Genomic DNA, 47079 nt, shown 5'->3' with positions numbered 1-47079 from the left:
TTTAGCAAGCACGCACGGCGAGCACTATGCTTTTGCTCTTTTGGTCCCGACCATGTCGGGATGCGAGCCGATGAACGAACACTATTTGTGGAGCCAACACTTGAACCAACCGAGCCTTACCAAATGAGAGAGTGACGTGCTTGCATTTGTTATGCGAAAGGCTCATTTAAGTTGGTTCACGATTTTGACCAGAATGTCACCGAGGCCGAAGTACAACGAAACGATTACTAGTATTCCAATAAGAAGAGTTCGCAGAACATCAAGACCAAGCTGTGCGGTGAAGTTAGGAATTCTCTGAGTTATTCGGTCGATTTTTTCACTGAGCCCAACAATTTGATGCTCTAGAGTTTGTACTTTGTCAGCCAGGCTGTTGGTGAGAACATTTGCTTGAGCTGCTCTTTTCTTGCTTACAAGAGCAATTGTTTTCTCGATCTCGTCAGTGATCGCAGGGGTATAAGGTTTTGAAATAAAATTTGCGGCGATGACGGTTGATGTACCAAGTGATTGAAATGTTGCTCGGTTCTCTGGACTGGCGTAACCTGTCAGAACGACTATCCCAACAATGAACATATGTACGTTTACTAGATGGCGCATCAAATCAAGTCCGCCCATTCTTGGGAGGCCAAGGTCTAGTAGAATTACGTGTATCTCCCCAGGGTGTTGGTCGAGCATACTCAGGGCTTCAACCCCATCATGGACAGTGTAGACGTTGGAAAACCCTTTTTCCTTGAGCACAAGGTACAAGAGTTCACAGATTGACACCTCATCTTCGACGATGAGTATTCCCTTATCTCTCAGGTTGTCATTCATTGTGAGCCTTTCGCATAACGGTGAAAAAACCACGCAGTGCCCGCCACAATCGGATGACATAAACGAGGCGGGCATTGAGTGAGGTCAACTAAAACTATAACAGCCTGAACGTCGTGGTTTGTATTGTTAAGCGACGTTTGCGGCTACAAAGGAGAAGCGATGGACTGGATAAAGTGTTCTGAACGATTGCCCGATGTAGATGTAATTGTTGATACCAAGATTGATGATGAAAAAGGTGAACGAAATCACGCACGACTTGTAATGCACAGAAATCTATGGTGGTTCACGGATATGTCGATGTACATTTACTACTCGCCCACGCATTGGCGACCACTGAGCGGGGAGAAATCCGTTGCCGCAAATGTTGCTTAACTAGTGAAACTACGCAATTGCTATTGCGTGTATTGTTCCAATACGGTACATAAGACGAAGTATTGCGTTTATGTTGCTTATATCTTCCGTCAAGATACCAACTCCCTCATCCAATCTCAACCGGGGAGGCGACGTTGTCGGTCATATCAATGCTGTTTAACGGCACAGAACGCGGGTCATGCTGCCATGGTTATAACCACGTTTCCCCGCTTGCGCCCGGTGTCGACATGGCGGTGGGCCTCGACGATCCGCCCGAACGGATAGCACCGGTCAATGACAGGCCTGAACCTTCCCGCCTCCGCGAGTTCCGCAAGGAAGCGTACGTCTTCCGCCGCTCGGCTGCCGGACCGGCGATGATTTTCTTGTTGCCCGTTGCCGACACCCACGGGACTTGAAGAATCTGCGGCAGGGTGGCCAGAACAAGCAGAAGGCGTCCTCCCTCTTTCAGCGAACTTTTGCAACGCGAGAAAGGAGCCGTGCCGACTGTATCGACAATAACGTCATAGGTTTCGCCGTTCCGGGTGAAGTCCTCTTTGGTATAGTCAATGACGCGGGCTGCGCCGAGGGATATTGCCAATTCGGCATTGGCAGCACTGCACACGGCTGTTGTTTCCGCGCCGAAGTGTTTGGCAAGCTGAAGCGCGGCAGTGCCTACTCCTCCCGAAGCACCGTTGAGGAGTACATGTTCGCCGCTCTGCAGTGTTCCTCTTCTGAAAAAATCCAATGCCGTTGTTCCTCCGAACGAAATCGCGGCAGCCTCTTCAAACGTAAGATTGGGCGGCTTCAATGCCACCCGCCCGTTTTCCGGCATGCATTTGTATTCGGTGTAGCAGCCCATGGCGATACCGCTGAACGCGATCACCCGGTCGCCTATCTTGAATTTGCGAACGTCTATCCCGACCGCACAAATCTCGCCGGCAAGCTCTGTTCCCAGGATGGGTTGCCTCGGTTTCGAGACTCCAAGAGCCAAACGCGAGATAAGCCCGAAACCCGCAGGCACGTTGAGACTTCGTACCCTGCAATCCCCCGACGTAACTGTTGTTGCGTGTACTTTTATCAGGACTTCATTGTTCCCGGGAACGGGGTTCTCAACCTCTTTCAATGTAAGAACCTCGGGTGGTCCGTATCTTGTGCAGACAATAGCTTTCATCAATCATTTTCCTCGTTTGTAACATCTCGGCTCACGATCCTCAGTACCTCAGGCACCAGGCGGAATGGCACAGCGCCTGCCGTTGCTTGATTCACCGCTCCGGCAACGAAGACCTTGAGTTGGTGGCAATAAAACAACCATGTTCCGGTTGATCCGGTATGTCCTATGACGGATGGCATCGGCGAGAATGGCGCGAATAGTCTCGGAAGTTGAAAACGCTTGAGGCCGAGAGCATACTCGATGGGCCATCCGGGAGATCGCAAGGCACCGCGATCCAGGGGGATACCGAAGCGATTCCATCGACCTTGCATTAAGGAAAGCGTGCTCCCGTTCTGGAAGAGTCGGCCCTGAACCAATGCGCGCAGAAAAGCAACCTGATCACTTGGCGTGCTGTAGATGCTGTGAAGCGAACGCAATAAACGCGGTCGGTCCAGGGGCCGATCTCCCACCCAAAGCATCGCCGGCGGGCTTGGAAGTTCGGACGGTCCTGAGAATCCGGCATACCATGTATGGGGCAACTTGAGCGGGAGGAAAATCATCTCCGCCACCGTTTGAGGCAATGGTGTATTGCACACAACTTCAATAATTGCGGCAAGGAGTTTGAAGTTGGTGTCACTGTACCGCACTCTTTGTTTTGTGGCATCCTTGGCCTGCGGCGGGAAATGCGGTTCAAGTTGCTCTTTCACAACACGGAGGATGGTCTCCATTGTGAGTTCCCGGTCCTCGCCGCTGAACAATTGCTCAACCAGGCTGGGGCCCCGTTTCGGGTAATCTTCCAAATAATCCGGCAAACCGGACGTGTGACCCAGGAGGTTCCGTATTGTGATTCGTTCTGAGTAGTCGGTACCGTTGAGGCGATGCAGCCCATTGATTACTCCCGGCGGGAGATATTCCGCAATGGAACGCTCGATCGAAAGAACCCGACGTTCGTGCAGAATCAGAATGACGGCAGCAACAAAGATCTTGTCAATACTGGCAATGAAGTACGGCGTATTGGTTGTCATGGGTGTGCCGTCAGGCAATGCCTTGCCTGTTGCGCCGGACCATGAGAATGATTGGTCGAGGGTCTCCAGCACCAAGACGGCATGGGGAATATGTTTTCTTGATGCAAGCCGGTCGACAAGCCTTTGTAAGGATGCCGCAGAGGCGGTGGACGGGGAACGCATAGTCATTTCTGTTTTCAGGCCATACCTGCCATGTTTGCCAACGACCCGGGTAACGGCTTTTGGCTGCCATGGCGCACTTACAGCACCATAGTCATGGTCTTCCACGTCAAGATACCAACTCCCTCGCCCAATCTCAACGCCGGAAAATAGAAAGGGCATCCCAAAAGATGCCCCTTCCGATAATCTTAAAGAAACAACGCAACCGCTTCAGAACAAGACGGTGAAGTATTACTCCGTGAAAATTATGTCTGTCTGAATTCCGCTTCTGTCGGTTATGGTAATGATATCCTTGCTCTCCGAGAAATGAACCGTGTTCTTCATCAGCATATCTTTGAATGCGATTCTGTCGGAAACTTGAAAAACGAGTTTCATATTGGGGGTTACTACATGTTCGAATTCGGGCCGGGTCTGATGCAGCATAAAGGCAAAGGAACCGTCGCGGTAGCCTAACGGCATATCATCGGGCAGGTATCGTTCCGAACGCTCCGTAAATCCCAGAACATTCGCGTAGAACTCCCTTGCCGTATCCATGGAAGGAACATAGTAACCGCAATTGTAAATATAGGGCTCATGTATTTCCGGGGCATTCGGGTAAGTGAGTTGCATAATGGAAATGGGATTGCCGGAAGGGTCGAAGATCTTCATGGAATAGCCGACTCCTTCTTTGCGTTTTTCTTCCGAGAAGAATCTTACCCCTTGTGATTTGAGTGTTTGATAGGAATTATCGATGTTCCGGAGAGCCATGGAAATGCTTACCGATGAAAGCGCTTTCCCGTCCGGATAGTGTGCGGTTGTATCTTCCTGCAGGATTATCTTGTAGGCATTCGTGACAAGATGGAGTTCGTCGGGGTTGCGGACTGAAGAGTCGGGCCGGAATCCCAAAACGCCGGTATAGAATGCTGCAGCCGCTTCAAGGTTTTTCACTTTCAGTTTTGCCGCGAAAAGCTTCATCGGCAGCGGGTGAACAGAAGCAAGAGATATTCTTTCCCACGACGTGAGATCATGCGATGTTCCTTGCAGCGGGAAAGTTGCGAACGCCTTCTCATCGACAAAATCCCTGATGAGCACGAAGAAGGAAAACGCGACTCCTGTTTTCTTCAAGGATATCCTGAACTCCTGGCCATCATACGGTCGTATTTGGTTGCGGAAGGGTATGGTGTCCGAAACACCTGCTGCATAGCGTACCGTGTTGGCAGTCCAATCAATATTGTTGCCCCATTTCCAGGCGGGGTTGGTATCATCCCACGAATTGTCTTCGGGCAATACCCGCTCGCCCAATTGCATTGATGCATGCAGGTTGATAATCCCTGCACCGGTTTTGACGAATATATCCGTATAGGGTAATGCCTGTGCCGGTCCAAGCGCCGCTATGTATAACCACGCCGAGTCGGCCATAAGATACAGGCTGTAGTTTTCCGTCAAAGCAATTTTGCGGGACTTTTCCCATTCCTGTGTGGTCACAGTACCGTCAAGCGTGACCATGACACGTTCTTCCCGGGGCAATGCAATCTGAGCACACATCTGAACCGGGTTGAACAGAACGAGGAGGATCACAGCGGTTGTTATGCTCTTCATCGATTCCTTCTACCGCGCCAGCACAAGTTTCCTTGTCGCGACATTCCCTGCCGCTTCAAGCCGGTACACGTACACGCCCGTGCTGAACTCCGCCGCATCCCACGCCACGGAGTGCGCGCCTGCGGAGAAATTCCCGTCAACAAGCGTTGCAATTTCCTGTCCCAACAAGTTGAAAATCTTCAATGAAGCGCGGCCCGGCTGCGCGAGTTCGAACCGGATCGTGGTCGAGGGATTGAAGGGATTGGGAAAGTTCTGATGCAACGCAAAGGTGTGGGGCGTTTCTTGCGGAACGCTTGTCGGCCCGGTATAGGTGATCGCGAGCTTGGGACGGGAGGAGGGTGTCGGGTGTTCGCGTGAATCGAACCGCTTCGCCGTAGCCGATGCGCCCTCTCCCCCCACAATCACCCATCCGAAGTTGGAAGAAGGTGTGTCGAGCCACTGCTGCACGTCGGCAACCAGGGCCGGGGTCGATGCCCACGTGTACGTCCCGAGTCCGCCAACAGACGATGTCGCGCTCGGCGTTGCGGCGAAGTCGCCGCCGGGTGTTGTCCACAATGTTGTATTGAAGAACCTGTGCAGCCAGGTTGCATCGCCTGTTGTCGCGGGGCCGCCGGCTCCGCCACCCGTTCCCCCTCCGATGGATGTCCCCTCGCCCCAATCCGCCGATGCACGATGTAAGCCGATAACCTGTGCGATTGCTTGGGCTTGCGTGACAGTCAGTGTCAGTGTCACGTTTGTGATGGTTGCATTTGCCGGTATCCCGCCGGCAACATCAAACGCAAGCAACCCGCGTCTGATTGCTCCCGCAATGGTCTTTCCGGTAAAAAATCCAGGCCCGGCGCCGTTGCTCAACGATCCCGACGGGTCTTCGTACAATGTATTATCCTTGCTTGCGTCAAGCGTTACCTGCGTTTGTGCATGAGCTTCGCGCGACGCAACACCCGCCGCCAGAAACAGGACGATGATGCACGCAATAGTGGGGGCAACCCGTGTTCTCATTGTTCCTCCGAAGTAGTTGTTTGATGTGGGTACGAACTTGAAACTTCTCTTTCCGCCCGAAAGGGGAGTTCGTGTCTAACCACTCAAACAAATGGAAGCGTGGAATGGTTGCCTCATTCGCTGAAGAAGACCCCCGAATTACGGGTACTTTTTCATGCCTTTCAGGTCGCCGGTAGTTGTAGGCCGGATGCTCACAGCCGAGCCGCCGCCCGGGGCAAGCTTCAGTTTCAGCACCGTCCTGGCATCGACAAGAAAACCGTTGATTGTGTATGCCATCGGGTTTTTCTCCCAATGGGCATCCGGGGCGTCTGCGTAGATTGTGGCAACGTAGGATTGTTTTGGATCGAGAAAAGAAAGAGGCGCGGTTGCCGTTCGGGCGTTCTCGTCCGTGATGGCGCCGAGGTACCATTCATTCTTCCCTTTGGCTTTCCGAGCCATCGTAATGTAATCGCCCGGCTCCGCTTCAAGTATCTTCGTGTCGTCCCAATCCACCGCAACATCTTTGATGAATTGAAACGCATCGAGTTTCGCCTCGTAGTTCTCGGGCAAGTCGGCGGCCATTTGCAGCGGACTGTAAAGCGTAACGTAAAGGGCGAGTTGTTTTGTGAGAGTGGTGTGGACTTGTTCTTTCTTGTCCGGATTGTAGAAGTTCATTTTGATTTGAAAGATGCCCGGCGTGTAATCCATCGGTCCGCCAAGCAAGCGGGTGAAAGGGAGAATGGTTTCGTGGAACGGCGGGTTCCCCTGGCTCCACGCGTTGAACTCGTTGCCGCGTGCGGCTTCGCAGGCAAGCCAGTTGGGCCATGTCCGGTGCAGACCCGTCGGGCGGACAGGCTCGTGCGCGTTCACCATGATCTTGTACTTCGCCGCCTTCTCCACGACGCGCACATAGTGGTTCGTCATCCATTGCCCGTCATGATATTCGCCTCGGGGAATAATCTTGCCGACATAGCCTGTTTTCACCGCGTCGTAGCCGTGCTTGTTCATGAACGAGAAGGCATCATCCATTCTCCGTTCGTAGTTCGTCACCGATGCCGATGTTTCGTGATGCATCATCAGCTTCACGCCCTTCGAGGCGGCATATTTCTGCAACTCGTCAACATCAAAATCGGGATAGGGTGTGACGAAATCGAACACTTCTTCCTTCCATTTTCCGAACCAATCCTCCCACCCAACATTCCATCCTTCGACCAGAACCTGGTCGAACCCGTGCTTCGCGGCGAAGTCGATGTAGTATTTCGTCCGTTCGGTTGTTGCGCCGTGACGGCCGTTGGGCTTCAAGCTTTTCCAATCCGTTTCTCCAAGACGGACGTTGTTCACGTCGGCATAGTTCCACGACGATCTTCCCACATGTAGCTCCCACCAAATGCCGATGTATTTGATGGGCTTGATCCAACTGACGTCTTGTATCTTCGACGGTTCGTTGAGATTAAGAATTATTTTCGAGCCGAGAATGTCGGCGGCTTTGTCACTGACGAACACAACCCGCCACGGAGTTCGCGCCGGCGTTTGCAGGTACGCCTTGTTGCCGACAGGGTCGGGCGCAATGGCTGACGTCAGCAAGAAATTCTCTTTATTGATGTGCAGACACATTGCCGGATAATTGACAACGGCGGCTTCGAATATGTTGATGTAGAGTCCGTCGGCAGACTTCATCATTACCGGGGTCTGGACAAAATCCTTGCTGATCACCGAACGCGTGAAAATTTCACCGACCCTCCTGCCGATCTCCGCATCAACCTCGCTCAGTTTTGTTTCGCTGTATGCATACTCATTCGTGTCGAAGTCCCCGGGCATCCAAAACGCCTTGTGGTCGCCGGTGAGATGAAACTCCGTCTTCTCGTCCGTCACGACAAAATGATCGAGAAATTCCTGTTCAGGAAACTCATACCGGAAGCCAAGCCCTTCATCGTACAGACGGAATACCAGAACCATCGTCCGGGGTTTTGTGGTCATCTGCGCCAGCGTCACCTTCAGCTCGCGGTAGTTGTTGCGGATCGTTTTTACTTCGCCCCACACCGGATCCCACGATTCGTCAACGAGGGATGTTTCCATCTTCTCGATCCTGAAACTTTTCACAAACGACGTTTGTTCTTTGATTTCAATTCCCAACTTGCTTGGTAGAATCACGGTCTTCTTGCCGAAGTTGAGTTTGTACATCGGTTCGCCTTCGGCGGAAAGGGAAAAAGTGAGTGTGAGTTTGTTGTTAGGAGATTGGATTGATTGGGCGTGTGTTAGTGAAACGAGCAACGCCGACACTATGAGTGAAAGTAGTGTTTTCATATGAGTCGTTTTGAATCTAGTAACAGATTATTTCTGTGAGTCTTTTTGCAGAAGGGGGTAAGCCGTATTTTCAGCCTGCAACTCAAAACCACGTTTGACTCTGGTAGGTCCGATATTCGGCGCCGAATGCGGTTGCAAGAACCGCCTCCTCCCTCCGGCTTTGAATCGCTTGAACAACTACAAGCACATACCAAACCAGCAGAAGAAGCGGCCAGCCTATGGCAATGATGACTGCTATGAGAAACAGATCGAGGAATACATACATGGGGTGCTGGATTTTTGAGTACAGACCCGAGGTCACAAGCCCCTTTGCTTCCGGCTTGACTGCAAATGACTTGCCAAGCTGGATGCGGCTGGCAATCAATAGCACAACAAAGGGCAGAGCGAGTACTGCACCAATTGCGAGCCGTAGTGTGTCGTCAAGGAATGTTGAGGCATACGCGAGCAAGCCAATAACCGTGCCTCCGAACAACCGAACAGATGTCTTTTCCATGAAATCTCCTCTTCGTCATTGTCAACGTCTCAAATAACCTACTCCGTGGGCGTAACGTTTCCAGGACATCAACAAATTGTCCGGCGCGGGGCGGCAACTATCGGTGATTGCTACTTCTTCCTCCCTTTTGCGGCGGTTTTCCTGACCTTGGCAGACGGCTTTCCTTTTGTCGCTTGCTTCGCCGGCGGTATAACCTTCGCCGGTTTTGTCTTTGTCTTCTCTTTTTTGCCCGGCTTCTTTGCTCCCGCTTTCGGTGTTTCAGGCTTTGGCCTCACCTTTTCCTGAATCTTCACCCTCCCCTTAACCTCCACCTTGCTCGTTCCCTTCTTTGTCTTCAGATTTTTTTTTTCGTTGTCGTCATCGAAAAGTGATTGTTGATCGCTCTCTTCCTTCTCCCCAGACTTATCGCTTCCGGATTTGGCTGAACTTCCATTTCCGTTTGCCGGTTCCTCATCCTCGGAAGGAACTGCGGCAACATCAGAGACTTTGTCTCCTTCGCCTAATTTGATGAGGCGAACGCCCTGCGTGTTGCGTCCCGCCACGCGAATATCCGACGCGTGCTGCCGGATGACAATGCCGTTCCCCGTCACAATCACGACATCATCCTTGTCAACTACTTCCTTGATGGCGATCATCTTGCCCGTCTTCTCGGTCGTCTTCATCGTGATGATACCCTTGCCGCCGCGGTGACTTGTGCGATAGTCATCCACTTCGCTGCGCTTGCCGAAGCCATCCTCCGTTGCAACGAGAATCGTTGCGCCGCTTCGCCGCAACACCACCGCACCGACAACAGCATCGCCCTTTTCCAGCTTGATTGCACGGACTCCACCTGCACTTCGCCCCATTACACGAACCTCCTGCTCGTGGAATCGGATGGCAACGCCTTCCTTCGTACCGATGACGATATCCTGTTTGCCGTCGGTCAGGTGAACGTCAATGAGTCTGTCCTTTTTGTCCAGGCCGATTGCGCCGATGCCGGTTTTGCGCGGGTTGCTGAATTCTTCGAGTGCCGTCTTCTTGATGATGCCCTGTTCGGTCACCATCAACACATTCAATTTCTCTTCGAAATTCTTGACAGCGACGTATGAAACGATGGTCTCTTTGGCTTCCTTGGAGATAAGATTGGCGATGGATTTTCCGCGTGTTGCGCGCCCGCCTTCGGGGATTTCAAACACCTTCAGCCAGTAGCATCGTCCTTGATCCGTGAAGAGCATGATGTGCTCGTGTGTCGAAGCGATGAATACTGCTTCTATGAAATCATCTTCGCGCGTTCCCGCTCCTGTCGAACCTCTGCCGCCACGCGATTGCCTCCGGTAGCCGCTCACCGGGAAGCGCTTGATATAGCCGCTGTGGGAAATCGTGATAACCACTTCTTCTTCGGCGATTGTATCTTCGATGCTGAACTCTTCCGCCTTCATCACGATTTCGGTGCGACGCTCGTCGCCGTACTTTTCCTTGATTTGCAGAAGTTCTTTCTCTATCAGCTGCATTTGCAACTTCTTGCTCGCGAGCAGGGCTTTCAGTTGTTCAATAAGCTTGATGGTTTCGCGATATTCTTCTTCGATCTTCTTGCGTTCCAGGCCGGTGAGGCGTTGGAGGCGCATATCGAGAATTGCTTTTGCCTGAATCTCGGACAACTTGAATTTCTTCATCAAGCCGTTCTTCGCGGTGTCATAGTCCCGCGAGGCCCGAATCAGCTTGATGACAGCATCGATGTTGTCAAGCGCGATAATGAAGCCTTCAAGGATGTGCGCACGTTTCTCGGCGGCATCGAGCTCGTATTTCGCCCGGCGAACGACGACATTGTTGCGATGCTTGACAAATTTCTCGATGATCTCGCGCAATGTCAAAATCTGCGGTCGTCCTTCAACAAGGGCCAGCACGATGACGCCGAACGTTGTCTGCATATGCGTATGCTTGTAGAGATTGTTCAGCACAACTTGCGCGTTGGCGTCTTTCTTGAGCGAGACAACGATGCGGAATCCATCGCGATCGGATTCGTCATTTACATCAGAGATGTCTTCAATCTTCTTCTCGTTCACCAGATCTGCGATACGTTCGATAAGAGTCGCCTTGTTGACCTGGTACGGAATTTCCGAGATGATAATACTCTGCCGGTCCTTCTTGTCCGTTTCTATACTTGCTTTTGCACGCACAATGATGCGGCCGCGACCGGTCAGGTAGGCAGACTTCACACCCTCATATCCGTAAATGATGCCGCCCGTGGGGAAGTCCGGCGCTTTGATATGCTTCATCAGCTTTTCGCTGGTGATGCTTTCGTCTTTGATGTACGCGATGCAGCCGTCGATGACTTCGCTCAGATTGTGCGGAGGGATATTGGTGGACATACCGACGGCAATGCCGCTCGTTCCGTTGACGAGAAGATTGGGAACAAGCGCCGGCATAACGGTCGGCTCCTTCAGCGTGTCGTCGAAGTTGGGCGCGAAATCAACCGTGTTCTTGTCGAGGTCGCGCAGCATCTCGTCCGCAATGCGGGACATGCGCGCTTCTGTGTAACGCATTGCCGCGGGCGAATCGCCGTCCACAGAACCGAAGTTTCCCTGTCCGTCAACCAGCGGATAGCGCATCGAGAAGTCCTGCGCCATGCGAACCATCGTGTCGTACACCGCGGTGTCGCCATGCGGGTGATACTTACCCAGCACCTCACCGACGATACGCGCCGACTTCTTGTACGGACGATTCGGCGCCAAGCCGAGTTCTTGCATACCGAAGAGAACGCGGCGGTGAACGGGTTTGAGCCCGTCACGTACATCGGGAAGCGCCCTCGCCACAATGACCGACATCGAGTAATCGATGTACGATCCCTTCATTTCATCTTCAATATCAACGGGGACTATTTTTTCGTTGAGGGTGGCCATTATGTTCTCTATGACTTCAGTCTTGTTTTGATTTCATCACACTACTACCGCGTTTGCCAGCATATTCCCGGAATGCGACTTCATCTGAATCTTTTCCGCTTCTTCCGCTCTTTCAATTTTCTCAAAACTTCTAAATCCAGCAGGTCCTTCGGGCGACCAGCCGCCTCCTTCATCCGAATCAAGTCATTCAGGCTGGAGAAGTACGTTTTGGTTTGGCCGACTTTGTCCGTCACTTTCCTTAACCACACATTCTTGAATTCTGCGCCTTTCACGTGCGGATGAATGTCAAGCGCTTCTGCATACTGCCGGAAGAGTAGTTTCTTCTCCAACAATTCTTCAACCGATGTGTCTGCGACGTCATATCCTACTGCGGTGAGTGCCTCAAGGGTCCGTTGCGCGTTCTTCGGTGTTGCTCGAACAAAGATATCAATGTCGCCCGTAGGACGACTGTACCCATGCGCAGGAAACGCAGCCGCGCCAATAATGACGTACTGTACCTTATGTGCGTTTAAGGATCGAAGTATGCTTTCGATGTCCATGGCGCGCCCACATCTTCTGTAAGTTTTTCGTTCCGTCGAGCATCATTTGAAAACGTTCCGATGTCGTCAACGTCTCCTGAAAATCCAACTCAAACTCCAACTCCTTCTCGGGATCATCACCTTCGACGGCAAGAATAAACGTCTTACGATTTCTCTTTCTCACTTCATCACTCCTTCGTTGCACCACGTAAACTCCATGAACTCCACAAACCCATAGAACTATCGCAAGATGCTGTCACACATCCAAGTTGCGTACATACTTCGCATTTTTCTCGATGAACTCGCGCCGCGGCTCCACTTCATCTCCCATCAGAATGGAGAATGTGCGGTCGGCATCGGCGGCGTTTTCGATTGTTACCTGAAGCACGGTGCGGGTTTCCGGGTTCATTGTTGTTGACCAGAGTTGCTCGGGGTTCATTTCGCCGAGACCTTTGAAGCGAGAGATGATGGCACCGCTCGGCGTCACCACGGCTCCTTCTTCCGGCAACGCTTCGCCATCTTCCGCAGCTTTCGGTTCTTCCTTCCTGGAGTTGCCGAGACGTTTGAGAATCTCGTCCCGCTCTTCTTCATCGTACGCGTAAAACTCCTGCTTTCCCTTCTTCACTTTGTACAGCGGCGGCTGCGCGATGTAGATGTGCCCGAGTTCGATCAGCGGCTTCATGTGGCGGAACAACAACGTCAGCAACAGAGTGCGGATATGCGAGCCGTCCACGTCCGCGTCGCACATGATGATGATTTTGCCATAGCGGACTTTTTCGGGATCGAACTGATCTCCGACACCCGTGCCGATTGCCGTGAAGATGTTGCGGATTTCTTCGTTCTCAAGAATCTTGTGGAGACGGGCTTTTTCGACATTGAGGATTTTTCCCTTAAGGGGAAGAATTGCCTGAAACCTCCGGTCGCGGCCTTGCTTTGCGCTGCCGCCTGCCGAATCACCTTCAACTAAATAGAGTTCGCAATGTTCGGGGTCGCTGATGGAACAATCGGCGAGTTTCCCGGGAAGCCCGCCACCCGATAATGCGTTCTTGCGACGTGTGAGATCGCGGGCCTTTCGCGCTGCTTCGCGTGCCTCCGCCGCCTGCAGTGATTTCTCGAGAATCCGTTTTGCATCACCGGGGTTTTCTTCCAGCCAGCTCTGCAAAGCCGGCCCGACAATTCCTTCGACAATGCTCTTGACTTCACTGTTGCCGAGCTTCGTTTTCGTCTGACCTTCAAACTGCGGCTCCGGAACCTTCGCGCTGATGACGCCGGTAAATCCTTCCTTGAAGTCGTCGCCTGTCAACGAGATGCCGCCTTCTTTCAGAATATTATTCTTGTACGCATAGTTGTTGAGTTGCCGCGTAATGGCGGTTCTGAAACCGACGAGATGTGTGCCGCCTTCATGTGTGTTGATGTTGTTGACGTACGTGAAGATGTTTTCGCTGTACTGTTCGTTGTACTGGAAGGCCGCTTCGACTTCAACCCAGCGTCCGCTTTCATCTTTGTCCTTCCCCTCGCAGTAGAACACCTTCTTCATAATTGCAGGACGCGTTGCATCCGTGTATTTCACAAACTCAACAATGCCGCCTTCGAAGTGGAATGTTTCTTCCTGTTCTTGCTTCGAACGCAGATCCTTCAGCGTGAGAACAACAGTCCGGTTGAGGAACGCAAGTTCACGCAAACGTTCGGCTATTGTTTCAAACTTGAATGTCCTGTTCTTGAAAATCGTACCGTCGGGCATGAACGTTACGGTTGTGCCGGACTTGCCGTTTTCCGCTTTGCCGATATGCTTCACGGCTGCGACGGGGTCGCCTTTGCGATATTCCTGGAAGTACAACTTCCCGTCGCGGCGGACTTCTACTTTCATCCATTCGCTCAAGGCGTTCACGACGGAAACGCCAACGCCGTGCAACCCGCCCGATACTTTGTAGGTGTTCTTGTCAAACTTTCCACCGGCATGCAGCACAGTCATGACTACTTCGAGGGCTGAACGCTTCTCTTCTTTGTGAATGTCGGTGGGAATTCCGCGCCCGTCGTCGATCACGGTGATCGAGCCGTCTTTGTTGATGCGCACGGATATGTTCTTTGCAAATCCGGCAAGCGCTTCATCGATCGAATTGTCGACAACCTCATAGACGAGATGGTGCAGACCTCGTATACTCACGTCGCCGATGTACATCGCGGGCCTGCGTCGTACCGCTTCAAGGCCCTTGAGGACTGTGATGTCGTCTGCGCTGTATTTCTTTTGTTCCTCTTTGTCCTTTGCCATGCACTCCTTACTGAACTATTCTACCGGAATCTGATTTCCTTGACTACGTTGGCTCCTGCTGCAGCATTCACCTTCTCTAAAATCTCCAGCCGTCTCAGTGTCAACTCATTGCGCCACGGAGCTGTTGCTGTTTTGACAAACAAAATGCCGTTGTCGATTCTCTCTGCTTGAGTCACTCTGGCTATCTGCTGACCTACGATCTCCCCCCATGACGTGATAACGGAGAACTGCTTCATCTTCTTTGTAATGCCCACTTGCCTGACGAACTTGTCGAGCGCCAAGGCGAACGGCTCCGGTTGCTGTTTTGTCTTCTGCGGAGGATGCTGTCGTCTTGTACTTCTCTTGTCCATGTGTTCTCCTGTTACCGGACATCTTCCCTACGCAGGGCGGACCGAACCCGCTTCAACCCGGAACCTTCTGTTTGTTCGATTCCACGAAATGGCGTCGTGAAATACACCCTCTTCTGTTGTTGTGATGAATGTTTGCCCGAGCGAAGAAAGTGTATTCAACAGCAGTTGGGACCGGGTTTCATCGAGTTCACTGAAAACATCGTCAAGCAGGAAAACCGGAACTTCGCCGCGGTGTTCTTTCAGATAAAAGAACTCGGCAATTTTTAATGATAGCAACAGTGTTTTGTGCTGCCCTTGCGATGCATACTGTTGAACGCTGATGTCGTTGATCCGCAACCGGAGATCATCACGGTGAGGTCCAACAAGCGTTGAGCCCCGCCGGCGTTCCTCAACGTTCTTCCTTTCCAGTTCATCTCTCATTACTTCCATTATCGGGTCGATGCCTGTCAGATTCTCCAGTCCCGGAAGTGACTCGTAATGCAAGGATGGATCTTCGTTTCCGTCGTATGGGTGATCCGGACTGCTTACAAGACTGTAATATGCACGCTTCACATACTCCCTGAACTCGCGGACAAACGCTTTGCGATTGTTGATAATGCGTGCACCATGATGAATAAGACTCGCTGTCCAAGGTTCAAGAAGCCCGGCCGGATATCTGTGTTCCGCCTTAGCTTCGGTAAGCAACCGGTTGCGCTGCTTCAGGATACGCCGGTATTCGAGCAGATCTTCAAGATAACTGCGGCTGATTTGCGACAGGAGCAGGTCGATGAATTTCCGCCGTTCCATCGGCCCGCCGAATGTGATTGCGTTGTTTTCCGGGGAGAGCACCACAATGGGAAAACGGCCTATGACCGAGGCAAACGTTTCGGGCCTGGCTCCGTTGATGGTAAACGACTTGTCGCCTGACCGGTTGTACGCAGCATGAATTCGATGCTCGATGTGTGCGTCCGTTTGTATTTTCCCGTCTATCTCGAAACTATCTTTGCCGATTTGCAGAACCGTTGCATCTCCGGCAGCATAGAAACTTTTGGTGAGACTCAAATACGAAATTGCTTCCAGCACATTGGTCTTTCCCTGTCCGTTGTTTCCCAAAAGGGCGTTAATACCTGCCCCGCATTCAATTACTGTATCTTCGTGATTCCTGAAGTTCTTCAGGTGAACAAACTCAACGTTCATTGTCAGCGAAATTCTTTCGCCGGGCTGTCAATTGTTGAGCCGTACGGGCATCACCAACATCAGTACATCCTCATTTGCATTTTCTCCCGACGGAGAAACAATACCCGCACGTGTCGGCGTACTGAATTTGAATGTTACTTGCTCGGCTTCAAGATGCGATAAAATATCCACTAAATATGTGGAGTTAAAACCGATATCCAAATCGTCGGACGCATATTCTGCTTCAACAATCTCCTTTGCTTCACCGCCAAAATCCAAATCCTGGGCACTGATGGTAAGCGTATTCTTCTTCATCGACAGCTTTATGTGATGCGTTGTTGCACTTGCGTACAATGCAACGCGTCTCAATGCCGCCATCATCGACTCGCGTTTAACAGTCATGGCTCTGTCGTTTTCCGTCGGAATAACGCTTTCATAGTTAGGATATGTTTCGTCAATCAGGCGCGATACAAGTTCTGTCGAATCGAAATTGAATTTCACATGTGTATCACTCATTGTGAGTTTTACTGTTCCCGATTCAACCGACTTATTAACAATATTCAGCGCTTTAGCCGGCACAATGATGTCGTGTTTCAAATCAGACGCTTTGTTCATCTTGTGAGTGTACCTGACGAGTCTGTGCCCATCAGTTGCTACTGCCCGCAGGTCTTTATCCTTTGGTTGAAATAATACGCCCATCATAGCGGGTCGAAGTTCATCCGTACTCACTGCAAAGACAGTTCGATGAATAATGCGCTTCAAAATATTTGAATCGAGAGATATTTCTGTCTTTCCTTCAAACGGAGAAATGACGGGAAATTCTTTTGCATTCTCTCCCGTCAGAGTAAAATCTCCCTTACCTACTTTAATGTGTATTTTACTTGCTGTAACATCCACAGTAAATATGACATCATCAATTGAACCAAACGAGCGAATAGTATCAAGCAGGCGCTTCGCCGGAATAGCCACTCGCCCATCCTCTGTTCCCTTTACGTCAAGTGAAATAGTCTGGGATATTTCGAGATCGGTAGCCGTTATCGTAAGTCGATTGTTCAGCAAATCAAACAATACATTTTCAAGAATAGGCATTGTTGATTTTGTCGGAACAACACCACTGACTTTTGCAAGTATGCGTTGAAGTTCGCCTGTCGTAGTGGTGAATTTCATCGTGATCTCCTTGGGAATGAAGATTGAAGAGAATTTGGTGGCATCAAATAACCGTTAAATTTACTCAAAATTTTGCTTAATTCAAAACACTGATTTCTTTCTAAGTTGTTAATTTACAAAGTGATACAGGAAATACAGAATCAAAAAAAAGGAATATGTTCTTCAGAATTACGATGCGGGCTGCAATGATAATTATAAATTGTACCATATATATATAAAGTAAGAGTAATAATAAGGGATGTGAATTTGTTAAAAAACATATTTCTTTATCTCTTAGTTTTTCATTCTCATGCGGTCATAAACGGTTTGTTCAAGTAATTCAGCAACTGATTGAATGTGCATAACAATGATTTATGTAACATTACTGTAATATGTGTGTGCTTTTCGGAAGAATGAATATCGGCATCAACACACTCTCTACACAGATTCACGAATTTTCAACAGATCAGTACACAACATTTGCACAGTCCGAAGAATCAAAAATGAAAAGAGCCTATACGTGATATAGACTCTCTTTGTTCAGAGATATATATAAGAAGTTAATTCAATACTCTGTGCAGAATGACGGCAGTGAACATGCATCAAAGTGCATTTTGTTGCCTCACAAAGTTTTTGCATCCGAAGAGGAACGAATTACGCTTTTCTACACTTTTCCCCGTAATTCGAGTCGGCGTTTGATTTGATCGACGTTTGTTTTGTACTTCGTATCAATTTTCATTTGATCTTCGACGCACTGATAGGCGTGTATTACCGTGCTATGATCCCGTCCGCCGAAATGAAGTCCGATGGTTTTCAGAGATGAGTTCGTCAGCTCCTTTGCAAGGTACATTGCTACCTGGCGTGCATTCACAATTTCCTGCTTGCGGGTTTTGGCGCGGAGTAAGTCTTCTGGAATGCTGAAGTATTCACAAACGTTTCGCTGAATTTCCTCGATGGTAATAGGCGAACGAACATCGCCGACTACGACCTTGAGAACCTCGCGGGCAAGATCTACCGTGATTTCCCTTCCTTCCAGCGAGGCTTTGGCAAGCAAACTGATAAGACATCCCTCAAGTTCGCGAATGTTCGTCGTAACATTGGCAGCCATAAACTCAATCACCTCACCCGGAAGTTCAATACCGTCGTTCATGCTCTTGTAGCGGAGGATGGCAATACGGGTTTCAAGATCGGGGGGCTGAATATCTGCAGTCAACCCCCACTGAAACCGTGAGAGAAGGCGGTCATCAAGTCCCTTCAGTTCTTTCGGCGGCCGGTCGGACGAGAGAATGATTTGTTTGCCGAGTTGGTGAAGTTCGTTAAACGTGTGGAAGAAGCTGTCCTGCGTCTTTTCCTTTCCGGAAAAGAACTGAACGTCGTCAACAATCAGGATATCCATGCTTCTGTAAAATGCGGCAAACTCATTGATGCGGTCGCTTTGAATTGCTTCGACGAACTCGACTGTGAATTTCTCGCTCGATACATAGATGACGCGGCGCGCTTTGTTATGTGCCTGGGCATAATTTCCAATAGCCTGAATGAGATGCGTCTTTCCGAGTCCCGTTCCTCCATAAATCACAAGAGGATTGAATGACGTGCCGCCCGGATTGTTGGCAACAGCGGTGGCAGCAGCCCTTGCAAGCTGGTTGCTCTCCCCCTTAATGAAATTATCGAACGTGTAGCGCGGGTTCAGGAAAGTCTGGAAATTTCCGTTCGCCGAGTCGTTTTGCCGGGAACTTGCCGGCGGTGCGTTTCCCAATCTGAATGATTCCGGCTGGGGCGGGAAGGTCCGCTTCTCTGTTCTTGTCGCCGGAGGAAGGACGATCTCCTGTTCGGCCTCAATCGGGGTGTCTTCCTTCAGGATTTCGTACGTGAGGGAAGCGTCTTTGCCAAGCACTCGAGTAATTGTGGAATTTATCATTCCCTCGAAATGCTCTTCAATCCAGTCATAGAAAAACTGGCTGGGAACCTGAACGGTGAGGGTTCCGCCTTTAAGATTCACGGGAACAATCGGCTCAAACCATGTTTTGAAGCTCTGCGAGGTAACGTTTTCGTTGAGAATGTTGAGGCATGCCGACCATACGCTCTGTGCCTGCTCTAACTCAGTCGGATGAGCAGTGGTTTCTAAGATGTCAATCATAACGATATAGGGGATAAGCCTTAAGTTTTGTTATGTACAACTATTCAGAAGATTTCCACAAAGCTATTCACTCTCAGAGATAGCGGCAGAAATTTTCATGGATTATTCAACAGTTATCAACACCAAAAGAAGCAAGCGCCTGGCCGGTAACTCATTGAATTTCAACAATTAGGAAGAACTGTTAGAAGTTTCGGACTTTCCAATGTGAAAAGCGACGTTTCTTGACACTGATGCCCGCGAATCAGCGTGGCGCTATCCACGAGTTATCAACACCGCTATAGGAGGAAGGTCGTTCGAAATTATAACACATCACAACGCCCATAGCAAGTTAAAAATCGTTTTTCTGCCGAGATTTTTATTGTATCTCGCTAACATGTTGGTTACCTTTAGGTTCACAGTACAGTAGGTCTGAGGAATATGAGGATTGCCATGCGCGGCAACCCTCTTTTTTTCGTTTCAGAGAGTAACCAGCAAGATCAGGAGTTTCCATGAAGAGAACATTCCAGCCCCACAAACGAAAGCGCAAGAATACCCACGGCTTTCGTGAGCGCATGGCAACCAAGAACGGTCGAAATGTACTTGCTCGCAGGAGAGCGAAGGGCCGCAAGAAACTCACCGTGAGCGACGAAAGATAGTTGTTTGAAGAAGTCGGAAATCCTGCGCGGGAGAACTCTCTTCAAACGGATTGCGCAATCAGGAAACCGGCTTGATGGACGATTGTTTCGCTGCTCGTATCTCCTTCTGCACCAATGCGATGAGCCATTCCAGGTTGCTTTCAGAGTTCCCTCCAGAAATCTCAATGCCGTTCGAAGGAACAGACTCAAACGGCTTATGCGGGAGGCGTTTTTGGCAGAACGTGGAAACCTGGATAGCTCTCTCGCAAAGTCCAATACGCGTTTAGGTATGACGATTTCGTATAAAGGTTCAAAGGGCATTTCCGTGGAAAGAGTCTCATTGTCGCAGGTTCGGAGTGATATTGGTAAGTTCGTTCACTTCATCACCTCAAGATTGTAGGCAAGAGTCATGGCCAAACTCCTCACGTTCATTGTTCGGCTGTACCAGTTTCTCATTTCTCCTCTGCTCCCGCCCAATACGTGCAGATTTCACCCAACGTGCTCTCAGTATGCCGTCGACGCCTTAGCGAAACACGGAGCACTTCGGGGAACAACCCTTGCAATAAAGCGGATTGGCAAATGCCATCCGTTTCACCCCGGAGGCTATGACCCGGCTTAGATGTAGATAACAGAATCGAATTCGCGTTATGGAGATGTTTTGAATGGACAGACAAGCAACAATAGGATTTGTGCTGATTGCCGTTGTGCTGATGGTGTGGATGTGGGCGAATACACCCCCGCCCCCACCGCATAGCGCGACGATGCCGGATACGGCGCATGTTCCTCAACCAGCAACAGATCAAGGACAAGCATCACTACAAGCAGCGCAGCCAGGCCGTACCGAGGAGGCGCCCTCGGAGGACTTGGGCAGGTTCTTTTCTTCCCGGGCAACAGGTACCGAGAAAATCCTTATTGTCAAGACCGACCTTTACACTGCAGAGATTACAACGAGGGGAGGATTGGTTCGAAAGTGGGAACTGACAAAATACAAGACCTGGAATCAGCATCCCGTCCAACTTGTGGATTTTGACAAAGGGGGAGACTTCAGTTTGCTATTTCTCTCGAAGGATGGAAAGCAGATCAACACCCGCAACCTCTTCTTTGAAGCGCGGTTACCTTCTTGGAAAACGGTTACCCTTCAAGAATCTGATACGCTCTCGGTTGACTTTGTGCTTCCTATTGAAGACGGAAAGAGGATAGTCAAGCGCTTTACGTTCAGAAACGGAACATATGAGCTTGACGTAGAGCATCTCTTTCAGAATTTTGCCGATGTGGTTTCGGGGTTTGAGTATCAGATCATCTGGGAACACGGTCTTCCGTACGCCGAACGAAACAGTATTGATGAATCCCACTCGGCCCATGCGTATGCGATGTCGGGCGGCGAGCTAGCCGAGATTGATGCAACCAGCGAGTCTGAGACGGTCAAAAAGGACATCACGGGGGTAACCGACTGGGTAGCTGCACGGAACAAGTACTTTGCCCTGGCAATGTTTCCCGACCGCGGAACAAGCCAGGGAGCCTTCATTGAGGGAAGCAAAGAGCTGCAGCCCGATAGGGGTGAGAAGGAAAACTACAGTCTTGCTCTGAAAATGCCGTTCAAGGGAACAAGTAACGAAGCCTCAAAAATCACCCTCTTTCTCGGACCGCTTGATTTCTCTTTGATAAAATCGATGGACCGGGAGCTCGACCGGATCATGAGCCTCGGCCCCGTGGTCATTCGACAGATAACCGAGTACGCGTTAATACCCCTGTTCAATTTCCTTCATATCTTTATCTCCAATTGGGGGGTTGTCATCATCGTTTTTTCCATCATCATCAAGATTGTGTTGCACCCGCTTACGAGAACAAGCATGAAGTCCATGAAGCGAATGCAGCAACTCCAACCGATGATGACCGAGCTGCGCGAGAAATACAAGGACAATCCCGAGCAGATGAACAAATCCATAATGAATCTCTACAAGGAGTATGGTGTCAACCCGGCGGGTGGTTGCTTGCCAATCTTGCTCCAGATGCCTATTCTGTTCGCGCTCTACAATGTGTTCAGTTCCACGATTCAACTTCGCCAATCTCCCTTTGTCTGGTGGATTCAGGATCTTTCCATTCCCGACTCGATCGTCCACCTTCCCTTCACTGTTCCCTTGTTTGGAATGAGCCAGATTAGCGGCGTTGCCCTGGCAATGTGTATCACAATGTTCATTCAGCAGAAGCAAACTGTAACGGATCCGAGACAGAAGGCAATGGTGTGGCTCATGCCCATCATGATGATGCTCATCTTCAACAGTCTTCCTTCCGGCCTAAACCTGTATTACTTTGTGTTCAACCTGTTATCGATCGGTCAACAGTTTTGGATAAACAAACAGCATGGCGATGAACCGCTCAAGAAAGTTGACCCCAAAAAAGCGCAAAGCGGAATTATAGCGAGGCTCGCGAAGAACATGCCTGATATCAAGAAGCGTTAGACCTACGACTTTTCAGATGGTAACCCAAAGGCTCATTGCATGCAGTGAGCCTTTGTTGTTTTGATCGTTTGATTGATAGTCAGAATGGAAATTCTTAAGTTCAGCATCACCGAGTACGCTTATCACAGAAGGGCCGAAGTGGTCAGGGTTTTTCATGATGACACAATCGTTGCGAGGGCAACACCTCTTGGCGAGGGGGCGCTTGCAGTTATACGTGTGTCTGGAGCAAACGCAATAGCGGCAATAAATGCCCTCTTCCGCGGAATGTCAAGTCTCAGCGAAGCTGCCGGATATACAGCGCATTACGGCAGACTTGTGAATCTCGATGGTGACTACATTGACGAGATTGTTGCAACGGTTTTCAGGAATCCGCACTCATACACCGGCGAGGATTCTGTTGAGATCAGTTGTCACGGCGGAATCTACATTTCCCAATTAGTTCTGGATACCATTATCTCTTCCGGAGTACGGCAGGCAGAACCGGGCGAATTTACAAAGCGGGCTTTCCTTAACGGGAGAATTGACTTGTCACAGGCAGAAGCCGTTGCCGGTCTCATTTCCGCCCGAAGCGAAGCGTCGCGGAAACTATCCCTGAATCACCTCGATGGGAAGTTCTCACAGAAGATAGCGGATATCAGAAGTAGAATCTTGGACGTTTGCTCGCTGTTGGAGTTGGAACTGGACTTCAGTGAGGAGGGCATTGCCCTTATACCCCGCGAAGAAGTGCTGAGTCGAATTGGCCTTCTACAGAATGAGCTTCAACGGATGATAGACTCCTACAGAACGGGCAAGGTCTATAGGGAAGGGCTTTCGGTGGTTATAATTGGCAAGCCCAATGCGGGAAAGTCGAGCCTCTTCAACGCTCTGTTAGCGGAACGTAGAGCAATAGTAACCGACATTCCCGGTACAACTAGAGACTCATTAGAGGAGAATATCTTGATTGACGGCATAATGGTCCGTCTGCATGACACAGCCGGATTGAGAAACACCAGCGATCCTGTTGAGATCGAGGGGGTTGCGAGGGCGAGGTCTGCACTCAAAACGGCCGATGTAGTGTTGTTGGCTGTCGACGCCTCGTTGGAGCCAAATAGAGAGGATGCAGTGGCATTTCTTAAAGAAACCGAGTGTCCCGACAGAGTCCTGATAGTGTACAACAAGATCGATTTGTGCGAGCCAGAGCGAATAGAGACAAGTTCATTTAGCATAATGGCTTCACGCGTTGACGAAGTTCTGGTCTCTGCCAAAACGGGCCTCGGAATTAATGTACTTCGGCAAAAGTTGGTAGGTATGGTCGGCAGCGATGGTCTGGAAGTAAACGGTTTGCAGCCCATGAACGTTCGGCACAGGGATTCGTTAAGCAGGGCATCGGATGCTCTCAATTCCGCTTCCAACGCAGTTGAGAAAGGTATCTCAGCAGAATTTGCAGCTTTGGATATAAGGAGAGCAATCGACGCGCTAGCCGAAATAGTCGGAGAAATCTCCACAGATACGCTACTGAACAACATCTTTGGCAAATTTTGCATTGGTAAATAGCTCCATTTCACGTGAAACGAATTGAAAATTCACACGAAATATGATGTTGTAGTTGTTGGTGGTGGACACGCAGGGATCGAGGCGTCCCTTGCATCTGCAAGGATGGGCTGCAACACGGCTTTGATTACAATGGATCTATCATCGATAGGCAGAATGTCGTGCAATCCGGCAATAGGGGGCTCTGCAAAGGGTCATCTGGTTCGCGAGGTCGATGCTCTGGGAGGCGAGATGGGTAAGATTGCCGATGCAACCGGAATTCACTTTCGGATGCTAAACAAATCAAAGGGGCCCGCAATCTGGTCCCCAAGGTGCCAGAGCGATAGGGAGTGGTACAGTCGCGAGGCGGCGCGGAGAATACTGTGCCAGGAAAACCTAACAACCCTGCGAGATACGATTGTTGACATTCGTGTTGAAAATAGGAGGCTGACCGCAATTGTTACAGGTCGCGGCTTGAGGATTGCTTGCAGGGCAGTTGTGTTTTGTACGGGTACCTTTCTGAACGCGATAATGCATACAGGCCGGCATACCTCTGTAGGAGGAAGATATGAAGAGCCGGCCTCATCCGGGTTGTCGGACAAACTGGCTTCGCTCGGTCTAAAGATGGGAAGGTTGAAGACAGGAACACCACCGAGAGTAGATAGACGCTCTATCGATTACAGCGAAACAGAGCAACAGGAAGGCGACACAAACCCTGTTCCTTTTTCTTTCCAGACAAAGGAAATAAGGAATGCTCAAATTCCGATGTTTCTGACCCATACGAACCGCGAGACCCACTCAATTCTTCAGGAAGGATTTGATGACTCTCCTATGTTCACGGGTAGGATTAAGGGTGTTGGACCAAGATATTGTCCATCAATTGAAGATAAGCTCCACAGATTCTCTGATAGAGAGCGCCATCAGATATTTCTGGAACCGGAAGGGTACGAGTCACAAATTGTCTATGTCAACGGCTTCTCGACGAGCTTGCCCGAGAAAATCCAAAGCAAAGCAATCAGGACAATTCCGGGACTAAGGAACGTGAGAGTGTTACGGCCGGGATACGCCGTTGAATACGACTACTTCCCGCCGCATCAACTTGAGCACACTCTCAAGTCGAAGTTCGTCGAGGGGCTTTATTTCGCCGGTCAGGTAAACGGCACAAGTGGCTACGAGGAGGCAGCGGCTCAAGGCCTCATCGCCGGAATCAATTCAGCACTTGCTGTAAAAGAGCAATCCCCGTTCATTCTCAAAAGAAATGAAGCCTACATAGGAGTCTTGATTGACGACCTAATCAACAAGGGCACAGATGAGCCATACCGCATATTCACATCGCGTGCAGAATACCGGCTCCTGCTGAGACAGGACAATGCTGACTCTCGACTCATGTACATAGGCCATCAACTGGGTCTTGTTTCGAATGATTCAATCAAGAGACTAAGTGAGAAAGAAGGGAGAATTCAAAGGGCGAAGGAGTTTCTCGGTTTTCAGTCGATTCGGCCGTCAGTAGCGAATCCTATGCTCGATCGGACCGGAAGCCAAAGTATCATTGAGAACGAGACGCTGGGGAAACTTCTCAAGAGACCGGAGATCTCAATCTCCGACCTCTTGTCGGTTGAGAGCATCAGGCAAAACGAGGCAATGTTTGCACTCTTGGTGGACCGCGATGCAAGGGATCGGGTTGAGATTGAAGTCAAGTACGAAGGGTATTTGAAGCGGCAGGAAGAACAGATCGAGAATTTCAAAAAGAGCGAGAGCATTGTTATTCCACATGATTTTGTGTTTGACAGTGTCAAATCGATAAGTAAGGAGGGGAGGGAGAGGCTTGCGAATATAAAGCCCAGATCTCTCGGTCAAGCATCAAGAATTAGCGGAGTGACGTCTGCTGATATCTCTGTCCTTATGATTCACCTCCGGAGCTGATTCCACGTGAAACGCGATACTCAACGTATCACAGAGCCAGCACTCCGAATGGCTAGAATCTGTAGGGAAAACGGTCTTATTGTAAGTGATGATAGTCTGCGTATGCTGGCACATTACGTTGACCTAATACTCGACTGCAACAAAGGGGTCAATCTCATTTCAAGGAACGACACGACAAACATCTGGTTTAGTCACATTCTGCACTCGATTTCGATACTTTTCTGTACTTCTTTCTCGCCTGGCCAACGTGTTCTAGACCTCGGCACGGGCGGTGGTCTACCGGGGGTGCCCCTTTCCATTTTGATGCCCGACGCAAGTTTCACGTTGCTTGATTCGATTGCGAAGAAGACGAACGCCGTTCAGCAGATTGTTTCAACTCTTGGCCTCCGTAATGTTTTGGTCGAAACCGGGAGAGCGGAGGACCCGGTCTTCATCAAAAAATCCAAGCCATTCGATGTTGTTGTTTCGCGGGCTGTAGCTTCTCTTACCGACCTAATCAGGTGGTCAAAGCCATTGCTGACCCGAAAGCAATCGGCCTCACATGGCGTTGTAGGAAAGGCGGACTTTCGTAACCGAGCCTTGCTTGCTCTTAAGGGCGGCGACCTTGATCTCGAGATTAAGAAAGCCAAGTTAATGACACGTGAGAAAGAAATCACTGTAATTGACCTTGTCTTCAATGGAAATGACGGGATTGGTCTGTATGACAAAAAGCTCGTAATAGTTCAAATGTGATCATTATGTCCGCTATTGCATGACCCCGACCGATCATACCCTCGAGGACTTTGCCGGCTTGCTCACGGAGCAGCGAAATTCTCGTTCGCAGTACATCGACCTGCTCTCAACGGACTCGATTCTCAGGCTTATCAACAGCGAGGACAAACTTGTTGCGTTGGCAGTCGAGAAAGAAATTCCTTACATCACGCGAGCCGTTGAGATTGTCGTGGAGAGTTTCCGTAATGATGGTCGCCTTCTTTACTTTGGTGCGGGAACTAGCGGTCGCTTAGGAGTGATCGATGCCTCGGAATGTCCTCCAACATTCGGAACACCGCCGGGAATGGTCAGCGGACACATTGCAGGCGGAAACCCGGCAATGATCAGATCACAGGAAGGGGCAGAAGATAACAAGGAACGTGGTATTCGCGATATCGACACCGCGAACGTAACACCGCACGACGTTGTGTGCGGAATTGCCGCAAGCAGAAGAACACCGTACGTTGTAGCGGCAGTCGGACGCGCGAGGGAACTTGGCGCAAAGACAATCTACATCACAACGAATCCCCGGGCATCGTTCGATCTTGATGTTGATATCGCAATTTGTCCCGAGGTCGGACCTGAAGTACTGATGGGTTCAACCCGGATGAAGTCGGGGACTGCACAGAAACTTGTGCTCAATATGCTGACAACAGCGTCGATGATTAAACTCGGGAAGGTTTACGAGAACATGATGGTTGATCTCCAGCTCACGAACAACAAGCTGGTAGAACGGGCAAAGCGCATCATCATGATGATCACGGAAGTGGACTACGAGGTTGCTTCATCCTATTTGGAGAAGGCCGGAGGGCAGGTGAAGACAGCCGTTGTCATGATTGCGAACAAAATGACCCGTAGCGAAGCACAAGCGTGTCTTCAACAAGCGAATGGTTTCGTCCGTGTCGCGATAGGACGAGAATAGGGAAATGCGGAGTGCATGGCACCTCGCTTGCCATCTTGATGAATAGTCAAGAGAGGCCGGGCGGGGCTGTGCCGTTTATGGCAATCACCATGATAGAGAAAATCAAAACCACAATCTCCGACAGTAGTAAGACCCGCGATCTGCTCGCCCTTCTGTCTGCTGGGCCGCCAGCGGAAATTCACGCTACAGGGCTTGCGGGCTCGATGCGCTCGTTCCTTGTCGGTTCCCTGGCGGAAACTCTGCCACGACAGATACTCTGTGTGGTGCCAGACAAAGAAACAACAATCGGACTAAGAGATGATCTTGAAATTATATTGGGTGAACAATCTGTCCGCTTGTTTTCAGCCGCCAAATCCCGAGAAGAAGGGAACGACCGTGCGATATCGAACACCAATGATATCGAGACGCTTCGATCCTTGCTCGACGCCGGAACTCGCATTATCGTTACGCAAATACATGCACTTACCAGGAAATTACCCAATCCTTCTTCTCTTCGAGACAGGCAAATCAAGATCGGCGTAGGCAGCGATTTCGATTTCTCAAGGTTGCTTCACCTGATCGTAGAATTCGGTTTTGAGAAGAAACAATTTGTTGCAGAGCACGGAGACTACTCTGTTCGGGGCGGCATCCTTGATGTCTATCCGTTTGTTGGCGAGAATCCGGTCCGGATCGAGTTCTGGGGCGACAGGGTGGAGTCAATTCGTGAATTCGATCCGATCTCACAACGATCCATCAAAGACCTTTCCCAGGCGAGTATTATTCCGGATTTGCTGGGCACGCAGATAGCGGAGAACGGCAGCTCGGGTTCAACACTACTCGACTTCCTTCCATCGAATGCAATCATCGTTCTTGAAGAGCCCGACGCGCTGCACAACGCAATGAAAGAGTATGCAGAAAAAGCTGGGGCAGAGACAAAGCGGGCATGGGAGCAAACTCAAGAACTCATGGCGTTGTTCTCTCGAATCAATATCTCATCGCTGGCCCGAAGTGGCCTGGATGCAGTTGATTTTGGAACACTCTCCCAACCCTCGATTAACGGAAGCGTGAAAGTGCTTCGCAATCACATTTCCGACTTGCAGGACAAAGACTACAGCGTCTTCGTTTCTAGCGACACAACAGCCGAGCAGGAAAGGCTGAAGGACTTGCTAATGCAACTTGAACCCCTCGCCGAGAATGAAGAACGGGTGCTTCACGAGACAGAGCATCATCTTGATGTTTTCCGGATTGAGTTTTCGCTTGAGTCGTTGCACGGAGGATTCATTCTGCCGGATGAACGTGTTGCTGTTTTCACGGAACATCAAATCTTCAATCGACTCAAGCGAAGGGGAAAGCAGCCGCGGACAAAGTTCAGAAGCATTACACAGCGTGAACTCCACGAGTTACGCAAGGGCGATTATGTTGTTCATGCCGACTTTGGCATCGGCCGTTTTGACGGATTGAGAAGAATAAGAGTCCGCGATGTTGAACAGGAGGTCGTGAAGCTTCTCTACGAAGAGAAGGATACGTTGTACGTCAATCTTAATTACCTGAACAAAGTTCAGAAGTATGCATCAAAGGAGGGACATGTCCCGAAACTGACGCGACTCGGCAGCGGCGAGTGGGACCGCCTCAAGGCGCGCGCAAAGAAGCGTGTTAAAGACATCGCTCGAGATCTTATAAAGTTGTACGCAAAAAGGAAAAGCTCGCCCGGCTTTTCGTTTCAGAGGGACTCGCTCTGGCAGCAAGAACTTGAAGCGACATTCATGTATGAAGATACGCCGGATCAGGCTCAATCCACAGCCGACGTCAAGAAGGACATGGAAGCTCCGTTTCCTATGGATCGCCTTGTGTGCGGGGATGTCGGATTTGGCAAAACAGAGGTGGCTGTGCGTGCGGCTTTCAAAGCCGTGATGAGCGGAAAGCAGGTTGTTGTTCTGGTTCCAACCACAATTCTTGCGCAACAACATTACAGCACGTTTCTCGACCGTCTTTCAAAATATGCCACGCGAGTTGAAGTTCTTTCCCGGTTCAAGACGAAAAAGGAACAAACAGAAATCCTCGACCGCGTGAAAGCCGGTACGGCGGATATCGTGATCGGAACGCACAGATTGCTTTCCAGGGATGTTGAGTTCAAGGATTTGGGACTGTTGATAATTGATGAGGAACATCGCTTTGGTGTTGCCGCAAAGGAAAAACTCCGTCAAATCAAAGCAAATGTCGACACTCTCACGTTGACTGCAACGCCGATTCCGCGCACGCTGCATTTTTCACTGATGGGTGCACGCGATCTTTCCATTATTGCCACGCCGCCGTTGAATCGGTTGCCGGTCACAACGGAGATTGCCCAGTACAATGAAGAGCATGTACGCGAAGCGATTCTCAGGGAAATCCAGCGGGGAGGTCAGGTGTTTTTTGTTCACGATCGTGTGAACAATATGGACGAACTTATTGCGCGATTGCAGACGATTTTGCCCCACGTAAAATTCCGGCAGGCACACGGCCAGATGCACGCTCACGAACTGGAAAACGTAATGCTCGCATTCCTTGAGAGAAAATTCGATGTCCTAGTCGCAACAAAGATTATCGAATCGGGCATTGATATACCGAGCGTCAACACAATAATTATCAACCGGGCGGATCGATTTGGAATGGCCGAACTCTACCAGCTGCGCGGGCGCGTCGGCCGTTCGAATGTGCAAGCCTACGCGTATCTTCTGATTCCGCCACTATCCGTGTTGCCCCGCGAAACTGTTCGAAGGCTGCAGGCAGTAGAAGAATTCACCGAGCTCGGTTCAGGATTCAATCTCGCGATGCGCGACCTGGAAATTCGCGGAGCCGGAAATCTTCTCGGCGGCGAGCAAAGCGGGTTCATTGAGTCGATGGGATTCGAGATGTACACGAAGATTCTGGAAGAAGCGGTGGCGGAGTTGAAAGAGCAGGAGTTCCAGGATCTGTTCGGCCGGGTTGAATCACGGGTTGAGGCAGAGAATCAGGCTGTTGTCGAGGCGGACTTCGATGTCAGAATTCCTGATTCGTACATTGAGAGTGACAATGAACGGCTGGTTATCTATCGAAGGCTCTACGCTGTTGTGAACAACGACACTCTCCGCGAAATTGCTGCCGAACTTGTTGATCGCTTTGGCAAGCATCCCGATGAAGTCGAAAACCTCTTTAATCTGGTTCGGATCAGGCTAAAAGCCTCAAAATTGGGCTTCCGCAAGGTCAATATTTCAAAGGGTGGGCTAAGCATCGAATTTCCGCCTGAAACGGAATCGGCGTTCTATGAATCGGATCGATTTCAATTGCTGATGACTCATATCGCTCAGAAAATGAAGAAAAGAGCTGCCATACGACAGAACGGAAAGAGCCTTATTCTGACATGTTCGTTTGCGCAATCTGGAAACAACAATCCGTTTGCTCATTCCGAACTAATCCTCGACGAGCTCAAAGAAGTGGCAAGTCCACCTGAAACCGAACCCGCCAACGTCTGACATTCCGCTTTTCCCCTCTACCATTCTCCAACTGAACGAGCTACCTTACCCACGACGATTCGCAGAAGTTTTTGGCTGTTTTTGGGCTAAATTCACAATTTTTCACTTGACTTTACGTTTGTTTTGCGTATCTTACCTCACAACGGTGGGTAATTGTGGGGAATTGTGAGGCCTCCGCTCTGCTGTTGGCTGAACAAGTAAAGAGGAAGAAGTGTCTGCATTCAAAGGCACATACGAGTACTCAATCGACAACAAAGGGCGAATCAACATTCCCGCGAAGTTGAGAAAGTACGTTTCGCCCGAGGCCAACGACACCTTTACCATTACCCGCGGCTTTGAGAAGTGTCTCTTCATCTATCCCCAGGACGAATGGAATAGGCTCGAGCAATCCATTCGGGCGCTCTCCACAACAAATGCAAAGCACCGCTTCTTTATGCGTGTGCTGTTGCAACAAGCGGCCGAGTCGCAACTCGACGGACAGTCGCGCATCACGATCCCGAAAGATCTCCTGCAGTTTGCGGCAATACAAAGCGAAGTACTGATTATGGGCGTACTCGAGCATATCGAGGTATGGAACCCGGATGAATACAAGAAGTATCTTGCTTCGCAGGAGAGCAGCTACGAAGAAGTTGCGGAAACAGTGTTGCAGAACAAAGACGTGTGAACGATGCGTACCACACACCGGTGCTTCTGACCGAAGCGCTTGGCTTTTTCATCACGGGGCGCAACGGAACCTATGTTGATGGAACGCTCGGCGGGGGCGGGCATGCGGAAGAAATTTGCAAAATGCTGGATGATGGCCGGCTTCTCTGTTTTGATGCGGATGAGGATGCAATCCGTTACGCGTCGGAAAGACTGAAGCAGTGGTCGCACAAGATAACGTTTGTTCATTCAAATTTCCGGAACCTGAAGTCAGAGTTGGCAGCAAGGGGCATCCCATGTATTGACGGACTGCTTCTCGACCTGGGAGCCTCCTCCTTTCAATTCGATGAAGAAGAGAAAGGATTTTCATTTCGCGGCGATGAGAGGATTGACATGCGAATGGATCGCGGGCAGGCCTTAAGCGGATGGGATGTCGTGAATACGTACGACGAGCGACGGCTTGCTGATGTTATTTGGAAGTACGGGGAGGAAAGAAATTCACGAAGGATTGCCCGGCACATTGCGGATACGAGAAACATCGACACAACGCGAACACTTGCGTCGGTTATTGAATCCGCAGTCGGCAAGAAGCACCTCATCAAGACTCTTGCCCGTGTGTTTCAAGCAATCCGCATAGAAGTCAATGACGAGTTGAGAAGTCTGCAGCAGGTTCTTGAGGATACAGTGGAATTGTTGTTGCCCGGAGGTCGATTGGTGGTGATATCCTATCACTCGCTTGAGGATCGTATCGTGAAGAATTTCTTCAGAATGCAGGCGCGCGAAAAAATACCCTCCGGACACAAATATGCACCCGACACGGTTGTAAGTCCGAGGTTGCGCATTCTGACGAAATCACCTCAAGTGGCCTCCGACCGGGAGATTGCGCGAAACCCGCGAGCTCGAAGCGCAAAGATGAGGTCAGCGGAGAAGCTGGCGGATTGAATAGGGGCACGAGAAAGCATGAAACGAAAACACACCGGTGACCTGGAAGACCTGTTGCATCGCACCGAATCAGATGCGTCGAACATCCCCGCACGAGCACCTCGGCGGCAGACTCAACGGCCAACACCTGAACCGGCGGCGCGGCGCATTTACAACGGCGATCCGCAGTCGAAGATCCCCGGGTATGCCGTTCGCCCGGAGAACAAGAAGGTCGAGCGAAGGAAGCGGCGTTCCACGTTCAACATCGTCACGGCGTTGTTTCTCGCGGCCATTGCCATAGTGGTGTACATCGGCAACATTATTACCGTGAATCAATTGGTCGTAGAAGTTCATCAACTACAGACGCGGTACGACAAAATTTCCAACAGCAACAATGTTCTGAAAGCGGAAATCAACCGGAAATCCGGCTGGGAAAGTATCGGCAATACGGCAAAAACCCGGCTCGGCTTGACGCATCCCGAGAAACGGGCGCAAGCATTTGATGTAGATGAGAGAAAACTGAACAAGTTCAGCAACAAGTAAACCGTGTTTAACAGAAGCCGAAATACTCCGCAGCAACCCACAGAACAGCCGGATCCGGCTCGTGACTCGTTGATGAAAATGCGGCTGCTGAAGGCAGTGCTTCTCGTCTTCTTTGCAGTTGTGGCAGCGAAACTCGTGCAGATTCAAGTTATCGATTCGGCGCGGTATAAGGAGATAGCGAGGAAGCAATATGAAGTCAAGGTACCGTTGCTTGCTTCGCGGGGTAATATCTATGATCGGAACGGCAAGATTCTCGTCTCGAACACAATGGCTGTTTCATATGCGGCCGACCCGAAGGTTGTGGGGAACGATGCAGGAAAGATAGCGGACAGGCTTGCGCGTGTGTTTGGGGAATCGAAGAGGGAAGAACATCTTGCCAAGCTGCGAAAAAGGAACTCGCGCTTCGTCTGGCTTGAGCGGAGGGCAAGTCCGCAAACCTCCTCGCGCATCAACGCAAAGGACTTTGACGGATTAATTGAAACGGAAGAGCCGAAACGCATCTACCACTACGACCACGTCGCCGGACAGGTGCTCGGCTTTACCGACATCGATCACAACGGCCTGAGCGGCATCGAACTGACATTCGACAAAGAGTTGAGGGGGGAAAACGGGTACATCATTATGCAGCGCGACGGACTCGGCCGCAAGCGCCCCACGGTTGACTACCCGCGTGCCGAACCGAAGAACGGCAACAACGTGGTGCTTACACTTGACCTTGACTATCAGTCGATTGCAGAAGAAGAATTGCGCAAAGGCGTGGAGCGCAACAATGCCGAAAGCGGGCTGGTGGTGATGCTCGAGCCGAAAACGGGAGAAGTCCTTGCCATGGCGAGCTACCCGGGAATCAACCCCAACCGCCATCAGAATATTGACGCGGCCGCCAGCAGGAACAGGATTATTACCGACGTCTTCGAACCCGGATCGGTGTTCAAGCTTGTGACCGCTTCGGCTGCATTGGAGTACAACATCGTCACCCCCGAACAGAAATTCTTTGCGGAAAACGGAAAATACATGGTGAGGGGCCGCCCCGCCCCGATTACCGACGTGCACAAATACGGAACAATTTCGTTCCGCGATGCGATCGAACTGTCAAGCAACATCGTGATGGCAAAGGTGTCCGATCTTGTCGGCGCGGAACGCATGTACGCGACAGCGCGCAACTTCGGGTTCGGTATTCCAACGGGGCTCGAACTGCCCGGTGAAGTGAACGGACAACTCAAGAAGCCGGTTCAATGGTCACGCACGACACTGAACACGATGGCATACGGCTACGAAGTTGGCGTCACCCCGCTGCAGCTCGTAGCAGCATACGGAGCATTGGCAAACGGCGGCACTTTGATGAGGCCGTTTATCCTCAAGCAGGTTCTGAATGAGCACAACGAAGTGCTGTCCGAGGTACGCTCGCAGGTAATTCGAAGAGTGATCTCGAAGTCGACAGCCGATACCGTCCGGAGTTTCTTGCGCGGGGTTGTAGAGAAAGGAACGGCAACAGGCGCTCAAACAAAAGCGGTTGCAGTTGCCGGTAAAACCGGAACGTCAAGAAAAATCCTCGACGGCAAATACTCCACGTCAAGCTACACGGCATCCTTTGTCGGGATATTTCCGGCGGAAGATCCGCACGTTGTGTGTCTTGTGATGTTGGATAATCCGAAAACATTGGGATACTACGGGGGCGTTGCGAGCGCACCGATTGTGAAGGGCATCGCAGAAAAGATGGTCACGTCATCAACCACGTTCGCGCAGCAACACAAGCCAACAGAACCCAGCAAAGAACAAGTTGCGACTCCCGATGTCCGGACCCTTGACCTCGATGCAGCCACAACCGTTCTTTCCTCGTTAGGATTCAACGTGGAAACCTCGGGAGAGGGAACGGTGGTGCTCAAGCAAACTCCCGCACCCGGCATGAAGGTGCCGAGAGGAGAGACCATCAGGCTTGCCACAACCGGCAGTACGGCAACAGCGGCGGGTGACTACACAATAGTGCCGGACTTGCGCGGACTTTCATTGCGTCGTGCGCTTAACCGGCTGACACTGGCCCGGCTTGATGTACGCGTCGAAGGGTCGGGCACCGTTGCAGCACAATCAATACGGGCAGGCGAACAAGTGAAAGTCGGTACCCGTATCGGCGTGCGATGCGAGCCCAAGAACCTGGCGGCAACGGCTGCGCTATGACGCTTTCCCGCCTTCTTGACGGCGTTTCCGTACAGAAAATGTTCCAGACAATGTACGGGAAAATGGTTGTTACACACGATGTTGAGGTGCGGAACATCCAGTATGATTCACGGGCAGTCGGGCCGGGCGATCTGTTCGTGGCAATCAGAGGCGGCAGCGTTGACGGCCATGCATTTATCGGCAACGCGGTTTCGGCGGGTGCCAAAGTTGTTGTGATGGAAAACGATGCAGCTCTGCCTGATGCATTCTTCATGCATGCGGGTGTGATCAAGGTGGTTGTCAGTGATGCACGCAAGTCGCTGGCGTTGATAGCCGGAAACTATTATGAACACCCGTCACGTAAGCTCAGGCTTGTCGGTGTTACGGGGACGAACGGAAAAACCTCAACAGCGTACTTGATCCGCTCGATTCTTGAAGCGAACGGAGAGAAAACCGGATTGATAGGAACAATCGAATACAGAATTGGCAACGAAGTGTTTCCCGCGATACATACAACGCCCGAATCACCCGATCTGAACAGGCTGCTCGCAACGATGGTGCAGAAGGGCTGTACTGCGGCGGTAATGGAAGTTTCGTCACACGCACTGGCATTGCGTCGCGTATTCGGATTGACATTCACAGCCGCCGTCTTCACAAACCTGACACAGGATCATCTCGACTTCCATCAAACAATAGATGAGTATTTCAAGGCGAAGAAGATTCTGTTCGATCAATTGGATGCTGAAGCGACCGCAATCGCCAATGCTGACAGCAGCGACGGGGAGAGGATCATTGCCGATACAAAGGCGCGACCGCTGAAATACGGCATTCGAACACGTGCGGATGTTACGGCGAGTCGACTGACTATGAGCTTGAGCGGAACATCGTGTACGGTGAACTATCGGAATACAGCATACAATGTCGAATCGACACTCATCGGAAGTTTCAACGTGCAGAACATTCTTGCGGCGTACACCACAGGCGTCGCATTATCGATTGACCATGACTTGATTCGACAAGGCGTTGCCGGTCTGAAAGCCGTACCCGGGCGCTTTCAGCAGTTTGCCTCTCCGAAAGGATGGATCGCCATCGTTGACTACGCCCATACACCGGATGCATTGGAGAAATGCCTTCGAACCATTCGAGAGATCGGCTCGTCGAATTCAGGCAGAATCATCACCGTCTTCGGCTGCGGCGGAAATCGGGACAGAAGCAAACGCCCCCACATGGGACGCATTGCCACGGAATTGAGCGACGTAACGGTGATTACGTCGGATAATCCGCGTCGGGAGAATCCGGAGGATATCATCGCGGAAATCAAGGCCGGATGCGTCGCGGGAAAACAGATTGCCATTGAACCCGATCGGCGCAAGGCAATCTCGTCAGCCCTGATGATGGCACAAAAGAACGACATTGTGCTGATAGCGGGAAAAGGACACGAAGATTATCAGATTGTCGGCGATACGAAATCCCATTTTGATGATCGGGAAGAAGTGAAATCATTTATCGGGGAGAACAGGTGAAACTCTCTCCCGGTGAACTCCGCCACATTTCGCACATTGAATTTCGCAACGCGGAGAAGTTGAAGGGAGGAAAAATCACGGGCGTCTCCACCGATTCGAGATCCGTTCGGGAAGGAGAGGTCTTCTTTGCCATTAAGGGGGAGAATTTTGACGGACACAAGTTCCTGGCCGGGGCCTTCGAACGTGGTTGCGAAGTTGCTGTCGTCGAGTCGTCGGCCAACATTGACCCGGTGAAGACGATGCCGCTGTTGGTGGTTCACAACACCGTTCATGCGCTCGGCGAGTTAGCCCGGCTCTACCGGATGAAATTCGGGATTCCGGTGCTTGCGATCGCCGGCAGCAACGGAAAGACCACAACAAAGGAAATGGTGACAAGCGTTCTCGGCACAAAATACACCGTGCTGAGCACGGACGGCAATCTCAACAATCATATCGGCGTTCCGCAAACGCTGTTCAGGCTGGGAAACAAACACCAGATTGCTGTGATTGAAATCGGAACGAATCATCCGGGCGAGATCGCATACCTGTGCAACATTCTTGAGCCGACACACGGACTCGTGACGAATGTCGGTCACGAACACCTGGAGTTCTTCAAGACTCTGGCGGGCGTGGCAAAGGAGGAGACGTTCCTGTTCAAGAACCTGACCTCACGGAAAGGCTCTGTTGCATTTGTCAATCTGGACGACAAGCATGTTGTTGCAAAGGCGAAATCGTTGAAAACGAAAGTCACATACGGCTTCAGCACGCGGGCGGCTTCTGTTCGCGGTAGCATTCTGAATACTGATGAAAAGGGTTGCGTGCATTTCAGCTTTGGAGCACGAAGCGCGAAAACAGAAACGAAAACCCGTTTGCCCATCCCGGGAAAACACAATGCCCTGAATGCCCTCTCGGCTGCAGCGGTAGGGCTCACGTTCAAAGTACCGGCCGGGAAAATAAAGTCAGCCTTGGAATCATTCAGGCCCGTGGGAAAGCGAATGGAAGTTCACGAGTTCGGTGGCGTAAACGTGTACAACGATACGTATAACGCAAATTCCGATTCGACACTCGAGGCGCTACGTGTTCTCGGCGCCGCCCGGGTTGCAGGCAAGAGAATCGCCGTCCTTGCAGATATGAAAGAACTGGGTGAACGTGCATTTCACGAACACACCCGCGTCGGAAAATCACTGTCGTCAATACCCGTTGAATACCTTCTTACATTCGGCGAGCAGGCCCGGCATATTCATGATGCGGCAACGGTAACATTCAAATTCCATTATGAACAGAAGAACATGCTCGCGGAATACCTTGCCGAGCTTGTAAGCCCGGGCGATGCGGTTCTGGTGAAGGGCTCGCGCAGCATGAAGATGGAGGACATCGTCACATTTCTTCAAGAACGGTTGAAGAGCAGAGCATAATGCTGACGTATCTGTTCGACATAATCGACAAAGTGTACCATCCGCCCGGCTTTGGAGTGGTTCGCTTTATCACATTTCGCGCAGCGGCAGCGGCAATCACCGCGTTGCTTATCGCCTTCTGGCTTGGCCCGAAGATCATCGCCGCGCTGAAGCGGCGACAAATCGGCGAATCGGCGAAGCTTGAAGCACCGAAAACCCATTTGACAAAAGCGGGAACGCCGACAATGGGCGGCCTGATCGTTCTTTCTGCCATCATTATTCCGACTCTGTTGTGGGGCACGCTGACAAATGTCTATATCCAGCTCATCATTTTTGTGACTGTAACGCTCGGCGTGGTCGGGTTTCTGGATGACTACATGAAGGTTGTCAAGAAGAAACCGAAGGGACTGATCGGCAGATACAAGATTGTCGGTCAGGTGTTCGTCGGATTGGTTGTCGGGGGGGTGATCTATTTCTATCCCCACTGGATCGACCCGGAGTTGTGGAAGATCAATTCGTCGTCAACCGTTCCGTTCTTCAAGAATATGGAGTTCGATTTCGGGCTGCTGTACGTTCCGATGGTGATCTTCGTGATTGTTGCGACATCGAATGCCGTGAACCTGACGGACGGGCTCGACGGGCTTGCGATCGGAACAACGGCAATCGTTGCTCTCACGCTTGCCGTCATAAGTTATATCTCGGGCAACGCGGTATTAAGCAACTATCTGACAATCCCATTTCTGCGCGGCAACGGCGAGCTGGCAGTGTTCTGCGCGGCAATGGCGGGAGCGGCCCTGGGCTTTCTCTGGTTTAATGCCTATCCCGCGCAAGTATTTATGGGTGATACCGGCTCGCTGGCGCTCGGCGGTGCCATCGGGGCAATGTGTGTTTTGATCAAGAAAGAGCTTCTGCTGCCGACGCTCGGCGGCGTGTTCTTTGTGGAGACACTTTCGGTTATCATCCAGCGGGTGTATTTCAAATACACAAAAAAGAAATACGGGGAAGGCCGTCGCGTCTTCAAAATGGCCCCGCTGCATCACCATTTTGAAATGCTCGGGTGGCCGGAACCGAAAATTGTAACACGATTCTATATCGTTGCGATACTGTTGATGATTCTCAGTCTCGCAACGTTCAAGGTACGATGAGAAGGTGGAATTTCGCGGAACAACATTCAGCGTCATCGGAGGCGCTCGCAGCGGAATAGCAGTCGCGAAGTTATTGAAAGCACACGGCGCCGCGGTTCTTCTCAGCGACAAGGTGCCTTTGGAAACAATGCAGCAAGCGGCCGCTGAACTTGACAGGTTGAATATTCCGTACGAGTTTGGCGGGAATTCGGAGGAAGTGTTGCGGGCGGATGTTCTGGTGGTAAGCCCGGGTGTGCCGGAGGATGCCCCCATTGTGAAGGCAGCACGGGCAAAAGGCAAGGCCGTTGTCGGCGAAATAGAAGTTGCGAGCCTGGTGTGTAAAGGCCCGATAGTTGCAATCACGGGCACAAACGGCAAAACCACCACAACTGCCCTTGTCGGTAGAATTTTTGAAGATGCGAAACGCCCGTCGGTAGTGGCGGGCAACATCGGGCTCGCGTTCTCGCAGTTGGTTGAACAGATCACGGAACAGCATACGGCGATACTTGAAGTGAGCAGCTTTCAACTCGATACGATCAAGACGTTCAGACCGAGGGTTTCGGCATTGCTGAATATTACCCCCGATCATCTTGACCGCTATGAACACTCAATGGATAAGTATGTGGCGTCCAAGTGCCGGGTATTTGAGAACCAACGCAGCGGTGACACCATCGTGTACAACTATGACGACGATATCGTCAGGACACATGTTGAGGCAAGAATTCACCCCGAAGTGAAACGTCTTCCCTTCAGTACAAGGAAACAGCCCGACGAGGGGGCCTTCCTCTCGGGCGACAGCGTCGTAACACGAATCGGCGGCAACACCACCCACATCATCAAAACCGCAGACATCAGCATCAAAGGCGCGCATAATTTGATGAACGCAATGGCCTCGACACTGGTTGCACAAGCGATGAACATTCCGACGGCATCGCTTCGGGCAACGCTGAAAAACTTCAAGGGTGTGGAGCACCGTCTGGAATTTGTACGGGAACTCGACGGCATCACGTATGTGAACGACTCGAAAGCGACCAACGTCGATTCTGTTTGGTATGCCCTGCAGAGTTTTGAACGTCCGATCGTTCTGTTGCTTGGAGGACGCGACAAGGGGAACGACTACTCGTCGCTCGTTCCTCTTGTCAACAAGCATGTCAGATCCATTGTCGCGGTCGGCGAATCCGCTGACAAGGTACTTGCCGCGTTCGCAGACGTGAAGCCGGCAGGCAAGGCAATGAGTATGGAAGAAGCCGTGTCGCTGGCACGCCATGCTGCGGTTCGTGGAGATGTCGTTCTTCTTTCGCCGGCCTGTGCGTCGTTTGATTGGTTTGAGAACTACGAGCATCGCGGCCGGGTGTTCAAGGACATTGTGATGAAACTGTGACAATGAAATCGAAACGCAACCATATCGACCTTGCCACGCTGACATCGGTGCTGATGCTGATGGTGCTGAGTCTCGGCGTCGTGTACAGCGCCAGCTCAACAATGGCATTCGAGAAATGGGGGTCAAGCTCGAAGCTGATGATGCTGCATCTTGTGAAAGTCGTCATCGGCTTCGGGGCGATTATCATTTTCATGAATATCGATTACAGGAAGTATAAGAAGCTGACAAAGCCCGCACTTATTGTAGCAGTGGTGCTGCTGGGTGTGACACTTGCATTGGGTGGCGAATTGAAGGGAGCCACACGATTTCTGCGGATTGGCGGATTCAGCTTCCAACCGTCGGATTTCGCGAAGTACGCGCTCATCTTCCACATCTGCGCCCTTCTCTCAATAAAGAAGGAACGCATCAGGGATTTCAAGACGGGCTTTCTGCCGGTGATCATCTGGATTGGCATTGTTACAGTTCTTGTTCTGGCGCAACCTAATTTCAGCAACGGGTCGATGATTATGGCGCTCAGCTTCATCATGCTGTTCGTCGGAAGGGTTAAGATCTTACACATAGCACTGACGGTTGTTGCGCTTCTCCCGGCCCTGATTGGCTATATGCTCAGTGCACCGTACCGGATGAGACGAATCATGGCCTACACCGGCTTTGGCGAAGAAACGGGAAGCAAAGTCAACTACCAGCTTTGGCAAGGCATCATCGGGTTCGGGAACGGAGGCATCTTCGGCGTTGGCCCCGGTGAAAGCAAGCAACGCGATTTCTTTCTTCCGGAATCGTACGGCGATTTTGTGTTCTCGATTGTCGGAGAGGAGTACGGCCTCATCGGTACGCTTCTCATTCTCATTCTCTTTCTGACAATCATGTTGCGCGGAATGAAAATTGCAAGGCACGCGCCGGATGAGTTCGGTCGCTACCTTGCTGTCGGTATTACGGCATCAATCACCCTGTACGCACTCATTAATGCGGGAGTAACGGTGGGCATTTTTCCGACAACCGGGTTGCCGATGCCGTTCGTCAGCTACGGCGGATCGTCAATTTTGTTCTCGTCGATCGCTGTCGGCGTGTTGCTCAACATCTCGTCACAAACCGATTTGCATCCGCGGTTTGTGCTTCCGGGATTCGGGAAGAAGGAGCCCCCGCCGCCCGAGCCGGCGGTCGGACGGGTGTATTGACATGACATTCCGATCAAGATGAAGAATCTCACATGGAATCCCGAACAGAAGAAGATTCTTCAGGAAAGAAAAAAGGGGTGAGAGTTTGTTTTGCGGGAGGGGGCACGGGTGGGCATTTGTTTCCGGCCATTGCCATTGCGGATGAAATCAGGCGTCGCGTGCCGGATGCAGAGATTACGTTCGTCGGTACGAGGCGGAAAATTGAAGCGCGGGTTGTACCGCAAAGGGGATACAACTTCGTGCCGATCTGGATTAGCGGGTTCAGAAGAAGCCTGAAACCGGGGAATCTTCTTTTTCCCGCAAAAGTAGCGGTGAGTGTAATGCAGTCGTTCTTTCTCATGAAAAAGATGAAACCCGATATCGTTGTCGGAACCGGCGGCTATGTGTGCGGGCCGCCTGTGTACGTGGCAACACTGCTCGGAATTCCGACGCTGATACAGGAACAAAACAGCTATCCCGGCGTTACGACGCGACGGCTCGCGCATCGCGTGGACGAGGTTCATCTCAGTTTCGAGAGTTCGAAGCGGTATCTCCGCCGCCAGGATAATGTGAAGATTAGCGGCAACCCGACACGGGCAGCGCTCGGAACGATCTCGCGCAAAGCCGGAGCAGAGAAGTTCGGCATCGATCCGGCGGTGACAACCTTGCTGGTATTCGGTGGAAGTCTCGGCGCAACATCACTCAACAACGAGGTGGCGCGTGTCCTTCCTGAGTTGTTGCGGCTCGGGATCCAGTTGATCTGGCAAACAGGAGAAGGGGACTTCGAGCGTATTGCCCCCGTTGCGGAATCACTGACCCAGGATGCAAAGAAGCGGGTTAGGGTGCTGAAGTTCATTGAGAACATGGAGTATGCCTACGCTGCTGCGGATGTTGCGGCGTGCAGAGCAGGAGCCAGCACGCTGGCGGAACTGACGGTTGTCGGGCTGGCATCGGTACTTGTGCCCTACCCGTTTGCGGCGGCGAACCATCAGGAGGAGAATGCCCGCGCAATGGTTGACGCGGGGGCGGCGGTGATGATTCGGGACAAGGAGTTGAAAGATCATTTTCTCACGACTGTGGCGGGTATGGTCACTGATACGGCGAAACGGAAAATAGTGTCGGAAAAAGCAAAAGCACTCGGAAAGAAGGAGGCAGCATCAACGCTTGCCGATGCCGTGATGAGATTAGCAAAGGCGCAGCATGGAAGCACACCACGATAAGGTGTTCAGATACAAACTCGATTTCTACTATGTGTCGGCGCTGATCTATCTTCTGACACTTGTAGCATACGGCGGCATACGCGGTTCGTTTGTCGAGAAGGAGTTCCGGTATGTGATGAACGATCCGATTCTCTACATCATCATCTTTTTCGTGCTGATGTCGTTCGGGTCGCTCATACTGAATTACATTCGTAATCGGCGTCTGATTATTGCCGAGGACACCATTACGTTCAAGAACCGTTTTCATGAGCGTGCTCTTCACATAAAGGAGATTGAATGGATGCACATCGGCCGTGAGCGATTCGTGCAGACCAGCGGCAGATTTCAAGTCGTTCTCATCAAACTGAAGGGAAGGCGCAGGGCAATCCGAATCCGAATCGGCAGGTATGAGAAGGAAAAAGAACTGATTCACGAAATGGACAGAATCGCGCAACACGTTCCGAAGCGCAAACGCCCGCGCTGGAGCAAACCACGATTTACTGACAGGTAACAGAAACTGTGTTTCGATCAATAAGAAAACTTCACTTTGTCGGCATCGGCGGCATCGGCATGAGCGGTATAGCGGAAATCCTCATCGACCAAGGGTTCGCGATTACCGGCTCGGATAAAGCTGAAAGCGACAACACCGAGCGTATTGTTTCGCTGGGCGCGAAGGTATACATCGGCCACGATGCAAAACATCTTGAGGCGGATGTAGATGCGCTTGTCTATTCTTCCGCACTCACTCCGGACAATCCGGAGATTATCGAGGCGCAGCGGCGCAAACTCCCGGTTATTCGTCGGGCCGAAATGCTTGCCGAAGTCATGCGCTTAAAATACGGCATCGGCATTGCCGGAACACACGGCAAGACGACGACAACCTCGATGGTAAGCCTTGTATTAATGGAGGGCGGCATCGACCCGACGGTGATTGTCGGAGGGCGGTTGCACGGACTTGCCGGCTCTAACGCACGGCTCGGCAAAGGCGAGTTCATCGTTGTCGAGGCGGATGAGTTCGACAGATCGTTTCTGTCGATCACGCCGACCATTGCCGTGCTGACGACGCTGGAAACCGATCATCTTGATTGCTACCGTGATCTTGAGGATATCAAATCGGCATTCATACAATTCGCGTCGAAAGTTCCGTTCTATGGATTCGTGGTTCTCTGTCTTGATGAGCCTGCATTGCAGGAGATCATGCCGAAGATCAAGAAGAAAATCATCACCTACGGTTTGAACGGTCAGGCCGACCTTCAGGCGGTAGATGTCCGGCACAAGGAGAATGCAACCACGTTCATTGTTATTCGTGAGGGAAAGGAACTTGGCGAAATCACGCTGCAAATCCCCGGCAAGCACAACGTACAGAACGCGCTTGCAGCCATTGCTGTCGGACTTGAATTGCAGATTCCTTTTGCGCAAGTCAAAGCCGGCATCGAAAAATTTACTGGCGTTTTCCGTCGATGGGAAGTGAAGGCCGAAATCAACGGAATCATGGTGGTTGATGACTACGCCCACCACCCGACGGAAATTGCCGTAACACTTGCCGGGGTGAAATCGGGATGGAGACGCAGAGTCGTTTGTGTGTTTCAACCGCATCTGTATTCCCGAACAAGAGATTTCTACGAAGACTTTGGCCGGGCGTTTTTCAACGCCGATATTCTCGTGCTGACGGATATTTATCCCGCGCGGGAAGAACCGATACAGGGAATTACCGGCGAGCTTATTGCGAATACAGCGAAGGAATTCGGCCACAAGAACGTCCACTATGTTCCGGACAAAAAGCACGTTTCCGATTTCCTGATGAAGATGAAACGAAGCGGCGACATTATCATCACAATGGGTGCGGGCGACATCTGGAAGTACGGGGAGGAATTCATCAAAAAACTAAAGGGGGAGAAGGCGTAGAAGAAGATGCTCTCGCTGACCGACATACAGCAATTCTATAATGGCACGATTTCGTTCAGCGAGCCGGTAGCGCGCTACTGTCCGTTGCGCGTCGGCGGCCCCGCCGACTACGTGTTGCATGCAACATCCGCCGACGAAGTTGATGCGTTACAGAAGTTTTTCACGAAGAACGCGTTCCCTCACATTGTCCTGTTGGCAGGCACAATCGTGTCGGACAGAGGATTTCGCGGTGCAGTGATCCTGGTCGATAAGCCGGATGACGCGCAAGCCATGAAACGTACCGTTCGCATCTTCAAGAGCAACGAGTCGGGCGCGGCCGAAGCGCTGATCGACATGGCAGGATTGAACGGCGTGATGCTCGGCGGCGCCGAGATAGTCGGAAACAGTGTCGCAAATACAGGTAACGCAACCGCCGCCGATATTCGCGCCCTTGCAGTGCACGCGTGCCGGATTATTGAAGAACAATGCGGTGTTCGACAGGAGATGGATATGCAGTTTGTCGGCTTCGAGAGTGATACTCTTGCCCGAGTAGCATAACGCATGACGGAACAGGACAACATATCAGGACAACACCCAGGAAAAAGCGGTAAGAGGAGCTTTCTCTTCATGGCCTTTCTGGTGATCATGGTGTCTGCTGTCGCAATTCAGGCGAACCTCTGGAAAGAAGACCGCTTGGTTGATAATGTTATCGTTGAGGGCAATCGCAATGTACCGAAACAGGATATCCTTGCCCTGGCAAAAGTGCCCGAAAATGCAAGGCTGTTCGAGTTGGACCTGTACGCGATTGAACAGCGCGTCAAGAAACATGCGTATGTGAAATCGGTGGCCGTGCTACGCGACATCCCCAATCGTGTCCGCATCACCATCGAAGAACGGGCGCCTGTTGCCGCACTGGTGGCTGACAGGCTCTATTATCTGGATGAAGAGGGCCACGTTCTTCCGCAGATTCGATCAGAGCATATCTTTGATCTTCCTGTATTGTCGGGCTCGTTAGGCGAAGGCGTTATCGTCACGGGCAAAAAGTCAACCAATAAGAGTATTCTCGATGCCTTGCATGTTCTTTCCGTTGCGCGGCAAGTTGACGAGGAATTGTATCTGAATATTTCAGAGATCAACGCAAAGAACAATGGTGATTTTGTCTTGTACACGTCGGAATTCGGGATACCGGTCGTTCTCGGACGGACCCAGGTGGGAACGAGGCTGGTGAAATTCGACGGCTTCTGGAAATCCGTCGTAGCGTCGCAAGGGGCGCACGAGTTACTGTACATAGACTTGCGATTTGAAGATCAGGTCGTGGTTCGATGGAACCATGACAACGGAGACGCTCACTCTTAACAAAGGAACATCTATGGGTAACATTATTGTCGGACTTGATATCGGAACCACGAAAGTGTGTGCCGTTGTCGCGGGTATGGACGAACACGGGCGCATCAACATTCTCGGCGTCGGGCGTGCCCAATCGGACGGTATTGTGCGGGGAGTTGTGACGCACATCGACAAGACCATCCGCTCCATCAGCACAGCCGTTGATGAAGCACGTTCGCAATCGGGCGTCGACATCAAGTCGGTAATTGTCGGTATCGCGGGCGATCATATTCAGAGCTTCCAGAGCCGCGGAGTCATCGGCATCAGCGGCCCTGAGCATGAAGTGACACAATCGGACATCGACCGACTGATTGAAGATACCAAACGAGTGGCTTTGCCATCCGATAGAAAAATCATTCATGTCATCCCGCAGGAATTCATCATCGACGGGCAGGATGGCGTGTACGACCCGCTTGGCATGTCCGGTGTTCGCATGGAAGCCAATGTTCACATCATTACCGGTCTGGTGAGCGCAGCGCAGAACATCTTCAAGTGTGTGGAGCGGGCAGGCCTGAAAGTCGAAGACATGGTGCTTGAGCCCCTTGCGTCCAGTTATGCCGTGCTCGATGACGAAGAGAAGGAGGTCGGCATTGCACTGCTCGATGTCGGAGGCGGAACGACAGACCTTGCCGTGTTCGAAGAGCGAACCATCCGGCATACCGCCGTGATCGGAATCGCCGGAAGAAAAGTGACGGATGACATTCGCAAGGGCCTTGGCATTCTGGGCGACCAGGCGGAGAAGCTGAAAAAAGACCACGGCTTCGCGTACGTACCCGCTGTTCTGGACAACGACCCGATCATTCTTCCGGGTGTCGGCGGCAGGCAACCGATTGAGATCGACAAGCGACT

General features: G+C 51.2%; 39 protein-coding genes and 1 pseudogene (1 of these 40 running past the window's edge). 25 read left to right on the top strand and 15 right to left on the bottom strand.

The window, feature by feature from the left end:
• Positions 1 to 162: 162 nt before the first annotated feature.
• The gene (locus tag KF749_06405; GenBank protein ID MBX2990786.1) at positions 163 to 810 is read right to left on the bottom strand and encodes a response regulator; all 648 of its coding nucleotides are present in this window, start codon (positions 808 to 810) and stop codon (positions 163 to 165) included.
• Between the two features lie 159 nt (positions 811 to 969).
• On the opposite strand from KF749_06405, the gene KF749_06400 reads away from it, so the two are divergent.
• A complete protein-coding gene (locus tag KF749_06400; protein MBX2990785.1) occupies positions 970 to 1182 on the top strand; it encodes a DUF551 domain-containing protein in 213 nt (70 codons plus the stop codon).
• A gap of 176 nt (positions 1183 to 1358) precedes the next feature.
• Here the strand turns inward: KF749_06400 and KF749_06395 are convergent.
• From KF749_06395 to dnaA, 14 genes and pseudogenes are all read right to left on the bottom strand, one after another.
• A pseudogene (locus KF749_06395) lies at positions 1359 to 2332 on the bottom strand (NAD(P)-dependent alcohol dehydrogenase).
• Positions 2332 to 3657, bottom strand: a complete 1326-nt coding sequence (locus tag KF749_06390) for a beta-lactamase family protein (GenBank protein MBX2990784.1) — start codon at positions 3655 to 3657, stop codon at positions 2332 to 2334. The pseudogene KF749_06395 and the gene KF749_06390 overlap by 1 nt, the downstream one beginning before the upstream one ends.
• Before the next feature lie 69 nt (positions 3658 to 3726).
• Positions 3727 to 5073, bottom strand: a complete 1347-nt coding sequence (locus tag KF749_06385) for a hypothetical protein (protein ID MBX2990783.1) — start codon at positions 5071 to 5073, stop codon at positions 3727 to 3729.
• A 9-nt stretch (positions 5074 to 5082) separates the two neighbouring features.
• Positions 5083 to 6072, bottom strand: a complete 990-nt coding sequence (locus tag KF749_06380; GenBank protein MBX2990782.1) for a T9SS type A sorting domain-containing protein — start codon at positions 6070 to 6072, stop codon at positions 5083 to 5085.
• Between the two features lie 138 nt (positions 6073 to 6210).
• Positions 6211 to 8355 (bottom strand): glycoside hydrolase family 97 protein, encoded by a 2145-nt coding sequence (locus tag KF749_06375; GenBank protein MBX2990781.1) that lies wholly within the window; start codon positions 8353 to 8355, stop codon positions 6211 to 6213.
• An 82-nt stretch (positions 8356 to 8437) separates the two neighbouring features.
• Entirely contained in the window at positions 8438 to 8848 is a 411-nt protein-coding gene (locus KF749_06370) for a hypothetical protein (GenBank protein MBX2990780.1), read from the bottom strand.
• 110 nt (positions 8849 to 8958) lie between these two features.
• Complete coding sequence (gene gyrA, locus KF749_06365) at positions 8959 to 11727, bottom strand: DNA gyrase subunit A (protein ID MBX2990779.1); 2769 nt, start codon at positions 11725 to 11727, stop codon at positions 8959 to 8961.
• Between the two features lie 80 nt (positions 11728 to 11807).
• Positions 11808 to 12266, bottom strand: coding sequence for a hypothetical protein (locus KF749_06360; protein ID MBX2990778.1), 459 nt, complete (start codon positions 12264 to 12266; stop codon positions 11808 to 11810).
• Positions 12226 to 12429 carry a hypothetical protein gene (locus tag KF749_06355; protein ID MBX2990777.1) on the bottom strand — a complete coding sequence of 68 codons (204 nt, stop codon included), beginning with the start codon at positions 12427 to 12429 and terminating at the stop codon, positions 12226 to 12228. Before KF749_06355 ends, KF749_06360 begins: the two co-directional genes overlap by 41 nt.
• Positions 12430 to 12501: 72 nt before the next feature.
• Positions 12502 to 14514 carry a DNA topoisomerase (ATP-hydrolyzing) subunit B gene (gyrB, locus tag KF749_06350; GenBank protein ID MBX2990776.1) on the bottom strand — a complete coding sequence of 671 codons (2013 nt, stop codon included), beginning with the start codon at positions 14512 to 14514 and terminating at the stop codon, positions 12502 to 12504.
• 20 nt (positions 14515 to 14534) lie between these two features.
• Positions 14535 to 14864: a DUF721 domain-containing protein gene (locus tag KF749_06345; GenBank protein MBX2990775.1), complete on the bottom strand. Its 330-nt coding sequence runs from the start codon at positions 14862 to 14864 to the stop codon at positions 14535 to 14537.
• A 27-nt stretch (positions 14865 to 14891) separates the two neighbouring features.
• Positions 14892 to 16040 (bottom strand): DNA replication/repair protein RecF, encoded by a 1149-nt coding sequence (gene recF / locus KF749_06340; protein ID MBX2990774.1) that lies wholly within the window; start codon positions 16038 to 16040, stop codon positions 14892 to 14894.
• 27 nt (positions 16041 to 16067) lie between these two features.
• Positions 16068 to 17186: a DNA polymerase III subunit beta gene (dnaN, locus tag KF749_06335; protein ID MBX2990773.1), complete on the bottom strand. Its 1119-nt coding sequence runs from the start codon at positions 17184 to 17186 to the stop codon at positions 16068 to 16070.
• A gap of 643 nt (positions 17187 to 17829) precedes the next feature.
• Entirely contained in the window at positions 17830 to 19302 is a 1473-nt protein-coding gene (gene dnaA / locus KF749_06330; GenBank protein ID MBX2990772.1) for a chromosomal replication initiator protein DnaA, read from the bottom strand.
• 488 nt (positions 19303 to 19790) lie between these two features.
• Here dnaA and rpmH point away from each other — a divergent pair, with 488 nt between their 5' ends.
• From rpmH to ftsA, 24 genes are all read left to right on the top strand, one after another.
• Complete coding sequence (gene rpmH, locus KF749_06325; GenBank protein MBX2990771.1) at positions 19791 to 19937, top strand: 50S ribosomal protein L34; 147 nt, start codon at positions 19791 to 19793, stop codon at positions 19935 to 19937.
• Positions 19938 to 19941: 4 nt separating this feature from the next.
• Positions 19942 to 20316 carry a ribonuclease P protein component gene (locus tag KF749_06320; protein ID MBX2990770.1) on the top strand — a complete coding sequence of 125 codons (375 nt, stop codon included), beginning with the start codon at positions 19942 to 19944 and terminating at the stop codon, positions 20314 to 20316.
• 9 nt (positions 20317 to 20325) lie between these two features.
• Positions 20326 to 20535 (top strand): membrane protein insertion efficiency factor YidD, encoded by a 210-nt coding sequence (gene yidD, locus KF749_06315; GenBank protein ID MBX2990769.1) that lies wholly within the window; start codon positions 20326 to 20328, stop codon positions 20533 to 20535.
• A gap of 43 nt (positions 20536 to 20578) precedes the next feature.
• Positions 20579 to 22375 carry a membrane protein insertase YidC gene (gene yidC / locus KF749_06310; GenBank protein MBX2990768.1) on the top strand — a complete coding sequence of 599 codons (1797 nt, stop codon included), beginning with the start codon at positions 20579 to 20581 and terminating at the stop codon, positions 22373 to 22375.
• A gap of 84 nt (positions 22376 to 22459) precedes the next feature.
• Positions 22460 to 23908 (top strand): tRNA uridine-5-carboxymethylaminomethyl(34) synthesis GTPase MnmE, encoded by a 1449-nt coding sequence (mnmE, locus tag KF749_06305; protein MBX2990767.1) that lies wholly within the window; start codon positions 22460 to 22462, stop codon positions 23906 to 23908.
• 27 nt (positions 23909 to 23935) lie between these two features.
• On the top strand, positions 23936 to 25807 hold the full coding sequence (gene mnmG / locus KF749_06300) for a tRNA uridine-5-carboxymethylaminomethyl(34) synthesis enzyme MnmG (protein ID MBX2990766.1): 1872 nt from the start codon (positions 23936 to 23938) through the stop codon (positions 25805 to 25807).
• 6 nt (positions 25808 to 25813) lie between these two features.
• Positions 25814 to 26539, top strand: coding sequence for a 16S rRNA (guanine(527)-N(7))-methyltransferase RsmG (gene rsmG, locus KF749_06295; protein ID MBX2990765.1), 726 nt, complete (start codon positions 25814 to 25816; stop codon positions 26537 to 26539).
• Positions 26540 to 26558: 19 nt separating this feature from the next.
• Complete coding sequence (gene murQ / locus KF749_06290; GenBank protein MBX2990764.1) at positions 26559 to 27479, top strand: N-acetylmuramic acid 6-phosphate etherase; 921 nt, start codon at positions 26559 to 26561, stop codon at positions 27477 to 27479.
• 11 nt (positions 27480 to 27490) lie between these two features.
• On the top strand, positions 27491 to 30949 hold the full coding sequence (gene mfd, locus KF749_06285) for a transcription-repair coupling factor (GenBank protein MBX2990763.1): 3459 nt from the start codon (positions 27491 to 27493) through the stop codon (positions 30947 to 30949).
• Positions 30950 to 31160: 211 nt separating this feature from the next.
• Positions 31161 to 31613 carry a division/cell wall cluster transcriptional repressor MraZ gene (gene mraZ / locus KF749_06280; protein MBX2990762.1) on the top strand — a complete coding sequence of 151 codons (453 nt, stop codon included), beginning with the start codon at positions 31161 to 31163 and terminating at the stop codon, positions 31611 to 31613.
• On the top strand, positions 31610 to 32533 hold the full coding sequence (gene rsmH / locus KF749_06275) for a 16S rRNA (cytosine(1402)-N(4))-methyltransferase RsmH (protein ID MBX2990761.1): 924 nt from the start codon (positions 31610 to 31612) through the stop codon (positions 32531 to 32533). Before mraZ ends, rsmH begins: the two co-directional genes overlap by 4 nt.
• An 18-nt stretch (positions 32534 to 32551) precedes the next feature.
• A complete protein-coding gene (locus tag KF749_06270; GenBank protein ID MBX2990760.1) occupies positions 32552 to 33055 on the top strand; it encodes a septum formation initiator family protein in 504 nt (167 codons plus the stop codon).
• 72 nt (positions 33056 to 33127) lie between these two features.
• Positions 33128 to 35227 (top strand): PASTA domain-containing protein, encoded by a 2100-nt coding sequence (locus KF749_06265; GenBank protein MBX2990759.1) that lies wholly within the window; start codon positions 33128 to 33130, stop codon positions 35225 to 35227.
• 38 nt (positions 35228 to 35265) lie between these two features.
• Complete coding sequence (locus tag KF749_06260) at positions 35266 to 36729, top strand: UDP-N-acetylmuramoyl-L-alanyl-D-glutamate--2,6-diaminopimelate ligase (GenBank protein MBX2990758.1); 1464 nt, start codon at positions 35266 to 35268, stop codon at positions 36727 to 36729.
• Positions 36726 to 38123, top strand: coding sequence for a UDP-N-acetylmuramoyl-tripeptide--D-alanyl-D-alanine ligase (murF, locus tag KF749_06255; GenBank protein MBX2990757.1), 1398 nt, complete (start codon positions 36726 to 36728; stop codon positions 38121 to 38123). The genes KF749_06260 and murF overlap by 4 nt, the downstream gene beginning before the upstream one ends.
• The gene (mraY, locus tag KF749_06250) at positions 38123 to 39247 is read left to right on the top strand and encodes a phospho-N-acetylmuramoyl-pentapeptide-transferase (protein ID MBX2990756.1); all 1125 of its coding nucleotides are present in this window, start codon (positions 38123 to 38125) and stop codon (positions 39245 to 39247) included. The genes murF and mraY overlap by 1 nt, the downstream gene beginning before the upstream one ends.
• A 4-nt stretch (positions 39248 to 39251) precedes the next feature.
• Positions 39252 to 40607: a UDP-N-acetylmuramoyl-L-alanine--D-glutamate ligase gene (locus KF749_06245; protein MBX2990755.1), complete on the top strand. Its 1356-nt coding sequence runs from the start codon at positions 39252 to 39254 to the stop codon at positions 40605 to 40607.
• Positions 40608 to 40609: 2 nt separating this feature from the next.
• A complete protein-coding gene (locus tag KF749_06240; GenBank protein MBX2990754.1) occupies positions 40610 to 41782 on the top strand; it encodes an FtsW/RodA/SpoVE family cell cycle protein in 1173 nt (390 codons plus the stop codon).
• Between the two features lie 32 nt (positions 41783 to 41814).
• Positions 41815 to 42981: an undecaprenyldiphospho-muramoylpentapeptide beta-N-acetylglucosaminyltransferase gene (murG, locus tag KF749_06235; protein ID MBX2990753.1), complete on the top strand. Its 1167-nt coding sequence runs from the start codon at positions 41815 to 41817 to the stop codon at positions 42979 to 42981.
• Positions 42962 to 43471 (top strand): hypothetical protein, encoded by a 510-nt coding sequence (locus KF749_06230; protein ID MBX2990752.1) that lies wholly within the window; start codon positions 42962 to 42964, stop codon positions 43469 to 43471. Before murG ends, KF749_06230 begins: the two co-directional genes overlap by 20 nt.
• A gap of 8 nt (positions 43472 to 43479) precedes the next feature.
• Positions 43480 to 44865: a UDP-N-acetylmuramate--L-alanine ligase gene (locus KF749_06225; protein ID MBX2990751.1), complete on the top strand. Its 1386-nt coding sequence runs from the start codon at positions 43480 to 43482 to the stop codon at positions 44863 to 44865.
• Positions 44866 to 44871: 6 nt separating this feature from the next.
• Positions 44872 to 45402 (top strand): hypothetical protein, encoded by a 531-nt coding sequence (locus tag KF749_06220; GenBank protein MBX2990750.1) that lies wholly within the window; start codon positions 44872 to 44874, stop codon positions 45400 to 45402.
• Positions 45403 to 45471: 69 nt separating this feature from the next.
• Complete coding sequence (locus KF749_06215; GenBank protein ID MBX2990749.1) at positions 45472 to 46200, top strand: FtsQ-type POTRA domain-containing protein; 729 nt, start codon at positions 45472 to 45474, stop codon at positions 46198 to 46200.
• A 13-nt stretch (positions 46201 to 46213) separates the two neighbouring features.
• On the top strand, positions 46214 to 47079 hold the 5' portion of the coding sequence (ftsA, locus tag KF749_06210) for a cell division protein FtsA (GenBank protein MBX2990748.1). The gene runs 397 nt beyond the window's last position; only the first 866 of its 1263 coding nucleotides appear in the window; the start codon lies at positions 46214 to 46216; the stop codon falls past the right edge of the window.

The organism is Bacteroidota bacterium (genome assembly GCA_019637975.1).
Taxonomy (GTDB): Bacteria; Bacteroidota; Ignavibacteria; order UBA10030; family UBA6906; genus CAADGV01.
This window is presented reverse-complemented; position numbering and strand designations above follow the sequence as displayed.

Excerpts from the sequence above, each read along its gene's own strand:
- KF749_06405 (MBX2990786.1), bottom strand. The coding sequence starts at position 810 with ATGAATGACAACCTGAGAGATAAGGGAATACTCATCGTCGAAGATGAG.
- KF749_06400 (MBX2990785.1), top strand. The coding sequence starts at position 970 with ATGGACTGGATAAAGTGTTCTGAACGATTGCCCGATGTAGATGTAATT.
- KF749_06390 (MBX2990784.1), bottom strand. The coding sequence starts at position 3,657 with ATGCCCTTTCTATTTTCCGGCGTTGAGATTGGGCGAGGGAGTTGGTAT.
- KF749_06385 (MBX2990783.1), bottom strand. The coding sequence starts at position 5,073 with ATGAAGAGCATAACAACCGCTGTGATCCTCCTCGTTCTGTTCAACCCG.
- KF749_06380 (MBX2990782.1), bottom strand. The coding sequence starts at position 6,072 with ATGAGAACACGGGTTGCCCCCACTATTGCGTGCATCATCGTCCTGTTT.
- KF749_06375 (MBX2990781.1), bottom strand. The coding sequence starts at position 8,355 with ATGAAAACACTACTTTCACTCATAGTGTCGGCGTTGCTCGTTTCACTA.
- KF749_06370 (MBX2990780.1), bottom strand. The coding sequence starts at position 8,848 with ATGGAAAAGACATCTGTTCGGTTGTTCGGAGGCACGGTTATTGGCTTG.
- gyrA (MBX2990779.1), bottom strand. The coding sequence starts at position 11,727 with ATGGCCACCCTCAACGAAAAAATAGTCCCCGTTGATATTGAAGATGAA.
- KF749_06360 (MBX2990778.1), bottom strand. The coding sequence starts at position 12,266 with ATGGACATCGAAAGCATACTTCGATCCTTAAACGCACATAAGGTACAG.
- gyrB (MBX2990776.1), bottom strand. The coding sequence starts at position 14,514 with ATGGCAAAGGACAAAGAGGAACAAAAGAAATACAGCGCAGACGACATC.
- KF749_06345 (MBX2990775.1), bottom strand. The coding sequence starts at position 14,864 with ATGGACAAGAGAAGTACAAGACGACAGCATCCTCCGCAGAAGACAAAA.
- recF (MBX2990774.1), bottom strand. The coding sequence starts at position 16,040 with ATGAACGTTGAGTTTGTTCACCTGAAGAACTTCAGGAATCACGAAGAT.
- dnaN (MBX2990773.1), bottom strand. The coding sequence starts at position 17,186 with ATGAAATTCACCACTACGACAGGCGAACTTCAACGCATACTTGCAAAA.
- dnaA (MBX2990772.1), bottom strand. The coding sequence starts at position 19,302 with ATGATTGACATCTTAGAAACCACTGCTCATCCGACTGAGTTAGAGCAG.
- rpmH (MBX2990771.1), top strand. The coding sequence starts at position 19,791 with ATGAAGAGAACATTCCAGCCCCACAAACGAAAGCGCAAGAATACCCAC.
- yidD (MBX2990769.1), top strand. The coding sequence starts at position 20,326 with ATGGCCAAACTCCTCACGTTCATTGTTCGGCTGTACCAGTTTCTCATT.
- yidC (MBX2990768.1), top strand. The coding sequence starts at position 20,579 with ATGGACAGACAAGCAACAATAGGATTTGTGCTGATTGCCGTTGTGCTG.
- mnmE (MBX2990767.1), top strand. The coding sequence starts at position 22,460 with ATGGAAATTCTTAAGTTCAGCATCACCGAGTACGCTTATCACAGAAGG.
- murQ (MBX2990764.1), top strand. The coding sequence starts at position 26,559 with ATGACCCCGACCGATCATACCCTCGAGGACTTTGCCGGCTTGCTCACG.
- KF749_06270 (MBX2990760.1), top strand. The coding sequence starts at position 32,552 with ATGAAACGAAAACACACCGGTGACCTGGAAGACCTGTTGCATCGCACC.
- KF749_06265 (MBX2990759.1), top strand. The coding sequence starts at position 33,128 with ATGAAAATGCGGCTGCTGAAGGCAGTGCTTCTCGTCTTCTTTGCAGTT.
- KF749_06260 (MBX2990758.1), top strand. The coding sequence starts at position 35,266 with ATGTTCCAGACAATGTACGGGAAAATGGTTGTTACACACGATGTTGAG.
- mraY (MBX2990756.1), top strand. The coding sequence starts at position 38,123 with ATGCTGACGTATCTGTTCGACATAATCGACAAAGTGTACCATCCGCCC.
- KF749_06240 (MBX2990754.1), top strand. The coding sequence starts at position 40,610 with ATGAAATCGAAACGCAACCATATCGACCTTGCCACGCTGACATCGGTG.
- murG (MBX2990753.1), top strand. The coding sequence starts at position 41,815 with ATGGAATCCCGAACAGAAGAAGATTCTTCAGGAAAGAAAAAAGGGGTG.
- KF749_06230 (MBX2990752.1), top strand. The coding sequence starts at position 42,962 with ATGGAAGCACACCACGATAAGGTGTTCAGATACAAACTCGATTTCTAC.
- KF749_06220 (MBX2990750.1), top strand. The coding sequence starts at position 44,872 with ATGCTCTCGCTGACCGACATACAGCAATTCTATAATGGCACGATTTCG.
- KF749_06215 (MBX2990749.1), top strand. The coding sequence starts at position 45,472 with ATGGCCTTTCTGGTGATCATGGTGTCTGCTGTCGCAATTCAGGCGAAC.